Annotated in this window: 53 protein-coding genes, 1 tRNA gene and 1 pseudogene (1 of these 55 cut by a window edge); 37 read left to right on the top strand and 18 right to left on the bottom strand. The window is 76.2% G+C overall.

Features of this window, described 5'->3' with window-relative positions:
* Positions 1-890, top strand: partial view of a glycosyltransferase gene (locus tag ACI8AC_RS02230; RefSeq protein ID WP_456894762.1) — the 3' portion only. Its footprint begins 409 nt before the window's first position; only the last 890 of its 1,299 coding nucleotides appear in the window; its start codon lies off the left edge, out of view; its stop codon occupies positions 888-890.
* Positions 891-995: 105 nt separating this feature from the next.
* Here ACI8AC_RS02230 and ACI8AC_RS02225 read toward each other — a convergent pair whose 3' ends face one another.
* The 6 genes from ACI8AC_RS02225 to valS all read right to left on the bottom strand — a co-directional run bounded on the left by ACI8AC_RS02225 (position 996) and on the right by valS (position 8,751).
* Positions 996-1,535, bottom strand: coding sequence for a cellulose binding domain-containing protein (locus tag ACI8AC_RS02225; protein WP_456894760.1), 540 nt, complete (start codon positions 1,533-1,535; stop codon positions 996-998).
* A gap of 264 nt (positions 1,536-1,799) precedes the next feature.
* The gene (locus tag ACI8AC_RS02220; RefSeq protein ID WP_456894758.1) at positions 1,800-2,081 is read right to left on the bottom strand and encodes a hypothetical protein; all 282 of its coding nucleotides are present in this window, start codon (positions 2,079-2,081) and stop codon (positions 1,800-1,802) included.
* A gap of 706 nt (positions 2,082-2,787) precedes the next feature.
* Positions 2,788-3,492, bottom strand: a complete 705-nt coding sequence (locus tag ACI8AC_RS02215; RefSeq protein WP_456894756.1) for a response regulator — start codon at positions 3,490-3,492, stop codon at positions 2,788-2,790.
* Positions 3,489-5,414, bottom strand: a complete 1,926-nt coding sequence (locus ACI8AC_RS02210) for a PAS domain S-box protein (protein WP_456894754.1) — start codon at positions 5,412-5,414, stop codon at positions 3,489-3,491. Before ACI8AC_RS02210 ends, ACI8AC_RS02215 begins: the two co-directional genes overlap by 4 nt.
* Complete coding sequence (locus ACI8AC_RS02205; protein WP_456894752.1) at positions 5,411-5,893, bottom strand: hypothetical protein; 483 nt, start codon at positions 5,891-5,893, stop codon at positions 5,411-5,413. The genes ACI8AC_RS02210 and ACI8AC_RS02205 overlap by 4 nt, the downstream gene beginning before the upstream one ends.
* Positions 5,894-6,165: 272 nt before the next feature.
* Positions 6,166-8,751 (bottom strand): valine--tRNA ligase, encoded by a 2,586-nt coding sequence (valS, locus tag ACI8AC_RS02200; RefSeq protein WP_456894750.1) that lies wholly within the window; start codon positions 8,749-8,751, stop codon positions 6,166-6,168.
* A 42-nt stretch (positions 8,752-8,793) separates the two neighbouring features.
* Between valS and ACI8AC_RS02195 the strand changes: the two genes are divergently transcribed.
* The 15 genes from ACI8AC_RS02195 to ACI8AC_RS02125 all read left to right on the top strand — a co-directional run bounded on the left by ACI8AC_RS02195 (position 8,794) and on the right by ACI8AC_RS02125 (position 24,288).
* Positions 8,794-10,173 (top strand): bifunctional folylpolyglutamate synthase/dihydrofolate synthase, encoded by a 1,380-nt coding sequence (locus ACI8AC_RS02195; RefSeq protein ID WP_456894748.1) that lies wholly within the window; start codon positions 8,794-8,796, stop codon positions 10,171-10,173.
* Complete coding sequence (locus tag ACI8AC_RS02190; protein ID WP_456894747.1) at positions 10,170-10,580, top strand: DUF4233 domain-containing protein; 411 nt, start codon at positions 10,170-10,172, stop codon at positions 10,578-10,580. The genes ACI8AC_RS02195 and ACI8AC_RS02190 overlap by 4 nt, the downstream gene beginning before the upstream one ends.
* A gap of 11 nt (positions 10,581-10,591) precedes the next feature.
* Positions 10,592-11,002 carry a nucleoside-diphosphate kinase gene (gene ndk, locus ACI8AC_RS02185; protein WP_456894746.1) on the top strand — a complete coding sequence of 137 codons (411 nt, stop codon included), beginning with the start codon at positions 10,592-10,594 and terminating at the stop codon, positions 11,000-11,002.
* Between the two features lie 90 nt (positions 11,003-11,092).
* Positions 11,093-13,021, top strand: a complete 1,929-nt coding sequence (locus ACI8AC_RS02180; RefSeq protein WP_456894744.1) for a TIGR03960 family B12-binding radical SAM protein — start codon at positions 11,093-11,095, stop codon at positions 13,019-13,021.
* Positions 13,021-13,788 carry a TIGR03936 family radical SAM-associated protein gene (locus tag ACI8AC_RS02175; RefSeq protein WP_456894742.1) on the top strand — a complete coding sequence of 256 codons (768 nt, stop codon included), beginning with the start codon at positions 13,021-13,023 and terminating at the stop codon, positions 13,786-13,788. The genes ACI8AC_RS02180 and ACI8AC_RS02175 overlap by 1 nt, the downstream gene beginning before the upstream one ends.
* Before the next feature lie 289 nt (positions 13,789-14,077).
* Positions 14,078-17,461, top strand: coding sequence for an Rne/Rng family ribonuclease (locus tag ACI8AC_RS02170; RefSeq protein WP_456894740.1), 3,384 nt, complete (start codon positions 14,078-14,080; stop codon positions 17,459-17,461).
* Between the two features lie 205 nt (positions 17,462-17,666).
* Positions 17,667-17,978 (top strand): 50S ribosomal protein L21, encoded by a 312-nt coding sequence (rplU, locus tag ACI8AC_RS02165; protein WP_089405053.1) that lies wholly within the window; start codon positions 17,667-17,669, stop codon positions 17,976-17,978.
* Positions 17,979-17,985: 7 nt separating this feature from the next.
* On the top strand, positions 17,986-18,243 hold the full coding sequence (rpmA, locus tag ACI8AC_RS02160; RefSeq protein ID WP_117378971.1) for a 50S ribosomal protein L27: 258 nt from the start codon (positions 17,986-17,988) through the stop codon (positions 18,241-18,243).
* Positions 18,244-18,393: 150 nt separating this feature from the next.
* Positions 18,394-19,869, top strand: coding sequence for a GTPase ObgE (gene obgE, locus ACI8AC_RS02155; RefSeq protein WP_456894738.1), 1,476 nt, complete (start codon positions 18,394-18,396; stop codon positions 19,867-19,869).
* A complete protein-coding gene (proB, locus tag ACI8AC_RS02150) occupies positions 19,866-20,987 on the top strand; it encodes a glutamate 5-kinase (RefSeq protein ID WP_456894736.1) in 1,122 nt (373 codons plus the stop codon). The genes obgE and proB overlap by 4 nt, the downstream gene beginning before the upstream one ends.
* 13 nt (positions 20,988-21,000) lie before the next feature.
* Positions 21,001-21,486, top strand: coding sequence for a peptide deformylase (gene def / locus ACI8AC_RS02145; RefSeq protein ID WP_456894734.1), 486 nt, complete (start codon positions 21,001-21,003; stop codon positions 21,484-21,486).
* A gap of 61 nt (positions 21,487-21,547) precedes the next feature.
* Complete coding sequence (locus tag ACI8AC_RS02140; protein WP_456894732.1) at positions 21,548-22,324, top strand: isocitrate lyase/PEP mutase family protein; 777 nt, start codon at positions 21,548-21,550, stop codon at positions 22,322-22,324.
* 62 nt (positions 22,325-22,386) lie between these two features.
* Positions 22,387-22,608, top strand: a complete 222-nt coding sequence (locus ACI8AC_RS02135; RefSeq protein WP_456894730.1) for a type II toxin-antitoxin system Phd/YefM family antitoxin — start codon at positions 22,387-22,389, stop codon at positions 22,606-22,608.
* Positions 22,605-22,997: a type II toxin-antitoxin system VapC family toxin gene (locus tag ACI8AC_RS02130; protein WP_456894728.1), complete on the top strand. Its 393-nt coding sequence runs from the start codon at positions 22,605-22,607 to the stop codon at positions 22,995-22,997. Before ACI8AC_RS02135 ends, ACI8AC_RS02130 begins: the two co-directional genes overlap by 4 nt.
* 115 nt (positions 22,998-23,112) lie before the next feature.
* Positions 23,113-24,288 carry an acyl-CoA dehydrogenase family protein gene (locus ACI8AC_RS02125; protein ID WP_456894726.1) on the top strand — a complete coding sequence of 392 codons (1,176 nt, stop codon included), beginning with the start codon at positions 23,113-23,115 and terminating at the stop codon, positions 24,286-24,288.
* Between the two features lie 30 nt (positions 24,289-24,318).
* Here ACI8AC_RS02125 and ACI8AC_RS02120 read toward each other — a convergent pair whose 3' ends face one another.
* On the bottom strand, positions 24,319-24,624 hold the full coding sequence (locus ACI8AC_RS02120; RefSeq protein WP_456894724.1) for a hypothetical protein: 306 nt from the start codon (positions 24,622-24,624) through the stop codon (positions 24,319-24,321).
* Positions 24,621-25,307: a maleylpyruvate isomerase family mycothiol-dependent enzyme gene (locus ACI8AC_RS02115; protein WP_456894722.1), complete on the bottom strand. Its 687-nt coding sequence runs from the start codon at positions 25,305-25,307 to the stop codon at positions 24,621-24,623. Before ACI8AC_RS02115 ends, ACI8AC_RS02120 begins: the two co-directional genes overlap by 4 nt.
* Positions 25,308-25,342: 35 nt before the next feature.
* Between ACI8AC_RS02115 and ACI8AC_RS02110 the strand changes: the two genes are divergently transcribed.
* Entirely contained in the window at positions 25,343-25,780 is a 438-nt protein-coding gene (locus ACI8AC_RS02110) for a MarR family winged helix-turn-helix transcriptional regulator (protein ID WP_456894721.1), read from the top strand.
* Here ACI8AC_RS02110 and ACI8AC_RS02105 read toward each other — a convergent pair.
* From ACI8AC_RS02105 to ACI8AC_RS02090, 4 genes are read right to left on the bottom strand one after another with little or no spacing between them, the layout of a single operon-like run.
* Positions 25,761-26,201 (bottom strand): Fur family transcriptional regulator, encoded by a 441-nt coding sequence (locus ACI8AC_RS02105; protein ID WP_456894719.1) that lies wholly within the window; start codon positions 26,199-26,201, stop codon positions 25,761-25,763. The two genes, ACI8AC_RS02110 and ACI8AC_RS02105, sit on opposite strands and share 20 nt — an antisense overlap.
* The gene (locus ACI8AC_RS02100; RefSeq protein WP_456894716.1) at positions 26,198-27,208 is read right to left on the bottom strand and encodes a metal ABC transporter permease; all 1,011 of its coding nucleotides are present in this window, start codon (positions 27,206-27,208) and stop codon (positions 26,198-26,200) included. The genes ACI8AC_RS02105 and ACI8AC_RS02100 overlap by 4 nt, the downstream gene beginning before the upstream one ends.
* Before the next feature lies 1 nt (position 27,209).
* Positions 27,210-28,016 (bottom strand): metal ABC transporter ATP-binding protein, encoded by an 807-nt coding sequence (locus ACI8AC_RS02095; protein WP_456894714.1) that lies wholly within the window; start codon positions 28,014-28,016, stop codon positions 27,210-27,212.
* On the bottom strand, positions 28,013-28,984 hold the full coding sequence (locus tag ACI8AC_RS02090; protein WP_456894712.1) for a metal ABC transporter substrate-binding protein: 972 nt from the start codon (positions 28,982-28,984) through the stop codon (positions 28,013-28,015). Before ACI8AC_RS02090 ends, ACI8AC_RS02095 begins: the two co-directional genes overlap by 4 nt.
* 73 nt (positions 28,985-29,057) lie before the next feature.
* On the opposite strand from ACI8AC_RS02090, the gene ACI8AC_RS02085 reads away from it, so the two are divergent.
* The 10 genes and pseudogenes from ACI8AC_RS02085 (at position 29,058) to holA (ending at position 40,326) form a co-directional block, all read left to right on the top strand.
* A complete protein-coding gene (locus tag ACI8AC_RS02085; protein ID WP_456894710.1) occupies positions 29,058-30,311 on the top strand; it encodes a glutamate-5-semialdehyde dehydrogenase in 1,254 nt (417 codons plus the stop codon).
* Positions 30,312-30,379: 68 nt separating this feature from the next.
* Entirely contained in the window at positions 30,380-31,267 is an 888-nt protein-coding gene (locus ACI8AC_RS02080) for an AAA family ATPase (RefSeq protein WP_456894708.1), read from the top strand.
* Entirely contained in the window at positions 31,267-32,718 is a 1,452-nt protein-coding gene (locus ACI8AC_RS02075) for a vWA domain-containing protein (protein ID WP_456894706.1), read from the top strand. Before ACI8AC_RS02080 ends, ACI8AC_RS02075 begins: the two co-directional genes overlap by 1 nt.
* Positions 32,719-32,822: 104 nt before the next feature.
* Positions 32,823-33,557, top strand: coding sequence for a nicotinate-nucleotide adenylyltransferase (nadD, locus tag ACI8AC_RS02070; RefSeq protein WP_456894704.1), 735 nt, complete (start codon positions 32,823-32,825; stop codon positions 33,555-33,557).
* Complete coding sequence (gene rsfS, locus ACI8AC_RS02065) at positions 33,554-34,126, top strand: ribosome silencing factor (protein WP_456894702.1); 573 nt, start codon at positions 33,554-33,556, stop codon at positions 34,124-34,126. Before nadD ends, rsfS begins: the two co-directional genes overlap by 4 nt.
* Positions 34,123-34,851 (top strand): histidine phosphatase family protein, encoded by a 729-nt coding sequence (locus ACI8AC_RS02060; RefSeq protein WP_456894701.1) that lies wholly within the window; start codon positions 34,123-34,125, stop codon positions 34,849-34,851. The genes rsfS and ACI8AC_RS02060 overlap by 4 nt, the downstream gene beginning before the upstream one ends.
* Positions 34,852-34,940: 89 nt before the next feature.
* Positions 34,941-35,873 carry a DegV family protein gene (locus ACI8AC_RS02055; RefSeq protein ID WP_456894699.1) on the top strand — a complete coding sequence of 311 codons (933 nt, stop codon included), beginning with the start codon at positions 34,941-34,943 and terminating at the stop codon, positions 35,871-35,873.
* 124 nt (positions 35,874-35,997) lie between these two features.
* Positions 35,998-36,897, top strand: coding sequence for a ComEA family DNA-binding protein (locus tag ACI8AC_RS02050; protein ID WP_456894697.1), 900 nt, complete (start codon positions 35,998-36,000; stop codon positions 36,895-36,897).
* Positions 36,894-39,068: pseudogene (locus tag ACI8AC_RS02045) on the top strand (ComEC/Rec2 family competence protein); the annotation flags it as partial. The gene ACI8AC_RS02050 and the pseudogene ACI8AC_RS02045, both read left to right, overlap by 4 nt.
* A 268-nt stretch (positions 39,069-39,336) precedes the next feature.
* Entirely contained in the window at positions 39,337-40,326 is a 990-nt protein-coding gene (holA, locus tag ACI8AC_RS02040; protein WP_456894695.1) for a DNA polymerase III subunit delta, read from the top strand.
* 250 nt (positions 40,327-40,576) lie between these two features.
* On the opposite strand, the gene rpsT is transcribed toward holA, so the two are convergent.
* On the bottom strand, positions 40,577-40,837 hold the full coding sequence (gene rpsT, locus ACI8AC_RS02035; protein WP_456894693.1) for a 30S ribosomal protein S20: 261 nt from the start codon (positions 40,835-40,837) through the stop codon (positions 40,577-40,579).
* Positions 40,838-41,041: 204 nt separating this feature from the next.
* Between rpsT and lepA the strand changes: the two genes are divergently transcribed.
* From lepA to ACI8AC_RS02015, 4 genes are read left to right on the top strand one after another with little or no spacing between them, the layout of a single operon-like run.
* Positions 41,042-42,886 carry a translation elongation factor 4 gene (gene lepA, locus ACI8AC_RS02030; protein WP_456894691.1) on the top strand — a complete coding sequence of 615 codons (1,845 nt, stop codon included), beginning with the start codon at positions 41,042-41,044 and terminating at the stop codon, positions 42,884-42,886.
* Entirely contained in the window at positions 42,883-43,035 is a 153-nt protein-coding gene (locus tag ACI8AC_RS02025; protein ID WP_456894689.1) for a hypothetical protein, read from the top strand. Before lepA ends, ACI8AC_RS02025 begins: the two co-directional genes overlap by 4 nt.
* Positions 43,036-43,092: 57 nt before the next feature.
* Complete coding sequence (locus ACI8AC_RS02020) at positions 43,093-43,794, top strand: LppX_LprAFG lipoprotein (protein ID WP_456894687.1); 702 nt, start codon at positions 43,093-43,095, stop codon at positions 43,792-43,794.
* 4 nt (positions 43,795-43,798) lie between these two features.
* Entirely contained in the window at positions 43,799-45,505 is a 1,707-nt protein-coding gene (locus ACI8AC_RS02015; protein ID WP_456894686.1) for an MFS transporter, read from the top strand.
* Between the two features lie 39 nt (positions 45,506-45,544).
* Here ACI8AC_RS02015 and ACI8AC_RS02010 read toward each other — a convergent pair whose 3' ends face one another.
* Complete coding sequence (locus ACI8AC_RS02010; protein ID WP_456894684.1) at positions 45,545-46,012, bottom strand: aminoacyl-tRNA deacylase; 468 nt, start codon at positions 46,010-46,012, stop codon at positions 45,545-45,547.
* Entirely contained in the window at positions 46,009-46,974 is a 966-nt protein-coding gene (locus tag ACI8AC_RS02005) for a zinc-binding dehydrogenase (RefSeq protein WP_456894683.1), read from the bottom strand. The genes ACI8AC_RS02010 and ACI8AC_RS02005 overlap by 4 nt, the downstream gene beginning before the upstream one ends.
* 202 nt (positions 46,975-47,176) lie before the next feature.
* On the opposite strand from ACI8AC_RS02005, the gene ACI8AC_RS02000 reads away from it, so the two are divergent.
* Positions 47,177-48,049 carry a class I SAM-dependent methyltransferase gene (locus tag ACI8AC_RS02000; protein WP_456894681.1) on the top strand — a complete coding sequence of 291 codons (873 nt, stop codon included), beginning with the start codon at positions 47,177-47,179 and terminating at the stop codon, positions 48,047-48,049.
* On the opposite strand, the gene selD is transcribed toward ACI8AC_RS02000, so the two are convergent.
* A complete protein-coding gene (gene selD, locus ACI8AC_RS01995; RefSeq protein ID WP_456894679.1) occupies positions 48,030-49,040 on the bottom strand; it encodes a selenide, water dikinase SelD in 1,011 nt (336 codons plus the stop codon). The genes ACI8AC_RS02000 and selD overlap by 20 nt on opposite strands.
* Positions 49,041-49,063: 23 nt before the next feature.
* Between selD and ACI8AC_RS01990 the strand changes: the two genes are divergently transcribed.
* From ACI8AC_RS01990 to selB, 3 genes are all read left to right on the top strand, one after another.
* A tRNA-OTHER gene (locus ACI8AC_RS01990) sits at positions 49,064-49,159 on the top strand.
* 37 nt (positions 49,160-49,196) lie between these two features.
* Entirely contained in the window at positions 49,197-50,504 is a 1,308-nt protein-coding gene (gene selA / locus ACI8AC_RS01985; RefSeq protein ID WP_456894677.1) for an L-seryl-tRNA(Sec) selenium transferase, read from the top strand.
* A complete protein-coding gene (gene selB, locus ACI8AC_RS01980) occupies positions 50,501-52,276 on the top strand; it encodes a selenocysteine-specific translation elongation factor (RefSeq protein WP_456894676.1) in 1,776 nt (591 codons plus the stop codon). Before selA ends, selB begins: the two co-directional genes overlap by 4 nt.
* A 183-nt stretch (positions 52,277-52,459) precedes the next feature.
* On the opposite strand, the gene ACI8AC_RS01975 is transcribed toward selB, so the two are convergent.
* Both ACI8AC_RS01975 and ACI8AC_RS01970 read right to left on the bottom strand, forming a co-directional pair.
* Positions 52,460-53,401, bottom strand: a complete 942-nt coding sequence (locus ACI8AC_RS01975) for an NAD(P)-dependent alcohol dehydrogenase (RefSeq protein ID WP_456894674.1) — start codon at positions 53,399-53,401, stop codon at positions 52,460-52,462.
* 61 nt (positions 53,402-53,462) lie between these two features.
* Positions 53,463-54,227: an enoyl-CoA hydratase-related protein gene (locus tag ACI8AC_RS01970; protein ID WP_456894672.1), complete on the bottom strand. Its 765-nt coding sequence runs from the start codon at positions 54,225-54,227 to the stop codon at positions 53,463-53,465.
* Between the two features lie 48 nt (positions 54,228-54,275).
* Here ACI8AC_RS01970 and hemW point away from each other — a divergent pair, with 48 nt between their 5' ends.
* Together hemW and ACI8AC_RS01960 are read left to right on the top strand one after the other, a co-directional pair.
* Positions 54,276-55,496 (top strand): radical SAM family heme chaperone HemW, encoded by a 1,221-nt coding sequence (gene hemW / locus ACI8AC_RS01965; protein WP_456894670.1) that lies wholly within the window; start codon positions 54,276-54,278, stop codon positions 55,494-55,496.
* Between the two features lie 135 nt (positions 55,497-55,631).
* Positions 55,632-56,740: bacteriorhodopsin (locus ACI8AC_RS01960; RefSeq protein WP_456894669.1), on the top strand; the 1,109-nt coding region annotated here is incomplete at its 3' end.

Here is a 56,740-nt window from a genome sequence, read left to right as displayed (position 1 = left end):
CCACCGGCGATGTGGTGACGATCTTCGACGCCGAGGACGACATCCACCCCGACATCTTCAACATCGTCAACACCGTCATGGTCGACGAGGACGTGAAGGTCGTGCAGGCGGGCGTGCAGTTGATGAACTACGCCTCCCGCTGGTACTCGGCCCTGAACGTGCTGGAGTACTTCTTCTGGTTCAAGAGCCGGCTGCACTACCACGCCAAGTACGGGGCGATCCCGCTCGGCGGCAACACGGTCTTCTTCAGCCGCGACATCCTGGACCGCCTCGGCGGCTGGGACGAGACGAACCTGACCGAGGACGCCGACATGGGCCTGCGGGTGAGCCAGATGGGAGAGCGGGTGCGCGTCATCTACGACGACCGCTACGTGACCCGCGAGGAGACCCCGCCGACCCTGACGCACTTCGTCAAGCAGCGCACCCGCTGGAGCCAGGGGTTCATGCAGACGCTCGCCAAGGGCACCTGGAAGCACATGCCGACCCGCACCCAGCGGTGGCTGGCCTTCTACACCCTTGCCTTCCCCAACGCACAGGCCGTGCTGGGGATCTACGTGCCGTTCTCCCTGCTCATGATGTTCTCCCTGCAGGCACCGGTGCCGATCGCGCTGATCTCCTACCTACCGGTCGTGCTGCTCGGCGCGCACTTCATGATCCACGTCGTGGGCCTGTACGAGTTCACCGAGGCGCACGGGCTCAAGGCATCCAGGACGATGATCCTCCGGATGGCCATCGCCTGGTTCCCGTACCAGCTGGTGCTCGCCTTCGCGGCCCTGCGGGCGCTCAAACGGCACGTGCGCGGGATCCACAACTGGGAGAAGACCGCCCACACCGGTCAGCACCGAGGCGGGCCGGCCGCGCGACGCGACGAGGTGCAGGCACGAGCCTGACCCGGCCCTTCACCGGTCGTGCCGGTCCGCGCCCCTGCCACGGGACGACCCGCCGCGTGAGGCCCGCGCCCGGGATCCGCGGGACGACCCCCTGCCCCGGGTCGGTCAGGTGCAGGGCGTGCCGTTCACCCGGAACTCGGTGGGGGCCGTGTCGTCGGAGGTCCAGGTCCCCAGGAAGCCGAAGGACCACCCGGCTCCCGGCCGGATGAGAGCGCTGTAGCAGTCCTCGTTCGTCATGGACACGCTCCGGCCGGTCCGGGTGTAGGTGGCGTCCCAGGCGCGGCTGATCACCTGGTCGCCGGGAAAGGTGAAGGTCAGCTCCCAGTCGTCGATCGTCGCCGCCCCCGTGTTGGTCAGGGTCACCTCCGCGACGAACTGACCCGGCCAGCTCGTGCCGGCGTAGTCGACGCGGCACCCGGTCCCCGGTCCCGGCGGCGGGAAGACGACCGGGCGACCCGCGGCCTGCGCGCCGGCCCCGGAGCCGTCGCGCCCGGGCCGGTCCGACGGCGCCGTGACCGAGCCCGCTTCCTGACCGGAGCCGGTGGCGGTGCCGACCAGCAGTGCGATCGCCAGGCCGGCCACCACGGCGACCGGGACGACGAGCAGCTTCCAGCGCCTGGCGGACCTTCGTCGTGTCGACCTCAACGGACTTCTCCTCTCCTCCCGGCGGTGTCGATCCGGTGTGCGGCGACATCGAGGCTCGTCCGGCCCGGTCCGTCCTCCTCGCACGGCCTGGTGCTCCAGGTGCTGAGGCGGCCCGTGCCCGCTCCCGGCCCGGGGCGGGAGGTCGCGGGAACGGTGCTCCCCGGGACGGGCGGCCGCCCGAGGCCTGCTGCCTCGTGTCGCGACCTCGGGTCGACCGACCGCACGCCGCGCGCGGTGGAACACCGGTCGACGGCTCCCGGGCGGTCATCCGCCCCCGGCCGGGGCGGATGTCCTCGCCTCGTCGAGGCGGATGCCGCCGACCAAGGCGGGTTCGTGTTCGCGGCGCACTGCGACGTCGACCGAACCTCCTCCCTCGAGGAGGACCGTCGCGAGCACCATGCCGCCGCCGAGGTGGTGCACCCACCGTCGCTCGTCGGACGTGGGTGCGCGTCGGTGGATGCCGGTCACCCAGAACAGCGAAGCGCCCCCCTCGGAACCGGCACGGACGACCGCGGCACTCGCACGGAAGGCGAGCACGTCGTGCACCCACACGGCGCGTCCGCGGACCCATCTCCGCCGCCCGGCCCGGTGCACGTACACGGGGAAGCTCCCGTCACGGAGCCACGGCGTCCCCCGGTGACGCCTGGTCGAGGCCGGAACGGTCGGTGCCGGAGTGCAGATGGCCAGTGATGGCAGCGCGAACAGCCGCATGACCCCGCCCTCGTCTCCGCAAGGCATCCTGTGCCCCTCTGTGGCTGGCCGCCATCCTCGACCGGGTGGGTCGCCGCCGACATCCCGCGAGTGCCCGAGCGCGGCCGGGCACTTGGGAGGGGTCGCGGCAACCCACCCTCGGGGGAGGCCGCACGGGGCCGACGGGCGAAGGTCTCACCGAGGGTGTCGAGCACCTCGGCGCCGTGACGGAGCCCGCCGGCAGCGGTGTCGACGTCCGCCACGTCGACCGTGGTGCTGTCCGCGCGGCCGGCGGCTCCGGCCCCGCGGGAGCCGCCCGGCCACCGTGCCGGCCGGTGTCCACGCCGGGTGGCCGCCGTCCAGGAAGGTGCTCGACCGCGGGCCGCGCCTGCGCGGGGAGGCCCGGCCTACGCCCGGGGCGTCGACCCGGCCGCAGCGCCCCGGTCGTCCGGCACGAGCACCGGGACGCGACCACGGCGCCGATCGCCGCGGTCGCGGCCAGGATCCCGCGTCCTGCCGAACCCGGGGCGCGACGGGTCTCGTCCGGCTCGCACCCGTCGGTTCACCGCGACTCGTCGTGCGACGCCGGGGCCGGCACGATCCCGGCCTCGGTGGCCTTCGCGACGGCTTCGAGCATGGAACGGGCCCCGAGCTTGACCAGCACCTTGCGGACGTGGCTGCGCACCGTCGAGTACTCGATGTGCAGATGGCGCGCCAGTGCGCGGTTGTCCATGCCTCGGGCCATCAGGCCGAGGATCTCGCGCTCCCGCGGGGTGAGGCTGGCGGTCAGCCGCGCGTACTCGGCCCGTCGGCGCACGACGGCACGGCGCCGGGCCAGCAGCTCGGCCAGTCGTTGGGCGGGGATGAGGATCTCGCCTTCGGCTGCCCGGTGGATGGCACGGACGAGCTCGTCGCTGGGTGCGGACTTGAGCAGGTAGCCCGCTGCGCCGGCTTCGACCGCCGCGGTCACGGCGTCGTCGGACTCGTCGGCACTGAGGAAGACGATGGCGGCGCGGGGCCGGCGCCGGTGGATCTCGGCGGCCGCCTGGGCGCCGCTGCCGTCGGGCAGCCGGAAGTCGACGAGCACGACGTCGGGATCGTGCCGCTGGGCTGCCTCGACGGCGGCGGCCACGGTGGGGACCCAGCCCAGGACCTGCAGATCGGGGTAGTCCGCCAGCAGGGCGGCCAGGCTCTCGGCGACCACCTGGTGGTCCTCGACGAGCATGACCCGGATCGGGGCGACCAGCGGTGTCTCCGAGGTCGTCATGGTGCGGGCATCTCTGCGGCCTGGCGCACACCGTGGAGGACGTCGGCGGTGTGCGGGATCCAGAACTCGACCGTCGTCCCGCGGCCGGGGGCGCTCTCGATCCGGCACCACCCCCCGGCGATCTCCGCTCGTTCCACCATGAGCGGCACGCCCAGGTGTCCTGGCGTGGATTCCACGACGGGCTGGTAGCCGACCCCGTCGTCGGCGATGGCGACCAGGCATCCGTCGTCCACGGTGGACAACCGGACGGCGACCGTGCCGGCCCGGGCGTGCCTGCGGATGTTGGTGAGCGCCTCCTGGGCGATCCGGTACACGATCAGCTGCACGTCCGCGCTGGGCTCGAAGCGGAGCCGGTTGTCCACGGTGTAGGCGGTGCCGGTGTCGGAACGGAGCTGTTCGAGGTAGCCGGTCAGGTTGGCGACGAGCCCTCGTTCGGCCGGTGGGGGCTGCAGGTCGAAAGTGAGGTGGCGCAGTCGGCCGATGGCCTGCTGGACGGTCTCCTCGACCGTGGCGAGCAGCTCCCGGTCGGCGGGTGCGTGGAGCCTGCGGCGCAGTTGCTGCAGTCGAAGCGAGGCCGCGGTGATCGCCTGCAGCGGGTCGTCGTGGATGCCGGCAGCGATGCGCTTGCGCTCGTCCTCCTGTGCCCGCACCAGGTGGGTCAGCAGCAGCTGGTGCTCGCGATCGCTCTTCCGCAGCAGGTGGAAGCTGTGCTCCAGGGCCAGTTCGTGACGGCGCTGCTCGGTCCGGTCCCGGATCGTGGCAGCGATGGAGGGCCCACGCTCGTCGCGCACCGGGCTGAACGCGACGTCGGCGGGGAACACGGTGCCGTCCTTGCGGCGGCCGGTCAGCTCTCCGCCCGGTTCGGCGACCTGCTCCTGCGGGGACGGGTGCGGGGTGCCCCACCGGCGCACGTACGTCTCGACGGGGCCACCCAGGAGGAGCTCCAGCGGTTGTCCCAGCAGCTCGTCGCTCCCGTAACCGAACAGCCGCTCGGCCTGGCCGTTGACGAGGGTGACCCGCCCCGCTCCGTCGACGATGACCAGGGCGTCGGAAGCGGACTCCGGCAGGTGCGGGGCGTGCGGCCCTGCCGCATCGGCCGCGCCGAGGGCCCGCAGGAACACCGCCACCAGCTGCTCGCCGCCGAGGCGCATGAACTTCATGGTGACGGTCACCGGGAACTCGGTCCCGTCCCCCCGGACACCGGCCAGCTCGGCCGGGGGGACGAGCGGCTCGTCGCCGGGTGCGCTCCGCGCGTTCGCCACCCAGTCGGCGAAGGCCGTGTGGTGCCGCCGGGGTAGCAGGGTGGACGCGGGCTGCCCGATCAGCTCCCGCGTGGAACGACCGAAGATCCGGTGCGTTCCCGCGTTGACCAGCCGGATGCGGTCGTCCGGCCCGACCAGGACCACGGCCGCGGGCACGAAGTCCACGAGGTCGTGGAACGTCTCCTCGCTGCGCCGCAGGTCCGCGATGGCGCGCCGGCACTCGGTACGGTCACGCAGCAGGGCGCCGACGCAGCGGGCGCTCAGGTCGACGGCCATGCTGAGCTGCCCCCGGCTCGCGCGCTCCACCGCTTCGACGATCTCCTCGCCCGGCGTGCCCTTCAGCAGGTAGCCGGCGGCGCCGGCGGCGAGCATCTCGAGGACGTGCTCGTGATCCTCGAACGCGGAGAGCGCCAGCACCGCCGTACCGGGCGCCCGTGCCCGGATCTCGCGCACGGTGTCGGGACCGGTGCCGGCGGGCATGCGCATGTCCACGAGGACCACGTCCGGGTGCAGTTCGGCGGCTCGCCGCACCGCGTCGGCGTGGTCGTCGGCCACGCCGAGCACCACCGTCCCGGGGAGGCTGTCGAGGATGTCGGCCAGGGCGTCGCGTATCGACCTGTCGTCGTCGGCGACCAGGACACGGACGCGGGTGGTGCTCATCCCGTGCTCTTCACCCGGGAGGTAGCCGGTTCGGAGGCGGCCGGCTCGCCCAGCACCTCGTGCTCGAGCCGCTCCTCGCGCGGCACCGGGACGAGGCCGCCCGCACCGGGATGCAGCCAGTCGAGCACGACCGCCATGGGCGCGACGAGCACCCGGTACGACTCCTCGTCGATGCGGTGCTCGGCGGCGAGCGCGCCGGCGGCGTCCCACGCTGCCGCCCAGAACGCCCAGTCCGAGCTGTCGTGGGACAGCGCGGCGGTCATCGCCTCCTCGCGTGCCACCATCGCGGCGTGGCGGACGAGGCTCCGGTCGACCGGCGACATCGAGCGCTGGATCGCCGCCCAGGCGGCCGCCCGGACGTCCGCCGGTGTCCGCCGCCAGGCGCCGGCGACGGCCTCGATCTCGTCGGGACCGAGATCGAGGATCCGCACGATGAACCCGATCACCCTGTGCGAGCCGGGTCCGAAGATGTCGATCATGTGCTGGCCTCCTGCGCTCACCAGTGGGCCAGCCGCCATCCTCGGCCGCGCGGTCACCGACCACATCCCGCGACGATCCGAGCCCCTCCGCGGACTTCCGAGGGGTCGCGGCAACCACTCACGGGGGAGGCGGTACGGGGCCGACCGGGGGATCGGCGTTCCGCTTCGCCGCACCGCCCGCGGGCGGTGCGGCGGACCCGGCGGCGCGCGCTGACCGGCGGGGCACCGCTGGGTGCCCCGCCGGTCAGCACCTACCGCCGGTCAGGCGTGGGTCAGGCCTCCGTCGGGGCGGCCAGGACGACGTCCACCGCGAGCGGGCCCTCACCGGCGACGACGGTCAGCTCGGCGATCCGGCCGGCCTCGGCCAGGTCGCCGCGCGCGGCCTCCACCAGGGGCACCTGCACGGCCGGCGCGGTCACGGTCGCCGAGGCGACGTCGGCCCGCATCGACTGCTTGGCGTCGGACTTGGCCTTGCGCACCCCGGCCAGCGCCGCGGCGACCACCCCGACCAGCGCCGGGTCACCGCCGGTCGGCAGCTCGCCGGCCGTCGGCCACAGCGCCCGGTGCACCGATCCCGACTGCCACCACGACCAGACCTCCTCGGTGACGAACGGCAGCACCGGGGCGAACAGCCGCAGCTGCACCGACAGCGCCGTCGCCAGCGCCGCGCGCGCCGACTCCGCCGCGGGCCCGGACCCGTAGGCGCGGGACTTCACCAGCTCCACGTAGTCGTCGCAGAACGACCAGAAGAAGGCCTCGGTCACCTCGAGCGCGCGGGTGTAGTTGTAGGCGTCCATCGCCGCGGTCGCCTCGTCGACGACCGCGGTCAGCCCCGCCAGCATGCTGCGGTCGACCGGCTCGGTCACGGCCGAGGCCGGCAGGTCGGCCGACGCCCCCAGGCCCAGCACGAACTTCCCGACGTTGAGGATCTTGATGGCCAGCCGCCGGCCGACCTTCATCTGCGCCTCGTCGAACGGCGAGTCCGCCCCCGGCCGGGCGCCGGCGGCCCGCCAGCGCACGGCGTCGGTGCCGTAGCGCTCCAGCACGTCGATCGGGGTGACCACGTTGCCCTTGGACTTCGACATCTTCTTGCGGTCGGGGTCGACCACGAAGCCGGAGATCGCCGCGTGCGACCACGGCACCGTCCCGAACTCGTAGTGCGAGCGCACCACGGTGGAGAACAGCCAGGTCCGGATGATGTCGTGCGCCTGCGGGCGCAGGTCCATGGGGAAGACGTGCGCGAACAGCTCCGGGTCGGTCTCCCAGCCCGAGGCGACCTGCGGCGAGAGGGACGACGTCGCCCAGGTGTCCATGACGTCGGGGTCGCCGACGAACCCGCCCGGCTTCCCGCGCTGGTCCTCGCGGAAGCCCGGCGGCACGTCGGAGGACGGGTCGACCGGCAGCGTCTCCTCGGCCGCCACGATCGGGTCGTCGTGGACGGGCTCACCCGCGTCGTCCAGCCGGTACCAGACCGGGAACGGGACGCCGAAGAACCGCTGCCGGCTGATCAACCAGTCGCCGTTGAGGCCCTCGACCCAGTTCTCGTACCGGTACCGCATGTGCTCGGGCACCCACCGGATCTCCCGGCCCCGGGCGACCAGCGCCTCCCGCAGCTCCGGGGAGCGCCCGCCGTTGCGGATGTACCACTGGCGGGTCGTCACGATCTCCAGCGGCCGGTCGCCCTTCTCGTAGAACTTGACCGGGTGGGTGATCGCCTTCGGCTCGCCGTGCAGGTCGCCGGACTCGCGGAGCATCTCCACCATGCGCTGCTGGGCGCTGAACACGGTCTTGCCGGCCAGCTCCGCGTACGGCCCGGCGGGCACCCCGGCCGGGGCGTCGGCGACCAGCCGGCCGTCCCGGCCCACGACCGCGCGGGTCGGCAGCTGCAGCTCCCGCCACCAGGTGACGTCGTTGAGGTCGCCGAAGGTGCAGATCATCGCGATGCCCGAGCCCTTGTCCGGCTCGGCGAGGCGGTGCGCCACCACGGGCACCTCGACCCCGAAGACCGGCGTCCGCACCGTCCGGCCGAACAGCTGCCGGTAGCGCTCGTCGTCGGGGTGGGCGACCAGGGCCACGCAGGCCGGCAGCAGCTCGGGGCGGGTGGTCTCGATGAACACCGGGCCGCCCGGGCCGTGGAAGGAGATCCGGTGGTAGGCGCCGGGGCGCTCCCGGTCCTCGAGCTCGGCCTGGGCCACCGCCGTCCGGAAGCTGACGTCCCACAGGGTCGGGGCCTCCTGCGCGTAGGCCTCGCCGCGGGCCAGGTTGTGCAGGAACATCTTCTGCGCCGTGGCGCGGGAGGACGCCGAGATCGTCCGGTAGACGTTCGACCAGTCCACCGACAGGCCGACCCGGCGCCACAGCTGCTCGTAGGCGCGCTCGTCCTCCTCGGTCAGCCGCTCGCAGAGCTCGACGAAGTTCTGCCGCGAGACCGGCTGCTGGTCCTTGCCCGGCTTGGCCGGCGGCTCGAACGACGGGTCGTAGTGCAGCGAGGGGTCGCAGCGCACGCCGTAGTAGTTCTGCACCCGGCGCTCGGTGGGCAGGCCGTTGTCGTCCCACCCCATCGGGTAGAAGACGTGCCTGCCCCGCATGCGCTGGTAGCGGGCCACGATGTCGGTGTGGGTGTAGCTGAACACGTGACCCACGTGCAGCGACCCGCTGGCGGTCGGCGGCGGGGTGTCGATCGAGTAGACCTGCTCGCGCGGCGCGGCCAGGGCGGCCGGACGGTCGAAGGCGTAGGTGTCGGCGTCGGCCCAGCGCGCCACCCACTTGCTCTCGAGGCCGTCGAGCGAGGGCTTGTCGGGTACACCGGCGCCCGCTCCGGGGACGGTGGTCTCCGGGGTGTGGATGTCGGTGGTCATGCCCCTCATCCTAGGAACCCGGCGGCTGGCATCCTGAGCAGGATGAGCGCAGGGCTGGGGACCGGGCGGGTGGACGGCGGGGACGCCGAGCTGGCCCGCGTCGAGGCGGAGCTGCTGGCCCGCTGGCCCGAGAACCGCCTGGAACCCTCGCTGACCCGCATCTCCGCGCTGGTCGACCTGCTCGGTTCGCCCCACCGCGCCATGCCGGTCGTGCACGTCGCCGGCACGAACGGGAAGACGACGACCGCCCGCATGGTCGACGAGCTGCTGCGCGGCTTCGGCCTGCGGGTGGGCCGGTTCACCAGCCCGCACCTGCAGTCGGTGCGGGAGCGGGTGGTGCTCGACGGGGAGCCGGTCGGCGCCGATCGCTTCGTGGAGACCTACGACGACATCGCCCCCTACGTGGCGATGGTCGACGCCGCCGGCGAGCACCCGATGAGCTTCTTCGAGGTCATGGTCGGCCTGGCCTTCGCCACCTTCGCCGAGGCGCCGGTCGACGTCGCGGTCGTCGAGGTCGGCATGGGCGGCACCTGGGACGCCACCAACGTCGCCGACGGGCGGGTCGCCGTCGTCACCCCGGTGGCGCTGGACCACGCGGAGTACCTCGGCCCGGACGTCGGCACGATCGCCGGCGAGAAGGCCGGGATCATCAAGGCCGACGCGGTCGCCGTCCTGGCCCGCCAGCAGCCGGCCGCGCTGGACACCCTGGTCCGCCGCGCGGTGGAGGTCGAGGCGGTCGTCGCCCGGGAGGGCACCGAGTTCGGGGTGCTCGACCGCCGGGTCGCCGTCGGCGGCCAGCAGCTGCGCCTGCAGGGCCTCGGCGGTGAGTACGAGGACGTCTTCCTGCCGCTGTTCGGCGCCCACCAGGCGCAGAACGCGGCCACCGCGCTGGCCGCCGTCGAGGCGTTCCTCGGCGCCGGCGCGACGACCGGCCCGATCGACCCCGACACGGTGCGGGCCGCCTTCGCCGCCGTGCGCTCGCCCGGCCGGCTGGAGCGGGTGCGCACCAGCCCGACCGTGCTGGTCGACGCCGCGCACAACCCGGCCGGCATGGCCGCCACCGTCGAGGCGATCCGGGAGTCCTTCGACTTCACCCGGCTGATCGGGGTCGTCGGCGCGGTCCGCGGCAAGGACGTCGGCGGCATGCTGGGTGAACTCGAGGACCTCTGCGCCGAGCTGGTCGTCACCCAGAACAGCTCGTCGCGGGCGATGCCGGCCGACGAGCTCGGCGCCCTGGCCGTCGACGTCTTCGGCGCCGACCGGGTCAGCGTCTCCCCGCGGCTGCCCGACGCGCTCACCGAGGCGATCGAGCTGGCCGAGGCCGGCCCGGACGACGCGCTCGGCGGCTCCGGCGTGCTGGTCACCGGCAGCGTGATCACGGCGGGGGAGGCCCGCACCCTGCTCGGCGGGCAGGCCCCGTGACCGCGCCCGACCCCGTCCGCGCGGCCCGGGCGCTGCGCGGGGTGGCGGCCGCGATCCTGGTGCTCGAGGGCATCGCCGTCCTCTTCGTGCCGCGGGGCATCGCGCAGACCGGCGAGGGGCTGACCGGCGGCCGGCTCACCGTGCTGCTGGTGCTGGCGGTGGTCCTCGTGCTGGCCGCGGGCGTGCAGCGCCGTCCCGCCGGGCTGCTCGTCGGCACCGTGCTGCAGGTCCCGCTGCTCCTCACCGGGCTGATCGACGGGGTGATGTGGTTCGTCGGCGGGGCCTTCGTGCTCATCTGGGCCTACCTGCTGCAGGTCCGCAGGGAACTGCTCGGCCACCCCTTCCGCGACCCCGCGGCGCCGTGCCGCCGGGAGGACGGCGGTCCCGCCGGTGACGGCGCCCCGTAGGCTGCCGCCCCGTGACGGAACGCACCCTGGTCCTGGTCAAGCCCGACGGCGTCGCCCGCGGTCTCGTCGGCGAGGTGATCTCGCGTCTGGAGGCCAAGGGCCTGCGCCTGGTCGCCGCCGAGCTGCGCACGCTGACCCGGGAGGTCGCCGAGGAGCACTACGGCGAGCACCGGGAGAAGCCGTTCTTCGGCTCCCTCGTCGAGTTCATCACCGGCGGCCCGCTGCTCGCGCTGGTCGTCGAGGGCCCCCGGGCGATCGAGGCGTTCCGCGCGCTGGCCGGCGCCACCGACCCGGTCAAGGCCACCCCCGGCACCATCCGCGGCGACTTCGCCCTGGAGGTGCAGAGCAACATCGTGCACGGCTCGGACTCCGGCGAGTCCGCCGCCCGCGAGATCGGCCTGTTCTTCCCGCAGCTGGGCTAGCCCCTGGACGACGGCCCCGTCCAGGGCCCGCCCTGAGCTCGCGAAGGGTGGGGAGGACGGGGCCCTTCATCCGTCTACCCTGGACAGGTCATGAGCGGTGAGACCCTGTACCCCCGACTGGAGCCCCTGCTCGCGCAGGTGCAGAAGCCGATCCAGTACGTCGGCGGCGAGCTGAACGCGCAGGTCAAGGCGTGGGACGACGTCGCCGTCCACTGGGCGCTGATGTACCCCGACGCCTACGAGGTCGGGCTGCCCAACCAGGGCCTCATGATCCTCTACGAGGTGCTCAACGAGCGGGACGACGCCCTCGCCGAGCGCACCTACGCCGTCTGGCCCGACCTCGCCGCCCTGATGCGCGAGCACGGCGTCGGCCAGTTCACCGTCGACGCGCACCGCCCGGTGGCCGACTTCGACCTGCTCGGCGTCAGCTTCGCCACCGAGCTGGGCTACACGAACCTCCTCGAGGCGCTCGACCTGGCCGGGGTCCCGCTGCACGCGGTGGACCGCGACGAGACGCACCCGGTCGTGGTCGCCGGCGGGCACGCCGCGTTCAACCCCGAGCCGATCGCGGACTTCGTCGACTGCGCGGTCCTCGGGGACGGCGAGCAGGTCGTCGGCGACATCACCGACGTGGTGCGGGCCTGGAAGGAGCAGGGCCGGCCCGGCGGCCGGGTGGAGCTGCTGGCCCGCCTCGCCCGGGTCGAGGGCGTCTACGTGCCCCGCTTCTACGCGGTCTCCTACGGCCCGGACGGCGCGATCGCCGCCGTGACCCGCACCCGCGACGACGTCCCCGCGCGGGTCGGCAAGCGCACCGTCATGGACCTCGACGAGTGGCCCTACCCGAAGCAGCCGCTGGTGCCGATGGCCGAGAGCGTGCACGAGCGGATGAGCGTGGAGATCTTCCGCGGCTGCACGCGCGGCTGCCGGTTCTGCCAGGCCGGCATGATCACCCGCCCGGTCCGGGAGCGGACCATCACCGGGATCGGCTCGATGGTCGACCAGGGCCTGCGCGCGACCGGCTACGAGGAGGTCGGCCTGCTGTCGCTGTCCAGCGCCGACCACTCCGAGATCGGGCAGGTCGCCAAGGAGCTGGCCGACCGCTACGAGGGCACCAACACCGGGCTGTCGCTGCCCTCCACCCGGGTCGACGCCTTCAACGTCACCCTCGCCAACGAGCTGTCCCGCAACGGCCGGCGCTCCGGGCTCACCTTCGCCCCCGAGGGCGGCAGCGAGCGGATCCGCCGGGTGATCAACAAGACGGTGTCCAAGGACGACCTGGTCCGCACCGTCACGACCGCCTACGCCAACGGCTGGCAGCAGGTGAAGCTCTACTTCATGTGCGGTCTGCCGACCGAGACCGACGAGGACGTGCTGGAGATCGCCGAGCTGGCGGTCGAGGTGATCCGCGCCGGCCGGGAGGCCAGCGGCCGCAAGGACATCCGCTGCACGGTCTCCATCGGGGGGTTCGTGCCCAAGCCGCACACCCCGTTCCAGTGGGCCGGGCAGGCGAGCGCGGAGACCGTCGACTCCCGGCTGAGGCTGCTGCGGCAGGCCATCAACAGCGACCGCCGCATCGGCCGCTCCATCGGGCTGCGCTACCACGACGGCAAGCCGGGCATCGTCGAGGGGCTGCTCTCCCGGGGCGACCGGCGGATCGGCCGGGTCGTCGAGCGGGTCTGGCGCGAGGGCGGCCGGTTCGACGGCTGGAGCGAGCACTTCTCCTACGAGCGCTGGACCGCCGCGGCCGCCGCCGAGCTGCCCCCCCTCGGCGTCGACCTCGACTGGTACACCACCCGTGAGCGGACCGAGCACGAGGTGCTGCCCTGGGACCACCTGGACTCCGGGCTGGACAAGGAGTGGCTCTGGGACGACTGGCAGGACGCCCTCTCCGAGGAGGAGGTCGCCGACTGCCGGTGGACCCCCTGCTACGACTGCGGCGTCTGCCCGACCAACGGCACCGAGATCCAGATCGGGCCGACCGGGCGCAGCCTGCTCCCGCTCACGGTCGTCGGCCGGTAGTGGCCCGCCAGCCCACCGGGCCGCCCCCGCCGCCCACCGTCCAGCGCCTGCGGCTGCGCTACACCAAGCGCGGCCCGCTGCGCTTCGCCTCCCACCGCGACCTCGCCCGCGCGCTGGAGCGGGCGCTGCGCCGCGCCCGGGTGCCGATGGCGTTCTCGGCCGGGTTCAGCCCGCACCCGAAGATCTCCTACGTCGGTGCCGCGCCGACCGGTGCGGCCAGCGAGGCCGAGTACGTGGAGATCGGGCTGGCCGAGGCCCGCGACCCCGAGGAGGTGCGCGCCGCGCTGGACGCCTCGCTGCCGCCGGGCGTCGACGTCCTCGAGTGCGTGCAGGCCGCGGAGGGTGGTGGCTCGCTCGCCGACCGGATCGACGCCGCCGCCTGGCGGGTCGAGCTGCCCGGCGTCGAGCCGGAGCACCTGGCCGCGGCCGTCGCGGCGTTCCTGGCCCGCGAGGAGGTGACGGTCGCCAAGCGCACCAAGAACGGGCTCCGGGACGTCGACGCGCGGGTCGCCGTGGCCGCCGCTTCGGCGGGCGGGACAGCAGGTTGTGCCATACTGAGCCTGGTCGTCCGGCAGGTGACGCCCGCCGTTCGACCCGACGACGTGTTGGCCGCTCTGACTGCCGTCGCCGACCTGCGCCCGCCGTTGCCCCCTCGGGCCGTGCGTGAGGCGCAGGGCCGGCTCGACGACAGTGGGACGGTGGCCGACCCGCTCGGTCCGGACCGCGCCGCGCGCGACCGCTGCCAGGGGGAGCGTGCGACGGTCTGACCGGTGGTCCCCCGGGCCGCACGCCGTCGCGCGGCACGGCTGCCAGGCGTGACGCACCCCGGATCTCGCACCACCGCAGACCAGCACCACCGCAGACCAGCACCACCGCAGCACCGGCACCCGGGCGCGACGACCTCGCACCCGGGCGCCACCCACAGACTTCGTGGGCCGGACGCAGCCGCCGCACCCCGGCGCCCGCCGCCCGACCCGCCCAACCCGTGCTCCTGCGCGGCCGCCTGTCGCAGTACCGACCGGCGCCCGGGGGCACCACACAGGAGGCGAGCCACTCGTGGCCGACCAGGACGACGACAGCACCCGCACCGCCGCCGAGGGGAGCGCTCCCGAGGCCACCCCGGCCGGGCCGCCGCCCGCCGACGAGGGCCTCGATCCCGCGGCGCTGCCGGATGACCCCGCGGCGCTGCCCGATGACCCCGCGGCGCTGCCCGATGACCCCGCTGCGCTGCCCGACGGCGCGGCCGCGGGGGAGACCCCGGCCGAGCAGGAAGCCGAGGACGAGGCCGGGGCCGACGGCGAGGCGGGGAACCCGGAGGCGACCGAGGGGTCCGCGGCGCAGCCCGCCGCCCCCGCGCAGCCCGCCGCCACCGCGGAACCCACCGAGCCCGCGGAGCCCACCGAGTCGGAGGACACCCCGTTCAGCCGGTTCGGCGCGCACTTCAGCTCGCCGGAGCCGACCGCGGTCGTGGCCCGGCCCCGCCGGCGGGCGACCCGTCCGGCGGGCGCGGCCGAACCGGGCGACCACCCCGCGCCGCCGCCGGTGGCCCCGACCGTGCCGGCGTTCGTCAGCTTCGTCGCGCCGGCCGAGGCCGAGGAGCCCGCGCCCCCGCGCCGGCGCAGCCGCCGCACCCAGGCGGAGTCCCCCGCGGTGGAGGACGAGGACCGCGACGACACCGCGGGCACCGGCGACGCCGAGACCCCGGACACCGACGAGGAGACCCGCGCCCCGCGGTCGCGGCGCAGCCGCTCCCGCCGGCGCTCCGGCGGTGACGAGGCCGGCACCGGCGGCCAGGACGCCGCCGCGGACGACGAGCAGGCCGACGAGGACGACACCGACACCGACGAGGCGGAGGACCGCGACGAGGGCACCTCGGGCGGCAGCCGGCGCCGGCGCCGAGGCCGCCGCGGCCGGGGCCGGGGCCGCAGCGGGGACGACACCGCCGAGGGCGAGGACGCCGACGAGTCCGAGGACGCCGACGAGGACCAGGGCACCGGGTCCGACGACGAGGACGACACCGACACCGACACCGCCGAGGGCGAGGAGGGCGGCTCGAGCACCCGGCGCCGCCGTCGCCGCCGCCGTCGGGGGAGCGCGGAGGAGCGGGCCGAGAGCGGCGAGGAGGAGCGCCCCGAGCGCGCCGGCCGGGACGGGCGGACCACCAGCGACGACGACGTCCGGGGCGTCACCGGCTCCACCCGCCTGGAGGCCAAGCGGCAGCGCCGGCGGGACGGCCGGGACACCGGTCGCCGGCGTGCGCCGATCCTGACCGAGGCCGAGTTCCTCGCCCGCCGCGAGGCCGTGGACCGCAAGATGGTCATCCGCCAGCGCGGCGAGCGCACCCAGATCGCCGTCCTCGAGGACGACGTGCTCGTCGAGCACTACGTCACGCAGGCGCAGGCGACGTCCTTCGCCGGGAACGTCTACCTCGGCCGGGTGCAGAACGTGCTGCCCTCCATGGAGGCGGCCTTCATCGACATCGGCAAGGGCCGCAACGCCGTCCTCTACGCCGGTGAGGTCAACTGGGACGCCGCCGGCCTGTCGGGCAAGCAGCGCTCCATCGAGCAGGCGCTCAAGTCCGGGGACAAGGTCCTCGTGCAGGTCACCAAGGACCCGATCGGCCACAAGGGCGCGCGGCTGACCCAGCAGGTCAACCTCCCCGGCCGGTTCCTGGTCTACGTGCCCGGCGGCTCGATGACCGGCATCAGCCGGAAGCTGCCCGACACCGAGCGGCAGCGGCTCAAGGACATCCTCAAGCGGATCGTCCCCGAGGACGCCGGTGTGATCATCCGGACCGCCGCCGAGGGCGCCTCGGAGGAGGAGCTCACCCGCGACGTCAACCGGCTCAAGGCGCAGTGGGAGGTCATCGAGAAGAAGGCCGAGGCCGCGCAGAACGGGTCCGGCGGGGCGCCGTCGCTGCTGTACGGCGAGCCGGACCTCGCGATCCGCGTCATCCGCGACGTCTTCAACGAGGACTTCAAGGAGCTCGTCGTCCAGGGCGACGACGCCTGGGACACCGTCGAGGCCTACGTCGCGCACGTGTCCCCGGAGCTGTCGGGCCGGCTGACCCGCCACACCGGCGAGGGCGACGTCTTCTCCGCCCTGCGCATCGACGAGCAGCTGGCCAAGGCGCTCGACCGCAAGGTCTGGCTGCCCTCCGGCGGCTCGCTGGTCATCGACCGCACCGAGGCGATGACCGTCGTCGACGTCAACACCGGGAAGTTCACCGGCTCCGGCGGCAACCTCGAGCAGACCGTCACGCGCAACAACATGGAGGCGGCCGAGGAGATCGTCCGCCAGCTCCGGCTGCGCGACATCGGCGGCATCATCGTCATCGACTTCATCGACATGGTGCTGGAGAGCAACCGCGACCTCGTCCTGCGGCGCCTGACCGAGTGCCTGGGCCGCGACCGCACCAAGCACCAGGTCGCCGAGGTCACCTCGCTGGGCCTGGTGCAGATGACCCGCAAGCGGGTCGGTCAGGGCCTGCTCGAGGTCTTCTCCGAGCCGTGCGAGCACTGCCGTGGCCGGGGTGTGCTGGTGCACACCGACCCGGTCGACGAGCGGCGCCGGGGCGGCAACGGCGGCGGCAACGGCCGCCGGGACGCCGGCCGCGGCGGCTCGGCCAAGGAGTCGGGCGGCAAGGAGTCGGGCGGCAAGGACACGGGCGGCAAGGAGTCGGGCGGCAAGGAGTCGGGCGGCAAGGACGCCGGCGGCACGGGCACCGGGACCAAGGACGCGGGCACCCAGGACACCGGCGGCCGCACCGAGGACACCGCGTCGCGTCCGGCGGGGTCGCCCGACGGCGAGGGGGAGGGGCAGCGCTCGGGCGGCCGGCGCAGCCGCGGGCGGCGCAACCGCAGCCAGGCCGGCGAGGAGCGGGCGGCCGAGGACGCCGCGATCGTCTCCAGCGCGACCGAGGAGGCCACGGACGACGCCCCGGCCGACGAGCCGGCGGCTGACGACGTGGTGACCGGCGAGGTGGCGGCCGGCGAGGCGGTGGGGCACGAGGTCACGGCCGACGTCCCGTCGGGGGACGGGGCTACGGCCGACGTCCCGTCGGGGGACGGGGTCACGGCCGACGTCCCGTCGTGGGACGGCGTCCCGGCCGAGGCCGCGGCGCCGGGCGGCCGGCCCGACGCCGGCACCCCCGGGCCGGGTGCCGCACCCGCCACGCGGGCCGACGCGGCGGTGCCGACCGCCGTGCAGGTGGTCGCCCCGCTGCCCCCGGCTCCGGCGGCTGCCGGGGAGGCCGGGGGAGCCGAGGAGGACGACGTCCCGCCCGGCGCCGGGCCCGACGACCCCGGACCGGCCGACGAGCCGACCGAGCGGGCCGAGGACGGCCAGGACGCCCCGGCCGCGGCGGACCCCGCCCCGACCGGGACCCGGCCGCGCCGCCGCCGGGCGGCCAGCCGGCCGGCCGGCCCGCCGGCCTCCTGACGGACCCCGCCGCCCCCACTCCGCGCGAGCTCGCGGTGGGACCCTGCGGCGGGGCCACCGGGGCTCGGGTACGCTGGCCGGGTTGCACCGCCCCGGTGCGGGCACCGGCAGGTGCCGCCGGGAGGCGAGCGCAGCCCGTCCCGCAACCGGCGCTCCCGTGCCGGGGAGCGCGCAGGACACGCCAGAAGCGATCGAGGAGTCAGTGGTGTACGCAGTCGTCAAGGCCGGTGGCCGTCAGCACAAGGTGGCCGTGGGCGACCGGTTCACGGTCAACCGCCTCGCCGGCGAGGCGGGCGACACCGTCACCCTCCCGGCCCTGCTCCTGGTCGACGGGGACACCGTCACCAGCGACGCGCAGGCCCTGGCGGGCGTGACCGTGACCGGCGAGATCGTCGGCCACGGCAAGGGCCCGAAGATCCGCATCCACAAGTTCAAGAACAAGACCGGGTACCACAAGCGCCAGGGGCACCGTCAGCCCCTGACCGACGTGGTCGTCCGCGACATCACGAAGGGCTGACGCCGACATGGCACACAAGAAGGGCGCCTCGTCCTCCCGCAACGGCCGCGACTCCAACGCCCAGCGGCTCGGCGTCAAGCGCTTCGGCGGCCAGGTCGTGAAGGCCGGCGAGATCATCGTCCGGCAGCGCGGCACCCACTTCCACCCGGGCCTGGGTGTCGGCCGCGGTGGCGACGACACGCTGTTCGCCCTGCAGCCGGGCGCGGTGACCTTCGGCACGCGGCGCGGCCGCAAGACCGTCTCGGTCACCGCCGTCGAGGCCTGACAGAGGGGCCCCTGCCCCCGCCGCACGCGAGCTCGCGGCGGGACCCTGGGGGGCCGATGAGCAACGCACGAGCGCACGGGCCGGACCGGCTCGTGCGCTCGTCGCGCGTGACGCAGGAGGAGAGGGGCGGCGGTCCGACCGCCAACTGACATGGCCGCTTTCGTCGACCGGGTCGTCGTCCACGTCAGTGCCGGTAACGGCGGGCACGGCGTCGCGTCGATCCACCGGGAGAAGTTCAAGCCGCTCGGCGGCCCCGACGGGGGCAACGGCGGCAACGGGGGCGACGTCGTGCTCGAGGTCGACCCGAGCGTGCACACCCTCCTGGACTTCCACCACCGGCCCCACCAGAAGGCCGGCAACGGCCGGCCCGGCGAGGGCAGCCACCGAAACGGCGCCCGCGGCGAGGACCGCGTGCTGCGGGTCCCCGCCGGCACGGTGGTCAGCACCCCCGACGGCGAGGTGATCGCCGACCTGGTCGGCGCCGGCACCCGCGTCGTGCTCGCCCGCGGCGGCCGCGGCGGCCTCGGCAACGCCGCGCTGGCCAACTCCCGCCGCAAGGCGCCCGGCTTCGCGCTGCTCGGCGAGCCCGGCGAGGCCCTCGACGCCGTCATCGAGCTCAAGAGCATCGCCGACGTCGGCCTCGTCGGGTTCCCCTCGGCCGGCAAGTCCTCGCTGATCGCGGCCATGTCCGCGGCGCGGCCGAAGATCGCCGACTACCCGTTCACCACGCTGGTGCCCAACCTCGGCGTGGTCCGCGCCGGCGACACGACGTTCACCATGGCCGACGTCCCCGGCCTCATCCCCGGGGCGTCCCAGGGCAAGGGGCTGGGCCTGGAGTTCCTCCGCCACATCGAGCGCTGCGCCGTGCTGGTGCACGTCGTCGACATGGCCACTCCCGAGCCCGGCCGCGACCCGGAGAGCGACATCGAGGCGCTGCAGCACGAGCTGGCCCAGTACCGGGCCGACCTGGTGGAGCGGCTGCGGGTCGCCGTCCTCAACAAGGTCGACGTGCCCGACGGCCGGGAGCTGGTCGACCTGGTCCGCGGCTCGATCGAGGAACGCGGGCTCGCCGTCTTCCCGGTCAGCGCCGCCACCGGGGAGGGGCTGCGCGAGCTCGGCTTCGCGCTCGCCGCGGCGGTCGAGGAGCACCGCGCCGCCCTCCCCGAGCCGGAGCCGGCGCGGATCACCCTGCGGCCGCGCGCGGTCGACGACAGCGGGTTCACCGTCACCCGGGACGACGACGGCGGCTTCCTCGTCCGCGGCGTGAAGCCGGAGCGCTGGGTGCGGCAGACCGACTTCAGCAACGACGAGGCGGTCGGCTTCCTCGCCGACCGGCTCAACCGCCTCGGGGTCGAGGAGGCCCTGGCCGAGGCCGGGGCGGTCGAGGGGGACGCGGTGACCATCGGCGACGTCACCTTCGACTTCGTGCCGACCCTGCCGGCGGGCACCCTGTCGGCCGAGGAGGCCGCCGGGCTCGGCGGCCGCGGGACCGACACCCGCCTGGAGTCCGCGCACCGGGTGCGGGCCGAGGAGCGGCTGGCGGCCAAGCGCGCCCGCCGGGTGCCCTACGAGCTGACCGACACCTGGTCGGACGAGGACCTGCCCGACGAGGACGGCGAGGCGTGAGCGTCCGCCCGGAGATCGCCGCCGCCCGCCGGGTCGTCGTCAAGGTCGGCTCGTCGTCGCTGACCACGCTGCCCGGCGGCCTCGACCGGGCCCGGCTGGCGGGGCTGGTCGACGTCCTCGGCGCGCAGCGGGCCGCCGGCCGCGAGGTCGTCCTCGTCTCCTCCGGCGCCATCGCCGCCGGGCTGGCGCCCCTCGGCATCGACGGCCGGCCCCGCGACCTGGCCACCGCGCAGGCCGCCGCCAGCGTCGGGCAGCTGCGCCTGGTGCAGACCTACGCCGACGCCTTCGCCCGGCACGGGGTCACGGTGGGCCAGGTGCTCCTGACCGCCGACGACCTGACCCGCCGCAGCCACTACCGCAACGCGCACCGGACCGTGGAGCGGCTGCTCACCCTCGGCGTGCTGCCGATCGTCAACGAGAACGACACGGTCGCCACCGAGGAGATCCGCTTCGGTGACAACGACCGGCTGGCCGCGCTGGTGGCGCACGTCGCGCAGGCCGACGCGCTGCTGCTGCTCTCCGACGTCGACGGGGTCTACGACGGCGACCCGCGCACCGGCCCCGCCCGGCTGCTCGACACCGTGCACGACCCCGACGACCTCGCCACGGTCACCCTCGGGTCGGCGCGCCGCAACGGGGTCGGGACCGGTGGGATGGCCACCAAGGTCGAGGCCGCGCTCATCGCCGCGCACGCCGGCGTGCCCGTCGTCGTCACCTCCACCGCGCAGGCGGCCGCCGCGCTGGCGGGGGAGCGGGTCGGCACGCTGTTCGCCGTGGCCGGCCGCCGTCCCGGCGCCCGGCAGTTCTGGCTGCGCTACGCCAGCCGCCCGCGGGGCCGGCTGCTGCTCGACGAGGGCGCCGTGCGCGCGCTGCGCGAGCGCGGCGCCTCGTTGCTGGCCGCCGGCATCACCGGGGCGACCGGGGAGTTCCTCGCCGACGACCCCGTGGAGCTCGTCGGGCCCGACGGCGTGGTCGTGGCCCGCGGGCTCGTCGCCTACGACGCCCGGGAGATGCCCGCGCTGTTCGGCCGCAAGACCGGCGAGCTCGACCCCGAGTACCGCCGCGAGGTGGTGCACCGCGACGAGATGGTCCTCGTCGGGCGGCGCACCCGCGGCTGAGAGACTGCGCGGCGTGACAGTCCGCCCCATCCGAGAGCTCGGCGACCCGGTCCTGCGCACCCCGGCCGACGAGGTGCGCTCGTTCGACAAGGAACTCGCCGCGCTGGTCCGCGACCTCGAGGAGACGGTCGACCACCCCGGGCGGGCCGGCGTCGCCGCTCCGCAGATCGGCGTCGGGCTGCGCGCGTTCTCCTACAACGTCGACGGGCGCATCGGCCACGTCGTCAACCCGCGGATCGTCGAGCTGTCCCAGGAGACCCAGGACGGCGACGAGGGCTGCCTGTCCATCCCCGGCATCTGGGCGCCGACCGTGCGCGCGATGCACGCGGTGGTCGAGGGCTTCGACGTCCACGGCGAGCCGATCCGGGTCGAGGGCAGCGGCCTCATGGCGCGGGCGCTGCAGCACGAGGTCGACCACCTCGACGGGAAGGTCTTCCTCGACCGGCTGACCGGCGACGCCCGGAAGGCCGCGCTGCGCGCGCTGCGCGAGCGGGCCTGACCGGCGCGGCGACGACGTCTCGGGCGGGTCGCCCCCGGAGCCGGGCCCCTACGGTGGGGCGGTGACCGATCTCGCCGCCCGCGCCCGCACCCTCGCCGACCTGCACGCCGCGCCCGGCATCCTGGTGCTGGCCAACGTCTGGGACGTCGTCTCCGCCCGGGTCGTCGCCGCCACCGAGGGGGTCCGCGCCCTGGCCACCGCCAGCCACGGCATCGCCGCGACCTTCGGCTACGAGGACGGCGAGAACATCCCGCTCGACCTGCACCTGGACATGGTCCGGCGGATCACCGCCGCCGTGGACCTACCGGTGAGCATGGACATGGAGGCCGGCTACGGGGACGCGGGGGAGACCGCCCGCCGGGCCATCGGGGCCGGCGTCGTGGGCGGCAACCTCGAGGACCAGATGAGGCCCCTCGACGACGCGGTGGCCGCCGTCGAGGGGGTGCTGCGCGCCGGCCGGGACGCCGGGATCGACTTCGTGCTCAACGCCCGCACCGACGCCGTCCTCCGCGCGCAGGGCGACCGGCAGCAGGCGCTGGCCGAGGCGGTGCGCCGCGGGCAGGCGTTCCTGGCGGCCGGGGCCCCGGTCGTCTTCGTCCCCGGTGTGGTCGCCCGGGAGGAGATCGAGACCCTGGTCGAGGGGCTGGGGCGCGGGAAGCTGAGCCTGATCAGCGTGCCGGGCGCCTCGCTGCCGGCCCGCGAGATGCAGGACCTCGGCGTCGCCCGGGTCTCGACCGGCCCGTTCACCCAGCGGGTCGCCCTCACCGCCCTGCAGGACGCCGCCGCCGAGGTGGTGCGCGGCGGCACCCTGCCGGCCGGTACTCGCACGCTCAACTGAGCTCGAGCCGGGTTGGCCAGGTCGACCTGGCCAGCCTGGCCGGCAGGCCTTACCGTGGCTGCATGACGTACGTCAACGTCCAGGAGGCCAAGACGCGGCTGTCCCAGCTGCTCGCCGCCGCAGAGCGCGGCGAGGAGGTCGTGATCGCACGCGGCGGCCGCCCGGTGGTGCGGCTCGTGCCGGTCGACGAGCCCGCACCCCGGCCCGTCGGCTTCGTGGTGGGCTCCGTCCCCGAGTCCTTCTTCGAGCCGCTGCCGGAGGACGAACTGGCCCGGTGGGGGTGACCTCGCTCCTCCTCGACACCCACGCCCTGCTGTGGGTGCTGCTGGAGCCGAGACGCATCCCCACGACGACCCTTGCGTCCCTCCGGGCGTCGGGGACCGCCGTGTACGTGTCCGCGGCCAGCGCCTGGGAGATCGCCACGAAGCACAGGCTCGGCAAGCTGCAGGGCGCGGGCGCCGTGGTGAGCGGGTACCGGGAGCACCTCGCCAGGCTCCGCGCGGAGGAGCTCCCCATCACCGGACCGCACGCGCTGACCGCCGGCACCCTGCAGTGGGACCACCGTGACCCGTTCGACCGGGTGATCGTCGCCCAGGCGGTGCTGGAGTCCCTGCCCGTCGTGACCGGTGATGCTGCGCTCCGGGATTTCCCGGCCATCCGCACGGTCTGGTGACCCCTGGATCAGGAACCCGGGCGGGGAGGTGACCGGCTTCGCCCGCCCTGCACGCGTGAGCCCGCTACCGGCGGGTAGCCCCCCGGGGGACGACGACGTCACGAGGGGTGGGCGCATGTCCGAGCTGCTGACCGGGGACTTCTTCGGCTACGAGTCGCTGCTGGCCGAGGACGAGCGCAAGGAGCTGCAGGCACTGCGGGACTTCCTCGAGACCGAGGTCCGGCCCCGGGTCAACGCGGCGTGGGCGGCCGCCGAGTTCCCGATGGACCTGATCCCGCGCTTCGCCGAGGTCGGCGCGGTCGGCCGGGGCTACGAGTGGGACGGCCGGCCGGCGACCTCCCGGCTCTACAACGGCTTCCAGGCCCTGGAGCTCTCCCGGGTCGACCCGTCGATGGCGACCTTCCTGGGCGTGCACAACGGCCTGGCGATGGGGTCCGTCGTGATCCTGGGCTCGGAGGAGCAGCGGCAGCGCTGGCTCCCGGCGATGATGCGCCTGGAGGCCGTCGGCGCCTTCGCGCTGACCGAGCCCGAGGGCGGGTCCGACGTGGCCCGTGGCCTGCGCACCACCGCCCGCCGGGAGGGTGACGAGTGGGTGCTCGACGGCGCCAAGCGGTGGATCGGCAACGGCACCTTCGCCGACCACGTCGTCGTCTTCGCCCGGGACGTGGCCGACGACCAGGTCAAGACCTTCGTCGTCGACAAGGGCACCCCGGGCTTCACCGCCACCAAGATCGAGGACAAGTTCGCCCTGCGCACGGTGCAGAACGCCGACCTCACCTTCACCGGGTGCCGCATCCCCGCGGAGAACAAGCTCGAGGGCGGCAACTCCTTCCGCGACGTCAACAAGGTGCTCAAGGTGACCCGCGGCGGGGTCGCGTGGTCCGGCGTCGGCTGCCAGATGGGCGCCTACGAGGCCGCGCTCCGGTACGCCGGCGAGCGCGAGCAGTTCGGCCGGCCGATCGGCGGCTTCCAGCTGGTGCAGGACCTCCTGGCGCGCATGCTCGGCAACGTCACCGCGTCGCTGGGCATGGTGGTCCGCGTCGCCCAGCTGCAGGAGGCCGGGGACCTGCGCGACGACCAGGCGGCGCTGGCCAAGAGCTACGTGACCACCCGCGGCCGGGAGACCGTGGCCATGGCGCGCGAGGTGTTCGGCGGCAACGGGATCGTCCTGGACAACGACGTCATCCGGTACTTCGCCGACGCCGAGGCGCTGTACTCGTACGAGGGCACCCGGGAGATCAACACCCTCATCGTGGGCCGGTCGGTGACCGGGCACAGCGCCTTCGTCTGACCGTGCCGCCCGGCGCCGGCTCCGCCCCGGTCAGAGGGCCAGCCCCGAGCCGGGCAGGACGAGGCCGCGGACCTCGAACTCCGTACCCGGCGGCGGGCCGGGTGGGACCTCCGCGCCGACCTCGGCGAGGACCGGGCCGACCACCTCGGCCTCGTAGCGGTCGTGGGCCTGCCTCGACTCCCAGACCTCGACCACCTGGAAACCTTCGTCGGTCGCGCGGGCGAGGTGCACGAGCAGCCCGTGGACGGTCCCGCCGGTCCGGCGGAGCAGCTCGGCGTGCACGGCGTCGTACACCTCGGCCGGCGCCGGGACGTCGACGACCAGGCCCCAGGTCACCGGGGGCTCCCCAGCGCGTCGCCGGGCCGGCGCGCGGACAGGTGGGCCGCCCCCTCGCCGGAGAGCCGGTCGACGGCCGCCCTCCGGCCGGTGAGGAGCAGCAGCAGCGCGCCCATCGGGCCCTCGACCGGGGCGCCGGTGCCGACGGCCCAGTCGGTGTCGGTGGCGACCAGCCGCAGCCCGGCCAGCCGGCGCCGGGCGTGGAAGGGGAAGCCGGTGTCCCAGACCCGGGTGCCGGCGGCCGCCGCTGCGGCCGGCGGCACGGGGCGGTCCCGGTCCAGCGGGACGGCGATGTCCTGGCCGTGCACCAGGACGTCGATGAGCGGCTCCATCGGGGTGATGAACGGGGCGGTGCGCCGGGAGCCGACCATCTCCCGCAGCCGCCGGGCACACTCCGCGGGCGGCAGCGGGCCGGCACGCAACGCCGAGTCCCGGATCATCCGGTCGAAGTTGCCGCGGGCGCGGACGGCGGCGACGAGGGCCTTCCCGAGCCCCATGTGCGCCTGGGTGAGGTGGACGGCGACGTCGACCACCCGCCAGCCCTCGCACAGGGACGGGGTCTCCCCCTCCTCGGCCGTCAGGCCCTCCAGCAGGTCCGCCAGGCCGGCCCGCTCCGCGTCGATGGCGCGCCACACGTCGTCGAGGTCCACGGCAACCCCCAGTTGGTACGATGGTCTGACCATTCAGTCAGATCGTCTGACGACCGTCAAGGGGGACCGTGAGCGCGGACCGGCAGAACCTCGGCCTGCTGTGCTTCTACCCGCACCGTGCCATGGAGGTGCGGCTGCTCGCCGCGCTGGCGGAGGAGGGGTACGGCGACATCACGCTCGCGCAGGGCCGGATCGCCGCCCGCATCGGCCCCGGCGGCACCCGCCTGACCGACCTCGCCGCCCAGGCGCTGGTCACCAAGCAGACCACCGGCCACCTGGTCGACCAGCTGGAGCGGGCCGGCTACGTGCGGCGGCTGCCCGACCCCACCGACGCCCGCGCCCGCCTGGTCGTCATTGCCGAGCGGGGGGAGGCGGTGGTCGCCGTCGCCCGGCGGGTGGAGGCCGAGGTGGAGGCGGAGTGGACCGCCCACCTCGGTGAGGAGGACGCCGCCCGGCTGCGGGAGATCCTGACCCGGCTGCGGGAGGTCACCGACCCCTGGCGCTGAGGGGTCCGCCTCGGCCGGCCGCGGCGCAGGCCGGGCAGGTGCCGAAGACCTCCACCTGGTGCGCCACGTCGGCGAAGCCGTGTTCGGCGGCGACCCGGGCGGCCCAGCGCTCGACAGGTGGGTCGGCCACCTCGACGGTGCGCCCGCACCCGCGGCAGACGAGGTGGTGGTGGTGCACCGGGGAGCAGCGCCGGTAGGAGGCCTCGCCCTCCGGGCTGCGCAGCACGTCGACCTGGCCGTCGTCCACCAGGGCCTGCAACGCCCGGTAGACCGTCGCCAGGCCGACGGCGTCCCCCCGCTCGCGCAGCAGGGCGTGCAGGTCCTGCGCGCTGCGGAAGCCGTCGAGGTCGTCCAGGAGGGCGAGCACCGCGCTGCGCTGGCGCGTCTGCCGGCGAGGGGTCTCCGGTGCCGGCGTGCTCACGGTCGTCCTCCCTGCCCGGCGCGCGCGCCGTGCTCGTCGTAGTGGACCCCCGCGCCGGTCCGGTGCGGGGCGTGCAGGTGCCCGTCGTGGTCGTAGTCCACGTGGTCGCCGTGCGGGACCGCCGGGTGCCCGCACCCGGCACCGTGCTCGTGCGGGTGGGCCGCGTGGACGTCGACCCTACGCCGGTGCCGGCGGCGGGCCGTCGTCTCGCGGGCGGCCACGGTCGCGGAGACGAGCAGGAACAGCGCGATGGCCAGCAGCACGATCGTGCCGCCCGACGGGGTTCCGGCGTAGTAGGAGGCGCTGGTGCCCGAGACGCTCACCACGAGGCCGATGCCGCAGGCGAGCAGGAGCGTCTGCCGGAAGCTGCGCCCGACCAGCTGCGCCACGGCGCTGGGCAGGATCATCAGGGCGCTGATCAGCAGCAGCCCGACCACCCGCATGGACAGCACCACCGTGGACGCGACGAGCGCGGCGAGCACGACGTTGAGCGGGAGCACCGGCAGCCCGACGGCCCGGGCGTACTCCTCGTCGTCGCTGACCGCGTACAGCCGCTGCCCGAGCAGCCAGACGACGGCGACCACGACGGCGGCGATGACGGCGAACACGGCGACGTCGGTGGCGCTGGTGGTGGTGATCGCGCCGAAGAGGTAGGCGTCGAGGTTGGTCGCCCGGCCCCGGGGCGCGAGGCTGAGCAGGACGACGCCGCCGGCGATCCCGCCGTAGAAGAGGGCGGCGAGGGCGACGTCCCCGCTGGTGCGGCCGCGGGCGCGGATGAGCTCGATCAGGACCGCGCCGAGGACGGCGGCCACGAGCGCGGTCCCGACCGGCGCCGTCGCCGTCAGGACGCCCACCGCGACGCCGGTGAGGGCGACGTGGCCCAGGCCGTCGCCGAGCAGCGAGAGCCGCCGCTGCACGAGGAAGACACCGACCGCGGGGGCCACCAGGCCCACCATCAGGGAGGCGAGCAGCGCCCGCTGCATGAAGCCGTACTCGAGCAGCTCCACGTCACAGCCCCCTGTCCGTCGTCACGCGCAACTGGTCGACCCGGTACCCGGTGGGGGCGTCCTCCGCGGGGTGGTGGCAGTCGCCGCGCGGCGGGCCCGCCGCGGCCAGGGGGCCGTCGTAGTCGATCCGCCCGTGGTCGACGACCACGGCGCGGGTGAGCACCCCGGCGAGCGGGCCGCTCTCGTGGGTGACGACGAGCAGCGTCGTCCCCGCGGCGGACACGCCGGCGAGCACCCCCGCCAGCGCCTCCTGGCTGGCGGCGTCCACCCCCGCCGTGGGCTCGTCCATGACCAGCAGGTCCGGTCGGGCGGCCAGGGCGCGGGCCACGAGCACCCGGCGCTGCTGCCCGCCCGAGAGCGAGGCGACCGGGTCGTGGATGCGGTCGGCCAGGCCGACGGCGGCGACCGCCTCGGCCACCGCGGCCCGGTCGGCCCGCGCCAGCCGCCGGACCAGCCCGAGCCGGGGCAGCCGGCCCACGCTGACCACCTCGCGCACCGTCGCCGGCACCGCGCCGCTGACGGTGTGCCGCTGCGGCACGTAGCCGACCCGGCCGCGCTCGCGCAGCCGGCCGACCGGCGCGCCGAGCACCTCGACCGTCCCGTCCAGCACGGTGGCGAGGCCGAGCAGCCCGCGGGCCAGCGTCGTCTTGCCCGAACCGTTGGAGCCCAGGACGGCGACGGCCTCACCGTGCCGCACGGTCAGGTCGGCGCCGCACACGATCGGCACGTCGCCGTAGCCGATGGTGGCGCGCCGGAGCCGGACGGCGACGTCGTCGCGGTCCGGCTCCGGGCGTGGGGTGGTGCTCACGAGCAGGACTGCCCCTCCTGCAAGGTGGCGAGGTTGGCGCGCATGACCTCGAGGTAGTCCTCCCCGGCCGACTCGTCGGTCAACCCCTCCAGCGGGTCCAGGACGGCGGTCTCGACGCCGGCCTCCGCCGCGACCGTCTCGGCGACGGCCGGGTCGACGAGGGTCTCGGTGTACACCGTGGTCACCCCGCGCTCCTGCACCAGCTCGGTGATCTCGGCCAGCTGGCCCGGGCTCGGCTCCTGGCTCGGGCTGAGCCCGCTGATGCCGACCACCTCGAGACCGTAGCGGTCGGCGAGGTAACCGAAGGCGTCGTGGGAGGTGACCAGGGTGTCCACCGCGCAGCCGCCGAGGCCCTCCTGCATCTCGGCGTCCAGCGCCTCCAGGTCGGCGCGCAGCGCCGCCGCGTTCTCCTCGTAGGTCGCGGCGCCGTCGGGGTCGAGCTCGGCGAGCCGGTCGGCCAGGGCGTCGCCGACGTCGGCCAGCCGGGTCGGGTCCAGCCAGAAGTGCGGGTCGGCGGCCTCCTCGCCCCCGGCCTGCTCCTCCTCGGCGTGCTCCTCGCCCTCCTGCCCGTGGTCGTGGGCCTCGGTGGTCAGCGAGAGCTCGGCGGCCCGGCCGGCGTCCCAGGCCGAGCCGGAGGCCTCCGACTGCGCCGCCTCGTCCAGCGCGGCCTGGAAGCCCTCCAGGTAGACGAAGAGGTCGGCGTCGCTGACCGCGCCGACGTCCTGCGGGGTGAGCTCCAGGTCGTGCGGCTCGGCCCCCGGCGGCGTCAGTGAGGTCACCTCGACGCGCTCGCCCCCGACCCGCTCCGCGGCCCACTCCAGCGGGTAGAAGCCGGCCACCACGTCCAGGCCGCCCCCGCTCCCGCCGCCGGCGGACGCCGCGTCGCCGTCGGACCCCCCGCACCCGCTCAGCGCCAGCGCGGCGGCCGATGCAGCCGCCACCGCGGCCGTCCACGTCTTCGCATTCATGAGAATCATTCTCGCACGGGTCGCGGTGCAGGTGGAGGCCGGTGCCGGAGGCGCCCGCGCGTACCCTCGCGGTGTGTCCGACGTCTCCGGCCTGCCGCTGATCGGGGCCGCCGCGCTGCGTGCCCGCACCGCCGCACGGGTGCTGCGCACCCTGCCCACCGACACCAAGGACGCCGCGCTGCGGGCGATGGCCGACGCGCTGGTCGAGCGCGCCGACGAGGTGCTGACCGCCAACGCCGCGGACGTCGAGGCCGCGGCCGCCGACGGCACCCCGGCCGCGATCCTGGACCGGCTCCGGCTCGACGCCGGGCGGATCGCCGGGGTGGCCGACGCGCTGCGCCAGCTGGTCGCCCTGCCCGACCCGGTCGGCGACGTCGTCCGCGGCTCGACGCTGCCCAACGGGCTGCAGCTGCGCCAGGTGCGGGTCCCGCTCGGCGTGGTCGGCATCGTCTACGAGGCCCGGCCCAACGTCACCGTCGACGCCGCCGGGCTGTGCCTCAAGAGCGGCAACGCGGCCCTGCTGCGCGGCTCCGCCTCCGCCTTCCGCACCAACACCGCCCTCGTCGCCGTGCTCACCGAGGCGGCCGAGAAGGCGGGGCTGCCGGCCGGGTCGATCGAGCTGCTGCCCGCCGACCGCGCCTCGGTCGGGGAGCTGCTCGGCGCCCGCGGGTTCGTCGACGTCGTCATCCCGCGCGGCGGGGCCTCGCTCATCCAGCGGGTGGTGCGCGAGGCGCGGGTCCCGGTGATCGAGACCGGCGAGGGCAACTGCCACGTCTACGTCGACGCCTCGGCCGACCCCGCGATGGCCGAGGCGATCGTGCTCAACGCCAAGACGCACCGGGTGAGCGTCTGCAACTCCGCCGAGACGCTGCTCGTCCACCGCGACGCGCCGTTCCTGCCGCGGCTGCTGTCGGCCCTGGTCGACGCCGGGGTCACGCTGCACGGGGACGTCGCCGCGCAGGCCGCCCACGACGCCGTCGTCCCCGCGACCGACGAGGACTGGGCCACCGAGTACCTGTCGATGGACATGGCGGTGCGGGTCGTCGACGACCTGCCGCAGGCACTCGACCACATCGCGCGGTGGGGGAGCGGGCACTCCGAGGCGATCGTGGCCGACTCGGCCCGCGCGATCGCGGAGTTCACCGCCGGCGTCGACGCCGCGGCGGTCCTGGTGAACGCCTCGACCCGGTTCACCGACGGCGGCGAGTTCGGCTTCGGCGCCGAGATCGGCATCTCCACCCAGAAGCTGCACGCCCGCGGTCCGCTCGGCCTGCCGGAGCTGACCTCCACCACCTACGTCGTCACCGGGAGCGGCCATGTGCGCTAGCCGCGGCCGGCCCTCGGCCACCGGGCGCACCCGCCGCTGACGCACCCCGCCGTCCCGATCGGAGCCGCATGCCCCGCCCCCCGTCGCAGTCCCCGCAGTTCTCCTCGGTCGCCGACGTCGGCAAGCGGCTGTCCACGGCCGGTTACCTGCCCGACGCGCAGATCGCCACGACGGTCTTCCTCGCCGACCGGCTGGGCAAGCCGCTGCTGGTGGAGGGGCCGGCCGGTACCGGCAAGACCGAGCTGGCCAAGGCGCTGGCCGCGGCGACCGGGTCGGAGCTGATCCGGCTGCAGTGCTACGAGGGCCTCGACGAGGCCCGGGCGCTGTACGAGTGGAACTACAAGAAGCAGCTGCTGCGGATCCAGGCGGCGCAGGGTGACGGGGGCGCCGACTGGGGCACCGTCCACGACGACATCTTCGGCGAGGAGTTCCTGCTCTCCCGGCCGCTGCTGACCGCGATCCGGCGGACCGAGCCGACCGTGCTGCTGGTCGACGAGACCGACAAGGCCGACGTCGAGGTCGAGGGGCTGCTGCTGGAGGTGCTGAGCGACTTCCAGGTCACCATCCCCGAGCTCGGCACGGTGACCGCGACCCGGCGGCCCATGGTGGTGCTCACCTCGAACGCCACCCGGGAGCTGTCCGAGGCGCTCAAGCGGCGCTGCCTCTACCTGGCGCTGGACTACCCCTCGGCCGAGCGGGAGCGCGAGATCGTGCTCTCCCGGGTGCCCGACCTCGCCGCGGGGCTGGCCGAGCAGCTCGTGCGCACCATCCGCGCGCTGCGGGCCCTGGAGCTGAAGAAGTCGCCGTCGATCTCCGAGACGCTCGACTGGGCGCAGACGCTGCTGGAGCTGGGCCTGGACACCCTGGACGAGGCGGCGGTCCGCTCGACGCTCGGCGTGGTTCTCAAGCACGCCAGCGACCAGGAGCGGGCCGCGGCCGAGCTGCGGCTGAACTGATGGCCGCCGCAGCGTCGCCCGCCGCGTCCCCCGCTGCGTCGCCGGCGCCGGAGCCCGGCGGGCTCGCCGGTCACCTCGACGGGTTCGTCCGCGCGGTGCGCGAGGCCGGCATCCCGGTCGGGATCAGCCAGGCCGTCGACGCCGCGGAGATCCTCACCGCCGTCGACCTGCTCGACCGCGAGCAGCTGCGCCACGGGCTGGCCGCGGTCCTGCTGCAGCGGGCCGCCCAGCGACCGGCCTACGACGTCCTCTTCGACCTCTGGTGGCCGCTGGGCGACCGGCCCGACGTGCCGCCGGGCGAGGAGGACGCGGAGGCCGGTGCGGCGGGGGAGTCCACGCTCGACGTCCCGGACGGCGCCGACCTCGCCGAGCTGATGCGCGCCGAGCTGGCCCGGCTGCTGCTCGACGGGGACGAGGAGGCGCTGCGCCGGTTCGCCCGGCTGGTCGTCGACCAGCTGGGCCGGGCCACCCCGTCGCCGTCGGGCCAGTCGTTCTTCAGCTACCGGGTGATGCGCGCGCTGTCGCCGGACACCCTGGTCGCGCAGCTGCTGGCCGGCCTGCTCGGCGACGGCGAGCGCGGCGGGCTGGCCGAGCAGGTGGCCCGCCAGACGGTGCGCGAGCGGCTGGCGGCCTTCCGGGCCGCGGTGGAGGCCGAGGTCCGGCGGCGGACGGCGGCCGAGCGCGGCCGCGACCGGGTCGCTGCGAACGCCGTCCGCCCGCTGGCCGACCAGGTCGACTTCCTGCGCGCCCAGGCCGCCGACCTCGCCGAGCTGCGCCGCACCGTGGCCCCGCTGGCGCGGCGGCTGGCGGTGCGGCTCTCGGCGCGCCGGCGGATGGGGCGGGAGGGCCGGCTGGACTTCCGGCGCACCGTGCGCGCCTCGCTGGGCACCGGCGGCGTCCCGGTCGTGACCCACCACCGGCCGCGGAAGGTGCACAAGCCCGAGCTGGTGGTGCTCTGCGACGTCAGCGGCTCGGTGGCCGGGTTCAGCCACTTCACGCTGATGCTCACGCAGGCGCTGCGCGAGCACTTCTCCGGGGTGCGGGCCTTCGCCTTCGTCGACACCACCGACGAGGTCACCCGGTTCTTCCGCCCCGGGGCCGACGTGGCCGACGCGGTGCAGCGGATCGGCCGGGAGGCCGCCGTCGTGGGCTTCGACGGGCACAGCGACTACGGGACCGCGTTCGAGGTCTTCGCCGACCGGTGGCCCACCGCCGTCGGCCCCAAGACCTCGCTGCTGGTGCTCGGCGACGGGCGGACCAACTACCGCCAGCCCGGCCTGCCCGTGCTCGGCGACCTGGTGCAGCGGGCCCGCACGGCGCACTGGCTCAACCCGGAGCCGCGCCGGCTGTGGGGGAGCGGTGACTCGGCGGCCGACCGCTACGGCGAGGTGGTCGACATGGTCGAGTGCCGCAACGCCGCCCAGCTCGCCGACTTCGTCACGACGCTGTAGCCGGTCGACCACCGGGGTCCCGCCGCATGCTGCCCGCCCCCGGCGGGGGACGGCCGGGCCCGGGCCCGGCCGCCCGGTCGGCGACCGGCGGATACGCTCGATCGGTGACAGGACGGCGGGTCGGGGTGATGGGTGGGACGTTCGACCCGGTCCACCACGGGCACCTGGTGGCGGCCAGCGAGGTCGCCAGCCTGTTCGGGCTGGACGAGGTCGTCTTCGTGCCCACGGGGCAGCCGTGGCAGAAGAGCGACCGCGAGGTCAGCCCGGCGGAGGACCGGTACCTGATGACGGTGATCGCCACGGCCTCCAACCCCCGCTTCTCGGTCAGCCGGGTCGACATCGACCGCGGTGGCCCCACCTACACCATCGACACCCTCACCGACCTGCAGCGGCAGCGCCCGGACGACGAGCTGTTCTTCATCACCGGCGCGGACGCGCTCTCCCAGATCCTCAGCTGGCGGGACAGCGACCGGTGCTTCTCGCTGGCCCACTTCATCGGTGTCACCCGGCCGGGGTTCGACCTCGGCGACTCCCACCTGCCGGAGGGGACGGTGAGCCTGGTGGAGGTGCCCGCGCTGTCGATCAGCTCCAGCGACTGCCGGGACCGGGTCGGGCGCGGCATGCCGGTCTGGTACCTGGTCCCCGACGGCGTCGTCCAGTACATCGAGAAGCGCGGGCTCTACCGCAGGGCCGCCGGCCCACGGCCCCTGCCCGAGGGCCGGCCCGCAGGACCCGCCGACGGCGCGGGTGCCGGGGCCCGGCCCTACGACCGGCCGCCGGCCGGCAACGGCCCGGTCGCAGACCCGCCGTCCCCCGATCTCCAGGAGGTACCCCGATGACCGCCTCGGCCGAGGCGCGCGAGACCGCCCTGCTGGCCGCGCAGGCCGCCAGCGACAAGCTGGCCACGGACGTGTCGATCGTCGACGTCAGCGACCGCCTGGCCATCACCGACGCCTTCGTCCTGGCCTCGGCCCCCAACGAGCGGCAGGTGCAGGCGATCGTCGACGAGGTGGAGGACCGGCTGCGCGCCCACGGCGTGAAGCCCGTGCGGCGCGAGGGCGTCGCCGAGGCCCGCTGGGTGCTCCTGGACTTCGTCGACGTGGTGGTGCACGTCCAGCACACCGAGGAGCGGGCCTACTACGCGCTCGAGCGGTTGTGGAAGGACTGCCCGACCATCCCCTTCGTGGACGCCTCCGCTCCGGACGGCGGTGCGAGCGCCACCACATCACCCGCCACCACACCGCCCGCCACCACACCGCCCGCCACCACCTCACCCGCGGGCACCCTGTCCGCCGACGACGTCGACCCCGGCAGCGCCGACCCCACCCCCCTCGCCCCGGAGCCCACCGCGTCCGGGGGCGGCGACGGTCCCGGGGCCGCCCCGGGCCCGGAGGCGGCCGGCCGGTGACACCGCTGCCCGTCCCGCGGCTGCTGGTCTGGCGGCACGGGCGCACCGAGTGGAACGCGACCGGCCGGTTCCAGGGCCAGCTCGACCCGCCGCTGGACGCGCAGGGACGGCGCCAGGCCGCCGCCGCGGCCGCGCACCTGGCCGCCGACGGGCTCCCCGCGGACGCGACCGTGGTGGTCTCCAGCGACCTGGACCGGGCGCGGTCGACCGCCACCGCCCTCACCGAGGCGCTCGGTGTCCCGTTGCGGCTCGACCCCCGGCTGCGCGAGCACGGGATGGGCTCGTGGGAGGGCCTCACCCGGCAGGAGGTCGCCGACCGGTACCCCGAGCAGTACGCCGACTGGCTCGCCGGGCACCCGGTGCGCGGGCGCGGCGGGGAGGACGTCGCCGAGGTCCCGCGCCGTGCGCTCGCCGCGCTGCGCGACCTGCCCGAGGCCCAGGTCGCGGTGGTCGTGACCCACGGCGGGACGGCGGCCCGGCTGATGGAGGCGCTCCTGGGGCTGGGCCCCGAGCACCGCAGGCTGTTCGGCCCCCTGGCCAACTGCGCCTGGAGCGAGCTGGCCTTCCAGAGCGAGCGGTGGCGACTGCTGCGGCACAACACGGCCGCCCCGCCCCTGCCCGACCCGGCACCGGGGGGAACGCCCGGACGCGGGCCGCTGCAGGCCGGCGCGAGCCCGGAGGAGGGCGCCGCCGGCGCCGTCCAGGACGCCGACGCGGTCACCTGAGCTCCCCGCCGACGGGTCGGCCACCCCGCCGGGGGGTCCCTGCGGCCCGGCCGGATCCGAGGGGGTCGCGCACGGGCTAGCCTCGGCCGGTGTCTGTCGCCGTGGTCACCGACTCCACGGCCTACCTGCCCGCCGAGCTGGTCGCCGCGCACGCCATCGAGGTGGTGCCGCTGTACGTCGTGACCACCGGCCGGTCCGGCCGCGAGGGCGAGGACATCGGGCCCGCCGACGTGGCGCGGGCACTGACCACCCGCGGGCAGCAGGTCTCGACCTCCCGGCCGACGCCGGGGGACTTCGTCGCCGCCTACCGGCGCCGGCTGGCCGCCGGTGCCGACCGCATCGTCTCGGTGCACCTGTCGGCCGATCTCTCCGGGACCGTCAACGCGGCTCGGCTGGCCGCGGCCCAGGTCGGCGAGCACGTGGTCACGGTCGTCGACTCCCGCTCGGCCGCGATGGGCAACGGGTTCGCGGTGCTCGCCGCGGCCCGGGTGGCCGCCTCCGGGGGCACGGCCGAGGAGGTCGCCGCCGCGGCCCGGGACACCGCCGCCCGCACCCGCACCTTCTTCGTCGTCGACACCCTCGAGCACCTGCGCCGGGGCGGGCGGATCGGCTCCGCCGCCTCCATGATCGGCACCGCGCTCGCCATGAAGCCGCTCCTGCACGTCGTCGACGGGCGGGTGCGACCGCTGGAGAAGGTGCGGACGTCGGCCCGCGCGCTGGCCCGGCTGGTGCAGCTCGCGACCGCGGAGGCCGGGGAGGACCCGGTGGCGGTGGCCGTGCACCACCTGGCCGCCCGCGAGCGCGCCGCCCGGCTGACCGGTGACCTGCGCACCCGGCTGCCGCGGCTGCGGGCGTGCCACCTCAGCGAGCTCGGTGCCGCCATCGGTGCCCACGTCGGCCCGGGCGCCGTGGGGGTGGTGGTGGCCCCGGCGACCGAGCCGGTCGAGGAGACGGACCCGCGGCCGCCCGCGCAGCAGCCCGGCGAGGAAGAGGACGGCAGGGGGGACGAGGAGCGGTCCTGAGGGCACCGGGCCACCCTGCCCGGCCCGGCCCCGGCGCCCGGCGCGCCGTCCACAGCCCGGGCCCCCGTCCACAGACGTGCGCTGACCGGCGCCGGTCCGGGCGGCGCTGCCTAGCGTCCGCTGCGTGCGCCTGACCACCCGCCGCGACGAGGACGCCGACGTCATCCGCGCCCGGCTGCGTGCCCTGCTCGAGCAGGAACGCCCGCCGCCCGGCTGGGTCCCGGGGGAGGCGCCGACCCGCGATGCGGACGTCGACGAGGACCCGGACGGGGCCGGTGGCGAGGGCGCTCCCCGCTGGTCCGCTCGGGAGGAGGCCACCGACGACGGACCCGCCCTGCCCGGCGGGCTCGGCCGGCACCGGTCGCCCGGGACGGCCGTCCGGCTGGACCCCGGCCGGCGGGGAGCGCGGTCGCTGTGGGTGGCCGGCCTGGTGGCGGCCCTGGCGGTCGCGGTCTGGACCTGGCTGGACCGCCCGCGGGTGGAGCCGGTGACCGGGGCCGCCGCTGCCGTGAGCCCGGCCCCGTCGGCCTCCCCGCCGGCCGCGCCGGCCGCGGAACCCGCCACCCCCGCCGTCGACGAGGCCGCCGGCACGGACGGCGCGGTGGTGGTGTCGGTGGTCGGCCAGGTCGCCCGGCCGGGCCTGGTGAGCCTGCCGGCCGGTGCCCGTGTCGCCGACGCGGTGGCGGCCGCCGGGGGCCTCCTCCCGGAGGCCGACCCGGCGTCGGTCAACCTCGCGGCCGTGCTGTCCGACGGGCAGCAGATCGCCGTCGGGGTGCCCGGGGTCGGCGCCGGTGCGGGCAGCGAGCCGGCCGCGGCGGGGGCGGGTGGGGCGTCCCCGGTGGACCTCAACGCGGCCACCGCGGCCGACCTCGACGCCCTGCCGGGCATCGGTCCGGTGCTGGCCGGGCGCATCGTCGACCACCGGACCCAGCACGGCCGGTTCACCTCGGTCGAGCAGCTGGACGACGTCCCGGGCATCGGGCCGACCACCTACGCCGAGCTGGCCCCGCTGGTGCGCGTGTGAGGAAGGGGACGCCCGAGACGTCCACCCCCGAGCGCTGGAGCTGGGTCGACCTGCGCCTGGTCCCGGCGGCGGGCACCGTCTGGGCCGGCTCGCTCCTCGCGCCGGCTCTGCCCCCACCCGTGACGTGGGTGGCCGCGGCCGGGGCGGTCGCCGCGGGGGTCCTGGTGTCCCGGCGCCGAGGTGCGGCGGCCGCCGTCGTGCTGGGGGTGCTCGCCGCGGTGGCGGTCACGGCGGCCACGGCCGCGGTGCGCGCCGGCGCGCGGGAGGCCTCCCCGCTGACGGCCGTGGCCGGTGCCGGGGGGGCGGTGACCGTGGATCTCGAGCTGGACGGGGACCCCCGCCCGGTGGGCGGCCCCGGGGCGGCCCGGGTGGCCGCCGATGCGACGGTCACCGCCGTGGAGGACGCCGGGAGGCGCACGCGGACGGCGGACGCCGTCGTGCTGTTCGCCCCGGCCGAGGGCTGGCTGGGCCTGCTGCCCGGGCAGCCGCTCCGGGTACGGGCGTGGGTCGCCCGGGCCGACCCGACCGACGGCCTGGTGGCCCGGGTCTCGGCCCGGGGCCCGCCCGTCCTCCTCGGTCCACCACCGACGGCCCAGCGGATCGCCGGCGGGCTGCGGGACGGTCTGGCCGGCTCGGCGGCGCGGGTGCTCGACGACCGGGCCGGCGGGCTGCTGCCGGGCCTGGTCGTGGGCGACACGCGGGCGATGGACCCGGTGCTCCGCGAGGACTTCCGGCGCGCCGGGCTGTCGCACCTCACCGCCGTGTCCGGCGCGAACGTGGCGATCGTCCTGGCCGGGCTGCTGGCGCCGCTGCGTCGACGGGCGGTCGACCGGAGGGTGCAGGCCCTCGTCGCCGTGGCCGGGCTGGTCGGCTTCGTGCTGCTGGCCCGCCCGACCGCCAGCGTGGTCCGCGCGGCCGCCATGGGCGCGGTGTCCCTGGTGGCGCTGGCGACCGGTCGGTCCCGGGCCGCGGTGCCGGCCCTGGCGGGCTCGGTGGTCGTCCTGCTGCTCGCCGACCCCGCCCTGGCGCGGGACGCCGGCTTCGCGCTGTCCGTGGTGGCGACCGGGGCCATCGTCCTGCTCGCACCCGGGTGGTCCCGCCGCCTGCACCGGCGCGGGTGCCCCCGGCCCGCGGCCGACGCGCTCTCCGTCGCCGCGGCGGCCGGCCTGGCCACGGCGCCCCTGGTGGCGGGGCTGTCGGGTCTGGTCAGCCCGGTCTCCCTGCCGGCCAACCTGCTGGCCGCGCCGGCGGTGCCGCCGGCGACCGTCCTCGGCCTGCTGGCCGCGGTGGCGGGCGCGGTCTGGACCCCGGCGGGGGACGCTCTCACCTGGCTGGCCGGGTGGCCGGTCCGCTGGCTGGTCCTCGTGGCGGAGCAGGCCGCCGCCGTGCCCGACGGCGCCGCGGCGTGGCCGGCCGGCACCCGCGGCGCGGTCCTGCTCACCGTGCTGCTGCTCGCCGCCGGAGGACTGCTGTGGCGCTACCCCCGCGCGCGGGCGCTCGCCCTGGCCGTGCTGCTGGGGGTCGTCCTGCTCGGCTGGCCGCTGCGCCAGGTCACCCGCGGGTGGCCCCCCGCGCAGACGGTGCTCGTGGCCTGCGACGTCGGTCAGGGTGACGCGCTGGTCGTGCCCACCGGCCCGGGAGCGGGGATCCTGGTCGACGCCGGTGCCGAGGTCGCCGCGGTGGACGGGTGCCTGCACCGGCTCGGCATCCACCGGCTGCCGCTCGTGCTGCTGACCCACCTCGACGCCGACCACGTGGGCGGCCTGGCCGGTGCGCTGTCGGGCCGGCAGGTCGGTGAGGTGGCGACCGGGACGCTCTCCCCGGCGGAGGACCGGACGGGTCAGCTGGCGGCGGTCCTGCGCCGGGCCGGGGTGGGGACCCGCGCGGAGCTGGTGCCCGGGCAGCGCCGCACGGTCGGGACCGCGCAGGTCGAGGTGCTGGCCCCGCCGCCGGAGATCGCGACGGCGACGGCGACGGCCAACGACCTGTCCCTCGTGGTCCGGGTGACCCAGCACGGCGTCCGCGTCCTGCTCACCGGCGACCTGAGCGCGCAGGCGGAGGCCCGCCTCCACGCCCGCGGGGTGGACCTGCGCGCCGACGTGCTCAAGGTGCCGCACCACGGCAGCGCGGACGCCGACCGGGCGTTCCTCGCCGCCACGGGCGCCCGCGCCGCGCTGGTCTCGGTGGGGGCGGACAACACCTACGGCCACCCCGCCCCGCGGCTGCTCACCTGGCTGGCGCAGCTCGGCATGGTCGTCCACCGCACCGACCTGCAGGGCGACCTGGCCGTCGCCGGGACCGCCGACCAGTGGGGCGTGGCGGGCCGCGGGGGAGCGGCCGCGGTCGGCAGCGCCGACCCCCGGGGAGCGGCCCCGGTGGGAGCCGGCGCGGTCCGGCCGGTGCCCGGGGACCGTCGGGGTCGCGTGGCACCATGCCGGGGTGGCCGCCGCACCCCCCGCCCCGACCTCCCGGCTCCGCGCGGTCGTGGGCGAGGAGGAGCTGCTGCGCGCCCGGGCGGTCTCCGCCGTCCGCGCCGCCGTGCTCGACCGCCACCCCGACGCCGAGCTGCACGAGCTCGCCGCCCAGGGGCTACCGGTCGGGCAGCTGGCCGACGTGCTCGCTCCCTCCCTGTTCGGCGCGCACCGCCTCGTGGTCGTCACCGGGGTGCACGAGGCCGCGACCGCACTCGTCGATGCGCTGACCTCCTACCTCGGCGACCCCGACCCCGAGCTGACCCTGGTCGTCGTGCACCACGGCGGGAAGCGCAACGAGGCCCTGGTCAAGGCGTTCGTGGCCGCCGGTGCCGCCGTCGACGAGTGCCCCAAGGTCAGCTCGGTCGGGGACCGGATCGCGTTCGTGCGCAACGAGGTGCGGACGGCCGGCGGCCGGATCACCCCGGACGCCGCGACGGCGCTCGTCGAGGCGGTCGGTGCCGACCTGCGCCAGCTCTCCTCGGCCGCCGGCCAGCTCGTCTCCGACTTCGGGGGCGCCGTCGACGCCGACGCCGTGGCCCGCTTCCACCGCGGCCAGGCCGAGGTCAGCGGCTTCACCGTGGCCGAGAAGGTGCTCGTCGGCGACCACCAGGGGTCGCTGGAGATGCTGCGCTGGGCGTTGCAGCGGGGGGTGGCGCACGTGCTCATCGCCGACGCCATCGCCGACGGGGTGCGCACCGCCGCGCGGGTCACCTCGCTGCGCAACACGAACGCGGCCGACCTCGCGCGGACCCTCAAGATGCCGCCCTGGAAGGTCCGCAAGGCCCAGCAGCAGGCACGGGGGTGGAGCATCGAGGGCCTGCAGCAGGCCATCGGCGTGGCCGCCGAGCTCAACGCCGGCGTCAAGGGCGCCGCCGCCAGTGCCGACTACGCGCTGGAGAGCGCCGTCCGGCGGATCGTCGCCATCCGGGCGGCCACCCGCTCCGGCCGCGGCTGACCGGCCTCCGGGGCAGCCCGGACCCGGCCGACCGGCCGCCGGGGGTGGCCCGGACCCGGCCGGCCCCGCCGACCGGCCCCGGCCCGCCGACCGGCCCCGGCGCAGCGGGGACGCCCGGCCCGGGCCCGCCGCCCCTCCCCGGCGCAGCGGGGACGCCCGGCCCCGTTCCCCGGAACGCGAACGGAGCCCCGTCCCACGAGGGGAGGGGGCTCCGTTCGACCGGCCGCGCCGGTGGGCGCGGCAGGGCGGCTCAGAGGCCGGCGATGCGGTGCGCCATGCCGGACTTGCGGTTGGCAGCCTGGTTCTTGTGGATGATGCCCTTGCTGGCGGCCTTGTCGAGCGCCTTGACGGCCTGCTGCATGGCCTCCTGGGCGGCGGCGGCGTCCCCGGTGTCGGCGGCCGTGCGGAAGCGCCGGACGTGCGTCTTCAGGGCGGACTTGACGGCGACGTTGCGCTGACGGCGCTTCTCGTTCGTCTTGATCCGCTTCATCTGGGACTTGATGTTCGCCACGCGTGAGCCTCGGGTGTCTCGAAGGAGAGGAAGTCTGACAGTGCGTCCGGACGGCGTGCGCCAGCGGACCGGTCTGCCAAGATACCAGCGTCGCGAGCGGCACCCCAAGCCCAGCCCCGAGCGCGGGCCCGCCGTGCGCGGGACGGCACGCGACCGGCGCCGGCGACTGGACGACACCCCGACCCGTGGGACGATGGGAGCACTGTGACGACTCCCGCCTTCACCGACCCGGCCCGCATCCGGAACTTCTGCATCATCGCCCACATCGACCACGGCAAGTCGACGCTGGCCGACCGGATGCTCGAGGTCACCGGGATCATCGAGGCGCGGCAGATGCGGGCGCAGTACCTCGACCGGATGGACATCGAGCGCGAGCGCGGCATCACCATCAAGGCGCAGAACGTGCGGCTGCCCTGGAGCCCGCGCACCGGTGAGCACGCCGGTACCGAGTACGTGCTGGACATGATCGACACCCCGGGCCACGTCGACTTCACCTACGAGGTGTCCCGTTCGCTGGCGGCGTGCGAGGGCGCCGTCCTGCTGGTCGACGCCGCCCAGGGCATCGAGGCCCAGACGCTGGCCAACCTGTACCTGGCGCTGGAGAACGACCTCGCGATCATCCCGGTGCTCAACAAGATCGACCTGCCGGCCGCGCAGCCGGAGAGGTACGCCGCCGAGATCGCGCACATCATCGGCTGCGACCCCGGCGACGTGCTGCGGGTCAGCGGCAAGACCGGTGAGGGCGTGCCGGAGCTGCTCGACGCGATCGTCGCGCAGATCCCGCCGCCGGAGGGCGACGCCGACGCCCCGGCCCGGGCGATGATCTTCGACAGCGTCTACGACATCTACCGCGGCGTCATCACCTACGTCCGGGTGGTCGACGGGCGGATCGCCAGCCGCGAGCGGATCAAGATGATGTCCACCGGCGCCACGCACGAGCTGCTGGAGATCGGCGTGATCTCACCGGAGCCGAAGCCGGTCGAGGGCCTCGGCGTCGGTGAGGTGGGCTACTTCATCACCGGGGTGAAGGACGTCCGCCAGTCCCGCGTCGGCGACACCGTCACGCTGCAGCACAAGCCGGCCGCCGAGCCGATCGGCGGCTACAGCGACCCCAAGCCCATGGTCTACTCCGGCCTCTACCCGATCGACGGCAGCGAGTACCCGCTGCTGCGGGAGGCGCTGGACAAGCTGCTGCTCAACGACGCCGCCCTGGTCTACGAGCCGGAGACCTCCGCGGCGCTGGGCTTCGGCTTCCGCGTCGGCTTCCTCGGCCTGCTGCACCTGGAGATCGTCCGGGAGCGGCTCGAGCGCGAGGCCGGCATCAGCCTCATCTCCACCGCCCCCAACGTCGTCTACCGGGTGGTCATGGAGGACGGCACCGAGCACACCGTCACCAACCCCAGCGACTGGCCGGCGGGCAAGATCGACAAGGTCTTCGAGCCGATCGTGAACGCCACGATCATCGCGCCCAGCGACTACACCGGCACGATCATGGAGCTCTGCCAGAGCCGCCGCGGGTCGCTCACGGGCATGGACTACCTCTCCGAGTCCCGGGTCGAGCTGCGCTACACCCTCCCGCTCGGCGAGATCATCTTCGACTTCTTCGACGCGCTGAAGTCGCGCACCCGCGGCTACGCCAGCCTGGACTACGCCGAGGCCGGCGAGCAGGAGTCGCAGCTGGTCAAGGTCGACATCCTCTTGCAGGGCGAGGCCGTCGACGCGTTCAGCGCGATCGTGCACAAGGACAAGGCCTACGGCTACGGCGTGATGATGGCCGGCAAGCTGCGCGAGCTGATCCCGCGGCAGCAGTTCGAGGTGCCCATCCAGGCCGCCGTCGGCTCCCGGGTCATCGCCCGCGAGACCATCCGCGCCATCCGCAAGGACGTGCTCGCCAAGTGCTACGGCGGTGACATCAGCCGCAAGCGCAAGCTGCTGGAGAAGCAGAAGGAGGGCAAGAAGCGGATGAAGATGGTCGGCCGGGTCGAGGTGCCGCAGGAGGCCTTCGTCGCCGCGCTGTCCAACGCGGACTCCGCGAAGACCGGCAAGTGAACCCGGCCGGGCAGCTGCTCGCCGTCCGCGTACCCGGTGCCGACCTGCACCGGCTGCCCGACGCGGTCCCGCCGCCGGAGTTCCTCCCGCGCGGGGACCGGCCGGAGCCGGACGCGCGGCTCGCCGCCCGCACCGCCGCCCTCGGCTGAGCGGACCGGGCGCTACTGTCCGCCCGGGATGCGGCCCGGCGGACCGGAGGGGGATCCATGCCGAAGCACCGAGGGGGCGCCGGGCTGCTGGCGCTCGCCGGCCTGGCCCTGCTCGCCGGCTGCGGGGGCGACGAGCCCGCCGTGACGGCCGAGGGGCTGCTGGAGCAGGCCCGCACCACGCTGGAGGAGACCGACAGCGTGCACTTCGTGCTCACCAGCGAGGGTGCGCCCGCGGCGGGCACCGCGCTGGTCGGCGGCGAGGGGGACATCGCCCGGCCGGCGTCCTTCTCCGGCACGCTGCAGGTCCGCACCGCCGGGACGACGCTGGACCTCCCGGTGGTCAGCGTCGACGGCACCGTCTGGGCCGAGCTGCCCTTCACCAGCGGGTTCACCGAGGTCGACCCGGCCGACTTCGGCTTCGGCGACCCCGGCACCCTGCTCGACCCCGACACCGGCATCACCCAGCTGCTCGCCGGCGCGGAGAACGCCGAGCTCAGCGAGGAGCGGCGGGTCGAGGGCACCGTGGTGCGCGAGGTGACCGCGAGCCTGCCCGGCGGCCTGGTCGAGCAGGTCCTCGCCACCCAGGACCCCCGCCGCCCGGTCGACGCACGGCTGGCCATCGACCCGGAGACCGGCGAGCTGCGCAGCGCCGAGCTGGTCGGGCCGTTCTTCACCGCCGAGGGCGAGGACGGCGTCTACACCCTCGAGCTGCGCGACTACGGGGCCGATGTCGACATCACCGCGCCGCCGACCGGCTGACCCGGTGCGCGAGCGGGCCGCCGTCCCCGGGCTGCCCCTCGTCGTCCTGGCCACGCTCGCGGTGCTCGTCACCGCCGCCGACACCTACGTCGTCGTCCTCGCGCTGCCCGACATCCTGACCGGGGTCGGCGTCGGCGTCGACGAACTGCAGCGCGCGACGCCCATCATCGGCGGTTTCCTGCTCGGCTACACCGCCACCCTGCCGCTGCTGGGCCGGCTGGCCGACCTGCGCGGGCGGACGCCGGTGCTCGTGGGCTGCCTGCTGCTGTTCGCCCTCGGCTCGCTGCTGACCGCGAGCGCCGACGGCTTGGGCGCCGCGGTCGCCGGACGCGGGCTGCAGGGCGTCGGGGCGGGCGGGCTGGTACCGGCCACGTTGGCGCTGGTCGCCGACCGCTGGCCACCCGAGCGGCGGGCCGTGCCGCTCGGGGTCGTCGGCGCGGTGCAGGAGGCCGGCGCCGTGCTCGGCCCGCTCGCCGGCGCGGCGGTGCTCGCGGTGGCCGACTGGCGGGCGATCTTCTGGCTCAACCTGCTGCTCGGCCTGGGGCTGGCGGCCGGCGCCGTCCTCACCGGCCGCGGTCGCGGGCCGGACCCCGCCGGGCTCGCCCTCGCCGCGGTCACCGCCGCCGCGCTGGGCCTGCAGCTGGCCGAGCCGGAGGCGCTGGCCGGCGACGTCACGGTCGGGCTGCTGTGGGTCCCGGTCGCCGGGCCGGCGACGCCGCTGCACGTCGTCGCCGCCGTCGCCGGGGCGGCCCTGGTCGCCCGCAGCCTCGCGGTGCCCGCGGGGGCGGTGCTGCCGCTGCGGGGGCTGCGCCGGCTGGCCGCCGAGGTGGACCTGCTGGGCTCCGCGCTGGTGGTCGTCGCGCTCGGCAGCCTCGTGTGGGCCTTCGCCGCGGCCGACCCGGCCACCGAGGTGGTGGCGCACGGCGCGGTGCTGCTGCCCGTCGCGGCGGCCGCCGCCGTCCTGTTCGTGCTGCACGAGCGGCGGGCGCCGGCGCCGGTGCTCCCGCTGCGGGCGCTGCGGCCGGCCGGGGCCTGGGGTGCGCTGCTGGTCAACCTGCTGGTCGGCGCAGCGCTGGTGGCCGCGCTCGTCGACGTCCCGCTGTTCGCGCGGGCCACCACGACCCCGGGGGACCAGCTCGGCGCCGCGCTGGTGCTCCTGCGGCTGCTCGTGGCCGTCCCGGTGGGCGCGGTCGCCGGCGGCTGGCTGTGCCGGCACGTGCCGCCCCGCGCGGTCGCGGCGGCCGGGACGGCGCTCACCGCGCTGGCGCTGGCGGCGATGACGCGCTGGGACGAGCGGTCCCTGGACGGCGGCTGGTCGACAGTCGTGCTCCTGGCCGCCGGGCTCGGGTTCGGCCTGGCCATCGCCCCGGTCACCGCGGTGCTGCTCGCGGTCACCGGGCCCGAGGTGCACGGCAGCGCCAGCGCCCTGGCCGTCGTGGCGCGCACCGTCGGCATGCTGGTCGGGCTGTCGCTGCTCACGGCGGTCGCGCTGCGCCGGTTCACCGCCGAGGTGGCGGCCATCGGCTCCCCGGTGACGCTGTGCCCGCAGACCCCGGCCGACTGCCCGGCCTACGACGCGGCGCTCGATGCCGCCGTCCTCACCCAGCTGCACACCGTGTTCGCGGGCGCGGCGGTCGCGGCGGCCCTGGCCGCGGTGTCCTCCCTGCTCCTGCTCCGGGCGCCGCAGCTCGGGAGCCGCCCGCGGCCCTGACGTCCGGCCACGGGGCCACCGGTGCACCCGCGCCGCGGGTCAGGCGACGGCGGCCTCCGTGCCGCCGGTGGCCCGGAGCAGGTGGGCGTAGGAGAGCCCGAGCATCGTCCGGTGGTCCCCGCCGCCGGCCCACAGCAGCGGGTGGCCGGCCAGGTCGGCGTCGACGACGGTGCGCAGCGGCGCCGGGTGGCCGACCGGAGCCACGCCGCCGACCTCCTGGCCGGTGGCGGCGAGCACGAACCCCGGCGTCGCCCGGCGCACCCGGCGGGCACCGACCAGGGCGGCGACCCTGCCGGTGTCCACCCGGTGGGCGCCGCTGGTGAGCACCAGCAGCGGCTCGCCGTCGGCGTCGAACACCAGGCTGTTGGCGACGGCGGCCACCGGGCAGCCGAGCGCCGCCGCGGCGGCCGCGGCCGTGGGCACCGGCTCGGGGAGGCGCCGGACCTCGACCGGCACCCCGGCCTCCCGCAGCGCGGCCAGCACCCGGTCGACCGGGCCCTCGCTCACGGGGTGAAGACGATCTTGCCCGCCGTCCGCCCCTCGAGCATGCGCTCGAAGCCCTCCCGCGCCTCCGCGAGCGGCAGCTCGACGTCGATGAGCGGGCGGACGCCGGTGACCAGGCACATCCGGACCAGCGACTCGAGCTCCTCGCGGGTGCCCATGGTGGAGCCGATCACCGACAGCTGGGTGAAGAAGACCCGGTTGAGCTCGGCGCCCGGGTTGAAACCCGTGGTGGCGCCGGAGGTGACGATGACGCCGCCGGGCTTGAGCGACTTGACGCTGTGGCCCCAGGTCGCCTCGCCGACGGTCTCCATGACGCCGTCCACCCGCTCCGGCAGCCGGGCGCCGGTCTCGAAGGCCTGCTCGGCGCCCAGCCGGAGGGCCGCCGCGCGCTTCTCCTCGCTGCGGCCGGTGACCCAGATCCGGTAGCCGGCCGCCCGGCCGAGCGCGATCAGCGCGGTGGCCACGCCGCCGCTGGCGCCCTGCACCAGCACGGTGGCGCCCGGCCGCAGCCCGGACTTCACGAACAGCATCCGGTAGGCGGTCAGCCAGGCGGTGGGCAGGCAGGCGGCCTCGGCGAAGGACAGCTCGGCCGGCTTGGGCACCAGGTTGCGCCGGGGGACGGCGACCCGCTCGGCCATCGTCCCCTGGTGCAGCTCGGAGAACAGGCTCCGCCTGGGGTCCAGCGTCTCGTCGCCGGTCCACCCGGGGCTGGCCACCACCCCGTGCACGATGACCTCGTTGCCGTCCTCGTCGAGGCCGGCGGCGTCGGTGCCGAGGACCATCGGCATCCGCTCCGCCGGCAGGCCGATCCCGCGCAGGCTGAACAGGTCGTGGTGGTTGAGGGAGACCGCCCGCACCTGGACCGTCGTCCAGCCGTCGGGTGCCTCGGGGTCGGGACGCTCGCCCACCTCCAGGACGGAGAGGGGGTCCTCCGGGGCGGGCGTCGAGACGAAGGCAGCGAGCATGCCGGGACTATGTCACTGCCACCCTCCGGGTCGCACCGCGACCGGGGCGGCGCCGGCCCGGCCGGACCCGCCGCCGGGGTCCCCGGGCGAGGGCTCCCGGTGGCGTGCCGGGGCGGGATCCCGCGCGCAGGGGGATGGGCGGGCACCCTCCCGGGCGGGACGATCCGGGGGACAGTGGCACCCGCCCCGACGGGAGACGGCGATGACCGCGCCGACACCTCAGCAGGCCCCGCTGATCGACGCCCGCAACGCCGACATGGCTGCGGCCTGGAACGGCGCGGAGGGCCAGGACTGGGCGGCGCGGGCCGACCGCTTCGACGCGGCCTCGGCGGCGTTCGACCCGGCGCTGGCCGGGGCTGCCGGCATCTCCGCGGCCGACCGGGTCCTCGACGTCGGCTGCGGGGCCGGCACCTCGACCCGCGCCGCGGCGCGCGCGGCGCCGGCCGGGCACGCGACCGGTGTCGACGTGTCGGCCCCCCTGCTGGCCGAGGCCCGCCGGCGCAGCGCGGCGGCCGGGCTGGCGAACACGACGTTCGTGTGGGCCGACGCCCAGGTGCACCCCTTCGACCCCGCGGCGTTCGACGTCGCCATCAGCCGCTTCGGCGCGATGTTCTTCGGCGACCCGGTGGCCGGCTTCGCCAACGTCGCGCGGGCCCTGCGGCCCGGCGGGCGGCTGGCGCTGCTGGCCTGGCAGCCGCTCGCCCGCAACGAGTGGCTGCTCGTCATCCGCCGGACGCTGGCCGCCGGCCGCCCGCTGCCCGAGCCCCCGAACGACGCGGCCGGGCCGTTCGGCCTGGCCGACGCGGGCCACGTGCGCCGTGTCCTCGCCGCCGCCGGGTTCGCGGCGGTCGACCTCACCGCGCTGCCGGGGGTGGTGCGGCTGGGCGCCGACGTCGGCGACGCGTTCGGGTTCGTCGCCGGGCTGGGCCCGGTCCGGGGCCTGCTCGCCGGCCTCGACGGCGACACCCGCCGGGTGGCCCTCGAGGAGCTGCGGGCGGCGCTCGCCGGGCACGAGACGCCCGACGGCGTGCTGCTGGCGGCGGCCGCCTGGCTGGTCACCGCACGACGACGGTGAGATCCCCCTGCCGCGGCACGAACTCGCCGATCACCGGCGCGCCCGGCACCTCCCCGGCCAGCAGCAGCCCCCCGGAGGTCTGCGCGTCGGCCAGCAGCAGCGCCTCGTGCTCGTCCACCGCGGCGAGGTCCACGTGCGGGCGCACCCAGTCGAGGTTGCGCCGGGTGCCGCCGGAGACGTGGCCGTCGGCCAGCGCCCGCCGCGCCCCGGCGAGGTAGGGGACGGCGGCCGCGTCGACCACCGCGGTCACCCCGCTGGCCCGCGCCATCTTGTGCAGGTGGCCGAGCAGGCCGAAGCCGGTGACGTCGGTGCCCGCGCGGATCCCGGCCGCCACCGCGGCCAGCGCGGCGTCGCGGTTGAGCGCCGTCATCGAGGCCACCGCCTCCTCGCTCACCTCGCCGGTGGCCTTCATCCGGCTGTTGAGCACGCCGACCCCCAGGGGCTTGGTCAGCGACAGCGCCGTCCCGGCGGCGGCCGCGGAGTTGGTTATCACCCGGTCGACGTCGACGACGCCGGTGACCGCCATGCCGTACTTGGGCTCGGGGTCGTCGATCGAGTGGCCGCCGCCCACGTGGCAGCCGGCCTCCTGCGCGACCTCCAGCCCGCCGCGCAGGACCTCGGCGGCGAGCTCGGCCGGCAGCACGTCGCGCGGCCAGCCGAGCAGGTTGACCGCCACCACGGGGGTGCCGCCCATCGCGTAGACGTCGGAGAGGGCGTTGGCCGCGGCGATCCGGCCGAAGGTGTGCGCGTCGTCGACGACCGGGGTGAAGAAGTCGGTGGTGAGCACCAGCCCCTGACCACCGGCGGTGCGCACGACGGCGGCGTCGTCCCCGTCGTCGAGCCCGACGACGAGTTCGGCGGCCGGGTTCCGCGGGCCGGCGGCGGTGAGCCCGGCGACGACGTCCTCCAGCTCGCCGGGCGGGATCTTGCAGGCGCACCCCCCGCCGTGCGCGTACTGCGTGAGCCGGATCCTGGCGGGCGCGGTGGTCACCGCCCCACCGTAGGCTGGGCGGTGGAGGCGTCAGGGCGCCTGGTGGCCCCCGCGGCCTCTAAAGCCGACGTGGCCGAGCAGCTCGGTCAGGCGGGTTCGATTCCCGTCCGCCTCCGCCAACCACCCGCCCGCGGGTCGGCGCCTACGCTCCGGTCGATGAGCGCCGACCCGCGGCGGCAGGTGCCCCGCACCGACTCGCTGCTCGCCGACCCGCAGCTGGTGGCCGCTGCCGACCGGCTGGGCCGGGACCTGGTGAAGGCCGCCGTCCAGGAGGTGCAGCAGCGGATCCGGCAGGGTGCGGTCGCGCCGGGGGACGCCGTCGCCGCGGTGGTGGCCGCGCTGCCCGGCACCGCGGCGTCCCTGCGGCCGGTCCTCAACGCCACCGGGGTCCTCGTGCACACCAACCTCGGCCGCGCCCCGCTGTCGGCCGCGGCGGTGGAGGCGGTGGCGGCCGCCGCCGGCACCACCGACGTCGAGCTCGACCTGGGCACCGGCCGCCGCGGCCCGCGCGGCGAGGGCGCGCTGGCCGCGCTGCTCGCGGCGGTGCCCGCGGCGGAGGCCGCGCTGGTGGTGAACAACTGCGCCGCCGCGCTGGCGCTGGTCGCCACGGCGCTGGGCGGTGAGCTGGTCATCGCCCGCGGCGAGCTGGTCGAGATCGGCGACGGCTTCCGCATCCCCGAGCTGCTCGAGGCCACCGGCGCCCGCCTGCGCGAGGTGGGGACGACGAACCGGGTCACGCTCGACGACTACCGGGACGCGGTGCACGAGGGGACCGGCGCCGCGCTCAAGGTGCACCCGTCGAACTTCGTCGTCCGCGGGTTCACCCGGTCGGTCACGGTGCGCGAGCTCGCCGGGGCGCTGCACGGCGACGGGGTGCCGCTGGTCGCCGACGTCGGCTCGGGCCTGCTGCGGCCGCACCCGGTGCTGCCCGACGAGCCGGACCTGCAGAGCACCCTGGCCGACGGCGCGGACCTCGTCCTGGCCAGCGGGGACAAGCTCCTCGGGGGCCCGCAGGCCGGGCTGGTGCTGGGCCGCGCCGACCTGGTGCAGCGGCTGCGCCGGCACCCGCTCTACCGGGCGCTGCGGGTCGACAAGACGACCCTGGCCGCGCTGGAGGCCACCCTGCGCGGGCCGCTGCCGCCGGTGCAGGAGATGCTCGCCGCCGACGAGGCCGCGCTGCGCCGCCGGGCCGAGACGCTGGCCGCGCGGCTGTCCGCGGCCGGGGTGGACGCGGTGGCGGTGGGCTCCCGGGCGCGGGTCGGCGGGGGCGGGGCGCCCGAGCAGCCGCTGCCCAGCGCCGCGGTCTCGTTGCCCCCGGGTTACGCCGAGGCGCTGCGCCGGGGCACGCCCCCGGTCGTCGGCCACGTCGCCGGCGACCGCACGCTGCTCGACCTGCGCAGCGTGCCGCCCGCGGCCGACGACTGCCTGGCCGCCGCCGTGCTGGGGGTGGCCCGGTGGGCGTGAGCGGGCCCGGCATGGACGTCATCGCCACCGCCGGCCACGTCGACCACGGCAAGTCCACGCTGGTGCGGGCGCTCACGGGCATGGAGCCCGACCGGTGGGAGGAGGAGCGCCGCCGGGGGCTGACCATCGACCTCGGTTTCGCCTGGACGACGCTGCCCTCGGGTCGCCGGCTGGCGGTGGTCGACGTCCCCGGGCACGAGCGGTTCGTCGGCAACATGCTCGCCGGGGTCGGCTCGGTCCCGGCGGCGCTGGTGGTGGTCGCCGCGGACGACGGCTGGTCGGCGCAGACGGCCGAGCACGTCGCCGTCCTCGACGCCCTCGGCGTGCGGCACGCGCTGCTGGCGGTCACCAAGGCCGACCTGGCCGATCCCGCGCCGGTGCTGGCCGACGCGCGGGAGCGGCTGGCCGCGACCAGGATGGGGGAGGTCCCCGGGGTGGCGGTCAGCGCGGCCACCGGCCGGGGCGTCCCGGAGGTCGCGGCGGCCCTGGAGGGCCTCCTGGCCGGCCTGCCCGCACCCGACCGCGCCGCGCCGGTCCGGCTGTGGGTGGACCGGGCCTTCCCGATCCGCGGCGCCGGCACCGTGGTCACCGGCACGCTGGCCGCCGGCCGGGTCGCCGCCGGGGACCGGCTGCTCCTGGGGGACCGGGAGGTGGCCGTCCGCGGTGTCCAGTCGCTGGGGGAGCCGGTCGACCGCGCCGAGGCGACCGCCCGCGTGGCCCTGAACCTGCGCGGCGTGGCGGTCGAGGACCTCGCCCGCGGGAGCGCGCTGCTCACCCCCGGGGCCTTCCGCGCCACCTCCGACGCCGACGTCCTGCTGGCCGGGGGCGGATGGGGGTCGGCGGACGACGCGCGGCTGCCGGCCGAGGTGGTGGTGCACGTGGGCTCGGCCGCCGTGGCGGCCCGGACCCGCCCGCTGGACGGCGCGGCGGTGCGGCTGCGGCTGGCCGGCCCGCTGCCGCTGCGCGTGGGGGACCGGCTGCTGCTGCGCGACCCCGGTGCCCGCCGGGTGGTCGGCGCCGACGTGCGCGACGTCGACCCGCCCGAGCTGCGCCGCCGCGGGGCCGCGCGGGCTCGTGCCGCGGAGCTCTCCGCCCGGCCGGGCGGGGCAGCGGGGGCGGCGGCCGAGCTGGCCCGGCGCCGCGTCGTCCGCACCGCCGACTTCACCGCGATGGGCTGGCCGGTGCCGGAGGGCGCCGCGCAGGTCGGGCCGTGGCTGCTCGCCCCCGGCCTGCCCGACGAGCTCGCGACCGCCCTGCCGGACGTGGTGACCCGCTACCGGCGGTTGCGCCCGCTGGAGCCCGGCCCGCCGGTGGCCGTGGTGCAGCGCGCGCTGGAGCTGCCCGCCCCCGAGCTGGTCCCGGTCGCGGTCCGGCCCCCGCTGGCCCTGCGGGAGGGCCGGGTCGTGGCGGCCACCGCCGGGCTTCCGCCCGAGGTGCAGGCCGCGGTCGACGGCATCCGGGCCCGGCTGGCCGCCGACCCGTTCGCCGCCCCCGAGGCCGGGGACCTGGCCGCCGCCGGGCTGGGCCCTCGGGAGCTGGCCGCCGCGGTCCGCGACGGGCAGCTGGTGCGCATCTCCGAGGGCGTCTACCTGGCGCCGGGGGTCGAGGCGGTGGCCCGGGAGCGGCTGGTCGGCGTCCCCGCACCGTTCACGCTCAGCCAGGCCCGCGCGGCCTGGGGCACCACGCGGCGGGTCGCCGTCCCGCTCATGGAGTGGCTCGACGCCCGCGGCGTCACCCAGCGGTTGCCGGACAGCACGCGCCGGCTGCGGTAGTGCGGGCGGCCGCGGCCGGCCCGTGGTGTCGGGTCCGGCCACCTACGTCTCTGAGTGCCATGGCACTCAGAGACGGAGGACGGGTGGGGGCACCGGCTCAGGTGCGCTCCCGGCGGTCAGGCCCCCGGGACCGCCCTGCCCGGCGCCTGGACGCGGTCGCTGCGGGGCTGACCGGCTCCGGGGTCACGGGGTGACGACGACCTTGCCCCGCCCCGCGCCCCGGCCGTCGTAGGCCGCGGCGGCACCGGCCAGCGGGACGCGGTCGGTCACCGGGACCCGCAGCCGCCCCGCGGCCACCAGCCGGGCGAGCCGGGCGAGGTCGGCCGGCCGGGCCCGGGTGCGCACCGCGGCGAAACGGGGACGGCCGCCCCGCCGGGCCGCGTCGGGCAGCGCGTGCAGCACGTCCGGGGAGAGCGGGTTCGTGCTCACCAGGACGCCGTCCGCGGTCAGGTGCGGACGGACCTCGGCGAAGCGGAGGACCGCGGGGGTGTCCAGGACGACGTCCCACCGCTCCCCGTCCCCCGGCAGGGGGCCGTCGTCCCGGTCGGCGACCTCGTCGACGCCGAGGTCCCGCAGCCACGCGAGGTCCCCGCGCCGGGCGACGGCGGTGACGTGCGCGCCGGCCAGCCCGGCCAGCTGGACCGCGTAGGACCCGATGCCGCCGGCCGCGCCGACGACGAGGACCCGGGGGGACCGGCGGGTGTGCACGGCCGCGGCGCCGTGCAGGGCCTGCAGCGCGGTGAGGCCGGCGAGCGGGAGGGCGCCGGCGTCCGCCGGCTCGACCGTCGGGGGCAGCAGCGCGACCCGCGATTGCGGGACCACCACCTCGTCGGCCTGGCCGCCGCCGCCGTGGTCGAGCAGCCCGAGCACGCGGTCCCCGGGTTCGAACGAGGTCACGGCCGGGCCGCAGGCCGCGACCTCGCCGGCGACGTCGAAGCCGAGGGTGAGCGGGCCGCGCAGGGCGGTGACGGGCACGGCGCCCCGGACGAGCCGGAGGTCGGTGCCGTTGATGCTCGAGGCGGAGACCCGGACGAGCAGCCGGTCGCCGGCGGGGGCGCCGGGAGCGGGGACCTCGTCGAGGCGCACCTCGCGGGCGCGCACCCCGTGCAGGCGGACCGCCCTCACGTCGTGGACCCCGCAACCCCCACCGGCACCGCGGCTCCTCTCCCGGTCCGGCCGCCCGCCGTCAGGGCACCCAGCGGGCCGGGCGCTTCTCGCGGAAGGCGGCGATGCCCTCCTGCCCCTCCTCGGAGGCGAAGAACCGCGCCGAGGTCGCGAGCAGCTCGTCGAAGGACCCGCGCAGCCCGCCGGCCCGCAGCAGCCGCTTGGTCTCGGCCAGCGCGGCCGGCGCGCCCGCCGCCAGCGCGCGGGTCTGGGCCTCGACGGCCTCGTCCACCGCGTCCCCGGCGACGACCCGGTCGACCAGCCCCCCGGCCAGCGCCTCCGCGGCCTCGAAGACCTCCCCGGTCAGCATCAGCCGGTGCGCCACGTGCGGCACCATCCGCGGCAGGACGACCGCCGAGATGACCGCCGGCACGATCCCGAGGCGGACCTCGGAGAACGCGAACGTCGCCGACTCGGCCGCGACCACCACGTCGCAGGCGGCCAGCAGCCCGACCCCGCCGGCGCGGGCCGGTCCGCGGACGGCGGCGACCACCGGCTTGGGCGCCCGCCACACCGTCTCCAGGATCTCCGGGAACTCGTGCACGCCCTGGTCCTCGGCGGCACCCCCGGCGGCCTCGGAGAGGTCCATCCCCGAGCAGAACACCCGGCCGGTGTGGTCGAGGACCACCACCCGCACCGCGTCGTCGGCCAGCGCGTCGGCCAGCGCCGCGCGCAGCCGGGCCCGCATCGCCCGCGAGAGCGCGTTGCGGTTGGCGGGGGAGTCCAGCGTCAGCGTCGCCACCCCGTGCGAGACGGTCACCTGCAGCACCCGGTCGTCGTCGGCCACGGGAGGGATCCTGCCCGGCCTCCCGCCGGCGCGGCACACTGGGAGCAGATGAGCACCACCCTGCCCCTCACGGACCCGCCCGCGCGGGCCTTCGAGCTCCCCGTCACCGCCCGCGCCGGCCTGGCCGGCACCCCGTTCGGGCTCTACGTGCACGTGCCGTTCTGCGCCACCCGCTGCGGCTACTGCGACTTCAACACCTACACCGCCGAGGAGCTCGGACCCGGCGCCGCCCGCGCCGAGTACGCGGGCACGGTGCTGGCCGAGCTGCGCCAGGCCGCCGACCTGCTGGGGCCCGACCGGCCTCCGGTCTCGACCGTCTTCGTCGGCGGGGGCACCCCGACGCTCCTGCCGGCCGACGACCTGGCCGCCGTCCTCGACGGCATCCGCGCGCTGTTCCCCGTCGCCGACGACGTCGAGGTCACCACCGAGGCCAACCCCGAGACGGTCACCCCCGCGGGCCTGGCCCGGCTGCGCGCGGCCGGGTTCACCCGGATCAGCCTGGGCATGCAGTCGGCCGCCGAGCACGTGCTCGCCGTCCTCGACCGCCGGCACACCCCCGGCCGGGCGGTCGAGGCCGCCCGGGAGGCCCGCGGGGCCGGCTTCGAGCACGTCAACCTCGACCTGATCTACGGCACGCCGGGGGAGACCGACGCCGACTGGGCGGCCTCGCTCGACGCCGTCCTCGCCGCCCCGGTCGACCACGTCAGCGCCTACTCGCTCATCGTCGAGCCGGGCACCCGCCTGGCCCGGCGCGTGGCCCGGGGCGAGCTGCCGATGCCGGACGACGACGTCCTCGCCGACCGCTACGAACAGGCCGACGCCACCCTCCGGGGCGCCGGCTTCGACTGGTACGAGGTCTCCAACTGGGCCCGCTCGGAGGCCGCCCGCTGCCGGCACAACGAGCTGTACTGGGCCAACGCCAACTGGTGGGGGATCGGCCCGGGCGCGCACAGCCACGTCGGCGGGCTGCGCTGGTGGAACGTCAAGCACCCGGCCGCCCACGCCGGCCGGCTGCTGCGCGGGGAGAGCCCGGTGCAGGACAGCGAGCTGCTCGACGACGCCGACCGCGCCCTGGAGACGGTGATGCTCGGGCTGCGGTTGCGCGAGGGGCTGCCGCTGACCGCGCTGTCGGCGGCCGGGCGGCTGCGGGCCGCCGGGGCGGTGGCCCGCGGGTTGCTCGACCCGGCGGCGCACGAGGGCGGCCGGGCGGTGCTCACCGACCGGGGCCGGCTGCTCGCCGACGCCGTCGTCCGGGAGCTCACCGACTGAGCGAGGGCCACCCTGCCCCGTGAAGGACCCCGTCCCCCTCACCCCTCGCGGGCCGGGGGCGAGCCCCGGACGGGGCCGTGGTGGCTCGGCGCGGGTCCGTGCGGGAGGCCGCTCCGAGCGTGGAACGATCGGCCGGTGGAGCTGCTGTCGGTCGGCGAGGTGGCTGCCCGGCTCGGCGTCTCCCCGTCGGCGGTGCGCATGTGGGGCACCCGCTACGGGCTGGTGGCCTCCGCCCGGTCGGCGGGCGGGCACCGCCGCTACACCCCCGAGGACGTCGCGCTGCTGCAGGCCGTCCACGAGGCCGTGCTCTCCGGCACCGACCCCGCCGCGGCGGCCGCGGCCGCCCGGGGCCTCGGGCAGGCGGCCGACGACGAGCGGCGGAACGGGCGGCGCCGCGCGGGCGCCGGCGGCGCCGGCCTGGCCGTCCCCGGCGCGGGCCGGGGGGCACGGGGCCTGGCCCGGGCCGCCGCCCGGCTGGACGAGATGCGGGCCGAGGACGCCGTCCTCGCCGCCCTGCGCGCCTCCGGCACGCTCGCCGCCTGGGACGAGGTCGTCCGCATCTTCGACAACTTCCGCGAGAGCTACCCACCGGGTGAGACGATCGACAGCCCGCACGTCCTCTCGAACGTCGCGTTCAACGAGGTCTACCGGTACGTCGACTGGCTGCTCACCGTCCCGCCGCTGCTGATCGAGACGGTCGCCGTGATGGCCCTCGCCAAGAGCGACGCCCGCCGGCTGCTGTGGAAGCTCGTCCCCGCGTCGGCGCTGATGATCGTCCTCGGCTACCCGGGTGAGATCACGACCGAGGTCGGGCCGCGGCTGCTCTGGGGCACGCTGTCGACGATCCCGTTCATCTACCTGCTGTGGGTGCTCTTCGTCGAGCTGACCAGGTCCATCGACCGGCAGCCGCCCCAGGTGCAGCACACGATCCGGATGCTGCGGCTGGCCCTCGTCGGGCTGTGGGGCGTCTACCCGATCGCCTACCTGCTCCCGCTGCTCGGCGGCGACTTCTTCGGCGGTGCCGACGGCTTCGTCCTCCGGCAGGCCGGGTACGGCATCGCCGACATCCTGGCGAAGGCCGCCTACGGCCTGGCCATCTACAAGGTCGCCCGGGTGAAGAGCGCCCTCGAGGACCCGGCCTATGACGACGACCACGCCGCACCGGGGCCGGGCGACGGCAGCGCCGCCCGGCCTGCGGCGGGACGTCCGGCCGTTCGCCGGCCGGCAGATCGACTCCCGGGAGT

Source organism: Geodermatophilus sp. SYSU D00758 (genome assembly GCF_054049955.1).
This window is presented reverse-complemented; position numbering and strand designations above follow the sequence as displayed.

What these genes read in the sequence shown, in the direction of transcription:
- ACI8AC_RS02215 (WP_456894756.1), bottom strand. Translation starts at nt 3,492, where the DNA reads ATGACGACCTCGGAGACACCGCTGGTCGCCCCGATCCGGGTCATGCTC.
- ACI8AC_RS02210 (WP_456894754.1), bottom strand. Translation starts at nt 5,414, where the DNA reads ATGAGCACCACCCGCGTCCGTGTCCTGGTCGCCGACGACGACAGGTCG.
- ACI8AC_RS02205 (WP_456894752.1), bottom strand. Translation starts at nt 5,893, where the DNA reads ATGATCGACATCTTCGGACCCGGCTCGCACAGGGTGATCGGGTTCATC.
- valS (WP_456894750.1), bottom strand. Translation starts at nt 8,751, where the DNA reads ATGACCACCGACATCCACACCCCGGAGACCACCGTCCCCGGAGCGGGC.
- ACI8AC_RS02195 (WP_456894748.1), top strand. Translation starts at nt 8,794, where the DNA reads ATGAGCGCAGGGCTGGGGACCGGGCGGGTGGACGGCGGGGACGCCGAG.
- ACI8AC_RS02180 (WP_456894744.1), top strand. Translation starts at nt 11,093, where the DNA reads ATGAGCGGTGAGACCCTGTACCCCCGACTGGAGCCCCTGCTCGCGCAG.
- rpmA (WP_117378971.1), top strand. Translation starts at nt 17,986, where the DNA reads ATGGCACACAAGAAGGGCGCCTCGTCCTCCCGCAACGGCCGCGACTCC.
- obgE (WP_456894738.1), top strand. Translation starts at nt 18,394, where the DNA reads ATGGCCGCTTTCGTCGACCGGGTCGTCGTCCACGTCAGTGCCGGTAAC.
- ACI8AC_RS02135 (WP_456894730.1), top strand. Translation starts at nt 22,387, where the DNA reads ATGACGTACGTCAACGTCCAGGAGGCCAAGACGCGGCTGTCCCAGCTG.
- ACI8AC_RS02125 (WP_456894726.1), top strand. Translation starts at nt 23,113, where the DNA reads ATGTCCGAGCTGCTGACCGGGGACTTCTTCGGCTACGAGTCGCTGCTG.
- ACI8AC_RS02115 (WP_456894722.1), bottom strand. Translation starts at nt 25,307, where the DNA reads ATGGTCAGACCATCGTACCAACTGGGGGTTGCCGTGGACCTCGACGAC.
- ACI8AC_RS02090 (WP_456894712.1), bottom strand. Translation starts at nt 28,984, where the DNA reads ATGAATGCGAAGACGTGGACGGCCGCGGTGGCGGCTGCATCGGCCGCC.
- ACI8AC_RS02080 (WP_456894708.1), top strand. Translation starts at nt 30,380, where the DNA reads ATGCCCCGCCCCCCGTCGCAGTCCCCGCAGTTCTCCTCGGTCGCCGAC.
- ACI8AC_RS02075 (WP_456894706.1), top strand. Translation starts at nt 31,267, where the DNA reads ATGGCCGCCGCAGCGTCGCCCGCCGCGTCCCCCGCTGCGTCGCCGGCG.
- rsfS (WP_456894702.1), top strand. Translation starts at nt 33,554, where the DNA reads ATGACCGCCTCGGCCGAGGCGCGCGAGACCGCCCTGCTGGCCGCGCAG.
- ACI8AC_RS02020 (WP_456894687.1), top strand. Translation starts at nt 43,093, where the DNA reads ATGCCGAAGCACCGAGGGGGCGCCGGGCTGCTGGCGCTCGCCGGCCTG.
- ACI8AC_RS02005 (WP_456894683.1), bottom strand. Translation starts at nt 46,974, where the DNA reads ATGCTCGCTGCCTTCGTCTCGACGCCCGCCCCGGAGGACCCCCTCTCC.
- ACI8AC_RS02000 (WP_456894681.1), top strand. Translation starts at nt 47,177, where the DNA reads ATGACCGCGCCGACACCTCAGCAGGCCCCGCTGATCGACGCCCGCAAC.
- selA (WP_456894677.1), top strand. Translation starts at nt 49,197, where the DNA reads ATGAGCGCCGACCCGCGGCGGCAGGTGCCCCGCACCGACTCGCTGCTC.
- hemW (WP_456894670.1), top strand. Translation starts at nt 54,276, where the DNA reads ATGAGCACCACCCTGCCCCTCACGGACCCGCCCGCGCGGGCCTTCGAG.